A 57,671-nucleotide genomic window follows, 5' to 3' on the forward strand; every position below is an offset into this window, starting at 1 on the left:
GTTTAGTCAGCGTGCTTCGCTTTATGACAGTTAGATATTATATTTATACAAAATTGCTACAGACATAATCCTAGTATAATCTAAACAGACTGTCAATCCGTATTTTCAATCATTGAATTCTTCATCTCATGCATTCGCGCTTCTTTATTATCATCTATATACTTTTGAACAAACTCCATCTTCTTGGCCACGTCTTCTTTCTTAATGAAGATACCCGTTCTTACAGGATTCTTATTCCAGAGCTCTTCTGCTTCACTTTTCAAGATTAACTTCAAACGATTTTCTGTTGTCCAAAGGTTTAGCTGCGCTTCATGTATCATTTTTTCCTGTTCCTTAGCCCTTTTCTCTTCTTCAAGAGCTATCTCACTTGGATCTGGCAGAGCCAGTTGTTTCGCTTTCTCCCTCCGCTCCAGCTCTTCGATCATTTCTTGATGTAGTTCACGTTTTAATAAGGCTACTTGTTCCTCAATCTGCTGAAGCATAGTGCTCTGTAATTCAATAAGACTTAAATCACTAGGCGATCCATCTTCCTGGTCATCATAATACAAGTTTTCGAATTTTTCCCTCAGACTTGGAACAATGCTACTCATAGAGATCTTTTGACCGAATTTTTGGCGATAGTTATAAATAAACTCTGCTATATCTAACTCTAATGGGCTCAAAACACGTTCTCGTTTGTTATTTGCTGTCCTTGGTAGTGAATGAACTTTTAAATTTTCCAATTCATTAAACCAGTTTCGCAGTGTTGGCATTTGAACATGTACATTTCTTTCCTTTAGCTTCTCAGCTGCCTTGCCTATAGTCAGATAGTCTTCAAATTGAATCATAACGCTCCTCCTTGTGCCAATATCATTGTATACAATTCTACCATCTTATTTTGATAATATAAATGAAAGTATTTGTAGTTAAAATTGTTTTTCATCCTATATGTTTATAGACGAACAGTACCTAAATGAGCTCCAACACATCGTAAATATATTATATAAATCTCATTTACCGTAACAATATTCTATTTGTATGATGAATCTCGTTTTATAATGTTAATATATTCATCATATATGTATGATAACTATACTATAAACAAGTTATTGTATTATAAATTCATAATATATTCACCGTACAGAATGAATTATATATAGATCCCACGCTCGTATACTTATGATAAATACATTATATATTATATTTTTATTCTATATTTATGACCCAAGGTTTACAGCGTCGTTGTCATTCAAATAGGATACAAACTACATTTATCATACAAATACTTTCAAAAGTCCTTCCTTCATTTCTATTTGTATGATATAATTGCACTAAGTTAAGTTAAGTTAACTTAACTTAACTTAACTTAATTTAACTTAACTTAACTTATACTCAATATGGAGGTTATCAAATGCTATCTACTGAAACTGTACTCAACATGCTCACTGGAGCTGATGGAAGCAACTCAGCTGGAAAATTTTCCCTTTTAAATCGCTCAGGCAACATTGAAAGTTTTACTATTCCTACAATTATGGCACCTGCAGATGAAAAAGGAGATCCTCTGAAGAAAAATACGAATGTCGATTCAACAGACCGTCTTCATGTGCGGATCATTTCTAACTCTCTGCATAGTAAATACTTTTTCGTCGGAGATGTCGCTCGTGGGAAAGACGGTTTAGTAGAACCGCAAACGGATGAAAAAACTCAAATCATAGAAAACAAATCTACAAGCGACCTTCATTTTGTCAATATTCTCACTGGTTTAGCTATAGCAGCAATTAAGAGATTCACTGACGAAATAGGTGAAGCTAAAACACTTAACGTCAATGTCCCTTACTACGGAGGGCTTCCCATTAAAGAGTTCAAAGAAATGGGTGGAGAAGGTTTCTTAAATCGAATTTTAGGTCGTCACACGATTGAGTTCCTTGATGGTCTTCACCAAGGAATCACCGTAATTTTGATTATAGACACTGGTGAGATATACATCGAAGGTGCTACTACGCAAATGTCTCTCACAAATAACATTGTCGAAGGTAAGATAGTTGATATTGATGGTGTTGCTGATAAGTTAGATGACGGAGACTATGTGGTTGGAGATCTTGGTGCTGGTTCGTCAGATATTGCTTTGTTCGAGCATGACGGGTTAAATGGTACTAGCAGTACGAATTACTCATTTGGTACAAATCTATTTATCGATCGGATGATTACAGAAATTGCTGCGCTCCCTGACTTTGATGATATTCGAACAATCTTGGAAGAGTCCGGAGAAAACAATAAATCCCCATACACCAATAGGGATGAATTTATGAAGAGAGTTATCAAACCCGTAATCGAACAAATGATCACGACCGAATTAAAGGAGGCCAAGGAAAAAGGGGCCAAGGTTAAGGAGACCAAAGATAAAGACAATGGACCAAAGTTCACTGCATCTTGGGGTATGAGACGAAATGTTGATGTGACTGACATAGTTTTAAAACACATGAAAGACTATTACGATGGTGCTTTAAAACTTCTTCAAAATTTCTCCATTACGAAGGCCCAAAATGCTAATAATTTCTTCTTAGTAGGTGGCGGATTACTGTTCGCATATCCGTATTTTAAAGATATTGATTACTTCCAGCTGCCACCCAAAGAGATGATTCTAGAATCTCCTTTCTTCACAAGTAGAGCATACTTAATTGCTGCTAAACTTGAAGAAGAGTTGAAGACGGTAAGCAACTAATAATATTTGAATATTTAAATAATCAACGCAGTGTTAGGAAAGGAGGGAGAGCCGAAGAGCGCATAATATGACCAAACCAATATTTCAACGTGGAGTAGGGAAGACGTTTACGCCGGCACGTTCCAATGAAGATAAAGAAGATTACATCGAAATACTCAATCAAATCTACTACGAAAAGAATTTTTCAAGCAGCAATAAGTTTCTAGAGTATATTTGTAAAGAGGCTATTGAGTATATCCAATTAAAGGAACAACATGATGGTAGTCTCCCTATGAAACAAACCCAAAACGGTTCAACAAATGTCACTTTAAATACACAGCCTCATTCAACAATAGAAGAGATTACGATTCCTGAAAATAGTCATCAGTCAGCTCTCACCACCAAATCTGACACTGTGAGCAATCCACTTGACGAACCAGGTACGCCATTAAAATCAGCAGCTGAGAGAGCAAGAGAAAGGCTTGCAAAGACCAAGTTAAAACCATAAAAGGGTAGAATGGCTCTCTTATTGAGAGCCATTCTACCCTTTTTAATGAAGGATCTATATTGTTTTCGCATTTATCAGGCTAAGGACGGCAAAAACTCTTAGAATCGATGTGATTGATTTTCATACAGTTTAGGACCAGTTGTTCATTAGTTTCAAGGAGTCGACAGATCTTCATTCACAACTTAGCAAAGTATAATTTCTGGCAACCACAGAGTAAACTCTCCATTATCACAGCATTAACACAGTGTGGAATGAATATGAGCCAACAATTTATACGTTAAATCTATGTTCCTTTGTAGAGAGAGGGGGCTTATATCAACGTTGCCTCAATCACCAACAGAGTATGAAAAAAGGACCCAGGTTGAATCGAGAGATGTTGGCTTTACCTATAACCTTGACCCTTAATACACAAGGCGGTTTGAACGAGACACAACTCTGCTCTATATAGAATTGGTATCCGTTCAACTAACATGTTTATGCAGAATGCATTTTACTCCGAAATGATCCCTCAACGCTATTTAGCTAACCATACCCAAACGCAGCACAAGAACTTACCTCTTCCGGACGATATGTATTGGATCTAACAGAGGGGAATTTTTTTCTTTGACCATCCATCGACTTGTGGGAATACAAAATAAATGTTGGGAAGACCATTGACGTGCTCACAACCTCGAAGGTTTGGTGATTTATCCCTTCAGGTCTCAGCTCTGGTGAAGTATACAAACCGTTTCAACATACAACAAATTAGACTGAAGCTTTCCAGAGGTCTTGATATGGCATATGTTCTACTTCAGCTATAGGGTAGTGTGTTCCAGCACATGACCAATAGGGGAGGGCTAATCACGCACATCATTGGCCATTACACGTGATTCTTCATCCCTTTGGTGAAGGATTACCCTATGACTGTCTAGCTCATGCTGCGAATATTCTCATGAATGTATGTAGAGCTTCTACAGGTATCAGTTTCCAACAGTGCACTTAATATTAAACGACCTTGTGACTAAACGTGCTCACTTTAGCATCTACTCATACTGAGCTTGTATGCGATAGAAAATAGAAAGTAACTAATCAGTTCACGATTTAATCCCCCTACGCAAGCAGCCATGCATATTCATTTTGTCATCATGCGTTCTTCTTCAATCTAAATGACCCATTTGAAACAGTTCCCCCACTTCCCCCTAATTAGAATTCTATTTGGATTGACAGCAATTAAATAAGATTATTTTAGTCCTGGTTAGTTGTTACAAATATCTTCATATCCATATTAGATTCACTGACTCGTGCACACTTGTAAGAAACATTAGATTAGAGTAACCCCTATAAGATAAGTTTCTTTAAAGACCTTATAACACGGTTTCTTATTGGATAGAACCGATACTAAGATATCGTTAATCAAGATAACGAAAGAATACACAATTTAAAATAAAGAGAACGAGTCAGGAACAGGTGGATTTGATACGTTTTTTACTTTTCTCATCTCAGAAACCAAGGTGAAGGAAGGCGATACACGAGAGAGAGAATCACCTGGATTTTAATTTGATTCAACAATATTTACACTCTAATGCTAATATAGCCTCAAAAATCATATTTCTATAGCCAAGTGAATATCGATCACCTTGGAGTATGGACTCAGAAAAGGCATATTCAATGCAGCATGGACAGAAAAGAGGTAAAAAACACCGATAAACGCCCATAAAATGGGAATATTTTAACTTAAGTTAAATTAAGTTAAGTTAAATTAAGTTAAGTTAACTTAATTTAACAATCGATATATTCCGGTATGTTTTCTAATAAATAGTTTGGAGTTATAGAAGGTGGAATTGAGTATGTATTGCTGTGTATCCTGGGATGTGTAAACAACAGTGCCAATAGAAAGTGAAATAGAAAGAGTAGGTTCCACTATCAAATCTATAGATTAAAATCATATAAGATCGGGTCGAAAAATTTGCTCTCTGGCGCCGATTTTGCTAGTTTTTAAGGATTGAAGCAAAGGAGTATTTTTCAGGCGTGAATAAATACGTGCAAAGGTACGTCTTATTTCAGCATTAATCAGACTGTATAGAGAGGAACGAGTTTATGCCTACCATTGGACATGCGTATTTGAGTAATAAAGAAATTGATATCATCACAAACTTGTTTCGATTCAGAAGCGGTACAGCATTACAACTCACATATATATTAGAGCCAGCACTAGTGGAGACTGATTCAGGGTTGAGTAGCGCTCAAAACGGCTACACAGGTAGGGTGAAATACATTGCTAAAATTCTAAATGGGTTAACAAAGAAGGGGCTTGTCGCTATTTTCAAGGTCATACATACACCTAAGTACGTGTATTATCTGACACAAGAGGGTTTAAATACGGCATATACAATACTAGAGATCGAGGAGCATTCCGCGATGATCGCAGGTGGATGGGAAGGAGATTATGGTTACTTTGATTACTCTCTGTATAAACCCACTCAGGACAGATTTGCTCATCATGATCTCACAATACATTTTCAGATTCTTATGATGCACTATGCTGGTGTTTATCAATACAACTATGATTGGATCGACAACCGATACGCATCAACAGAATTCGCAGTGAAAAGTGGGAAGACAACCAAACGGTTTTTCCGACCAGATGGTGAGTTTAAAATAATTCGGCCTGGTCATCAAGATCATTACTGGTTAGAAGTAGACATGTCTACAGAAAGGGGAGAAAAGTTAGCTGATAAATTTGAAACATATAGGCAGTATCTTGATTACGTGACTGAAGGGATCAAATTCGATGAAGCCAACGACACTCCAAATTCAATCATGTTTCACTCTGCAGCTAGTTATATTCAAAAACGATGGACGTCTGTTCTAGTTGCATTTATCAGTAGAATGGGAGAGTATGCCTCGTTAGTTAATCTACGTCTGACTAACAACACAACACTTAATGAGGCTGTATCCGCGGAAATAAACAAATACCAGCTCCTAGATAAGCTAAAGAGTAATCTTAAGAAGTATCTCCTTCAAGAATCCGGGTTCAAGGGGGTTTTAAATCAAAACGTATTTATTAAGCTATTGCCTAAAGATGAATTGATTTTAGGAAACTGGTCACCCAACCTAATCATCGTCGAGAATTCAGATTTAACAAATCAAGTGCTCTTTTTTGAAAATTACGATGGTTATGAGAGTATTGGCCTTGCACGAACTATCGACTTCTACAAAAAATTCAAAACGCTCACTATCGGGAAAAGCGATAAAATTACTGATGTAATACCAGTCTTGTGTTATTACGACAACAAGGTTAATGAACTTCCCTTTAAAGGAACTTTACTAGAAAAAGAAACCAGAAATATATTCAGCAAATTAATCTTTCATGATGTTAAAAATAATCTATGGTTTGATGGTCAAACGAATCAGCCCATATTAAATAATCCGTTGATGTACAGATCACACTAATATCATTAAGAGGATTTTCTTGATTTTCGAACTTGGCCACGTTTAGTTCGCAATTCTGGAACGATTGCATCAACAATCCTGGAGGTACTATCCGAAAATGCTTCCTCAATAAAGGTCTGCATCACACGAGAGGACAGCATCTCTGGAGTAATCTCATATTCAACATCAATTTTTTCATTAATTGCATCACAGATCATTTGTAATTGGTAGTGACTATGTCTTTTGATCCGGAAGGATATCAGTCTATACTTCGTGTGCTCCCGTATCCAGGCACCTATAGCGCTTGCTATCATACTACTTCCCCCCTTTACGATGTAGGACACTCCAGACGCTGTGCGATGTGTCTTGGCTATGGATAACGTCCTCCTTCAGGTTTACTTTGTTTGTTTGCAAGACCTCACTATGTGAAGCCTCAACTATCACAGCAGGGGCAGAGGTATGAGTCGTCTGCCCCCCCAGTGGTTGAGCGTTTAACAGCATAGCTTGCTTATCCACTCCTGGTGCAATTCGATTCATAAGGCTATCCTTGTGCAAAGCATACTTGAGTAGAGCATGAGTGGCATGAGATAAATAAGAAGTCCCTAATGCGATTTGATATTCACTTAGTTTATCGTTAATCACTTTATTGACTCTTACTTTAAAGCGAACACGGAAATCAGTAACATCGAAATATTCTTCAATCCGTTTCGCGTCCATATGTCCCATGAAAGTTATATTACCAACAGTATAATCCCTCTTATAAAAATTACTGAAGAATCTCAGACATTCCTCATTTTGAATCGCAGTAGAAACCAGTAGAGCACCAACTTCTCCTTCAGAAATATTTAAAACATTACTAATCCGATGTATCCATACCTTATAGACCTCCGGTATATAGGGAGCAATGGGGATCTTCTTATCTGAGCGTTGCTTACGTTTTACCATCCTCTCAGTCATCTTTCAAACTCCTCTCATACTGTTATCGTCGGCACTCCGTGCCAGAGTTCCTAGTTTAATTTATGTAATAGGGAGGTATGGTAGAACGCGAATCTGCTCATACTGATAGAAAAAACAGATGGGTGGAATCCAAAATGCAAAAGAGAAGTAATGTGTTCCCTAATCTAACCGGAAAGAATGCTAAAGTTCTCGCACAGGACACTATAGCCCTGGCTAAAGAGCTCGGATACAAAATAAAAAAGAAAAATGGAAAAACGACCGACCGCCCTCATCGCTGAACGGTCATGACTTTCAACATTGAATTATCAGGTTAGTTGTCGAAGATAACCGTTAAGGACGATCGTATCTACACCTCTATACAGTAATCGTTATAGCATCAGAGATATGAAAGACGAGGATTTTATCAGTTTCGTGTACCTTATTGTGAGCAAAACCCGAAAATCCTTGTGTAGCAAGGGTTTCAGCCTACCTCTTTAGTATGAGGGGAAGATTCAAATGGTATCTTTATTAAAGAATGCTACTTTGCGATAGCTCCAAAATCGGAAAATCCGAAAATGTTTGCAATCTTCCCTTATATCATGCCGTTAAACACTACTCAAATTCATATTTAATGAGATTTATCTTAGTATCCGAGAGAAAAGTAAGCCCAAAGTTGTTTTTTGGGTAATTTGCGATTATACTTTATCACAAATAACCTGTTTTGTAGGAGTGAGCTTATGGACATCATTAACTTCCATCAACAACAAATTGAGCAACTGGAGATGAAACGTAATGAAATCCTCTCCATGGCAGATGAATTACCAGATGCAGCATTTTACATATTTCAGATCAATGCACAGATCCGAGATGCGATGATGAGAGGGGATAGGTTAAAAACGGAATTCTCTCCGCGAAAATGTAACCAGTGTAAGCAATCTATAAAAGAAGAAATCACTGACAAGATCCAATCCAAGTTGAACATCTGCAGCCGGTGTCTACAAACCATAAGGGGAGTAGTGACGAACGCAGAAATAGAAGAGAGATTAAAACTCAAAAATGGAACAGTTAAAAATGACATCAACTATAAACTGAAACCTCTAGTAGGTACGTCTCTCATCAGGAAATCAAATAAGATCTGGTTAATACATAAGTCGGTCACGGATATGTTCTATAATGCTAACTTCAACAAAAATGAGGTTCGTCTGAATTGGATAGGGGAGATGGAGGAAAGAGTAGAGTCTTTGCGAAAAAGAAAAGAAATCCTTACCGGTATGAAAGATTCTCTTAACGGTGCAATACTGCAACTCTTTAGTTTGGACTCACAGATTAAAGACTTCGAGGATCGACTCTCAATCGTTACAGGTGATCGATATCCTTTTAGATGCTCCCTTTGCAAGGGATGGGTAAAAGGGTCTGATAAACCTCTACTGCTGCAAGAGACGACCATCTGCCATCATTGTAGTCACACCATGGAGCAAGTAAAGACATTTGGAGAGATTGAAGAAATCCTAGGACTACGGAATGCGCGTATTCACAAAGATAAGGATAAAGGGGTTTTAGAACCGTATCTGAATAGCAAACTACTCTGGAAATCGGGTTCCATTTGGTTATTCCATCTAAATGCAGCGAGACTGCATTATAAGCCCGAGGATCTTAAGCCTGAAGAACCAGCATACAATGCGATTCCAACCTCACTTATGGAGCGCTCAAAAGCGATATATCAAAAAATACAGGAAGAGAAAAACAGTACAGCCAACGGATAAGATTGTTATAGAGAATCATTGCCCACTAGACATAACAAAAAGGACACTGTGATTTCAGTGTCCTTTCTTGGGACTGTTGTGGAGATAGGAAAGCATTCACCCTTTGGTCAGCGTAGTTATCTTCATCTTGGCCAGCTTCCGAACTAAATCACGCACAGCTGCTTCTACAGTAGGATCGTCTTTCAGACTTACTTGGTAGTTCTCTTCAGCTTCACTAATGATATGTGTAAAGACCAAGCAACTGCTCATTCTAGCCCTAACATCCCTACCATACAACCAATCTAAGGATACTTCATATAAATCAGCAAGTTTAACAAGAATATCTGAATCTGGCTCTCGGTAGGATCTCTCATAACCCGATATCGTCCCATTGGAAACACCTACCTTACATGCAACCATTCGTTGAGTGAGTTTCTTGTATACTCTTGCCTTTTGAGCCGAATACCCAGATTACTCATCTAATTCACCTTATGCTCTTCTTCTGGTCTACGAAGTATCTTATACTCGGATTCCGTATCAATGATAGTTACTTTTTCAGAATTTAGGATTGCCAGTAAAATCATCATATGACGACGTGTACAACCCACTGAACCTGTAACCCCAAAAGTGGTTCGATCCTGTTCCAAACCCTTCACCCCCTTATGATAATTAGTTCAAAGAACATGATGGTTAAGACATCATTTCGAAGACATATGTGTATAGGACCACGTAATATCCCCCCATAAGTCTGTGATTTTTAAGCCTGGTGCTAAACGTGAAAAATTCTGAATCGGAGTAGCTGCGTTAACAACAATTGTTACTCCCTTGTAGGTTGCATTCAGATTAATACCGTTCTGAAAAGCATTAAAGGCCTCAAATGGATCAATAGTCGTAACTTCCTGTACCTCAGGGACAAACGTCTCCCAATGACAGCTCATTGTTCCCATGTTAAGGCAAAGTTCTACATTACCAGGTTCGAAATCTGGATGATCGTAGTAAAAGAATCCACTTCCTTTTCTAATCACGGATATACGCTCATTGTCCATGTTCAGAGTTTCTATCATGTAAGCATACTCCCCAACATCTAAAGAACCTAGCATCTGTACTGTAGTCATACTCATCTAACGTGTCCCCCAAACTATTTTGATATCAGAGTATCATGTCTTAAATAAATCGAGTAATAGAGCAGGGAACAGCCCACTTGTCTTCCGTAACGACTCCATGGTAGACTAAGTTTCATATTATTCCATTTCATTCATCTCTTATTAACTCTGGCACGCGCCTTATGGGTTACTAGTTATTTTTAAAGAAGCGCTCTTCCGAGTGATCTCAATCTGCTTAAGTGTATCTGTTACTTATGCTGTATTGTCATTGGGAGGAACGCTTCTTTTTTGCGTGTCCGTTTACAACCCATCAGCAAAATCTCGAAACAAATGTTATAATTAAAGGAGGAAATGTTTAATGCGTAACCTGCAAGATACCCAGACCAATCCTAACACCGTAGTCGATGTCCTCATTGATGACTTGACGCTATGTTTGGTACATTCGGAAAATGGGGAAGAATATGATACTGTCTTTGAATCTTTAACGAAGAAGGATCTGAGCAAGCTCACCCCTTCTGAAGGCTGGACCAATTTTAACTGGAAAACTGAATTTAATGCCCCAGGCCGGCAAGTTATCAAACTGATGGTCAAAGGATCAGATCAGATTGAAGGATTGATCAGTTATGAAATTGCCCAGGGGTATGTGAGTATAAACTTAGTAGAAAGCGCACCCCGAAATGTAGGTAAAAACAAGCTTTTTATTGGGGTCGGTGCTCATTTATTCGCTATTGCATGCAAGCTAAGTTTCGATCTAGGTTTTGACGGTGTGGTTTCTTTCATTGCCAAGACAAACCTTATTGAACACTACCGAGAAAAATTAGGTGCCATCCTTTTAGGAAACCACGCGATGGCGATTGAAACACCGGAAGCTTTAGAGTTGGTGAAACATTACTTTAAGTGAGGAAGGTGATTGTAATGACATCGAATGATAACAAATTCGTGAAAGCTTTTGAAGAAGCGGAAGAAGTGGGTAATGGCGTATATGCTGTCCCCCCACAAAACAATGTTGAAAAGCAGGAACTGGATCGGCTGATGCAAGAATATCTGATCACTAAACGGAACATTAAACCCGCAAAGAAAGGGTAATCGTACCAGCAGGACAAACATCCCTTCATGGAGATGTAATATAGGATTCATTTACTTAAGGTCAAGCAGATTATTGCTTGGCCTTTTTGCATTCTTAAAATATTGGAGGAACTTATATGTTAAACGCGGCATTAAAACAAATGATTAAACAATACATGGAGCAAAATCAAATTGAGCTGACCCCCGCACAAGTAGAGCAAGCGTTACAAGGTGTCGTATATGCAACCCAACAAACGATAAATGATTCCATCCCTATTGCAGTTAGCCTTGCACTTGAATCACCATCGGTTTCGAATACTAGTAATGCTGAGGGAGATCAGTCCTCCCCAGATGACAATCAACCGAAAATAGGAGCAAATACAACAATCGAGGTCCATACACCGAAAGGTTTGATCTGTGCTAACTCCGTCCTTGAAGAGAATTATCCAGGGTTGAAGGTAACTGTTAACGGAGAGGATCTTGTCGCTGTTGAGTACGATTCTGACCGGAACCAGCACGTTATACGTGTATGGAAGCAGGGACAAGAAGAACCGGCTTATGTACAGAGTGTAGAAGACTTCTGGATTAAGACAGATCACTATCAATATGTCCGAGTAGATAGTCCCACGGTATTTACTGTTATTGATATCACTGAACTCCCCCCAGAGATTGCCGATCATATTGATGAGAAATACATTCTACGCATGATGACCGTTGATCTCGAAGAATACTCCGCAGAGCAAGTTACAGACATCCTAAAATCCTATGGATATGAATTACTGCCACTTAGTAAAGAAGTTGTCATAGAAAACACGTTTGAATCTGTAGAATCAACGACCATTGATAATAATCGGATCATAGCAGAATGTATTGCAGAGACATACATTGCTTCTGAATCTGAATTAACATTACGGTTTAAAGACCAGCCTGAGCTAAATCAATATCTTGCAGCTCACCAAATTGATTCATATGAATGATCATTTTGAGTTAATGACGTTTGTTGTAAATACATGCCATTCTTTTTGGGAGTATGAAACCATTGAGAGCTTCATGATAGACAATGGGGAGAGAGAAATATACAGGATTCTCGGGTGGTTTCCAAAGGAAAGTAATATAACTTATACAGAGCTTAATGCGATAACAACTGAGACAGAGTGGATCGTGGCAAACATTGATAAGGAAGGTGTACATGTCCTCCATAAGGTGCCTTCTACCTCGGAGTTGAGAGGCACCTTAACAGCGTATCAAAAAAATGCCCGTTGCCCGGAGCACGTGACCATTTATCCTGCTGAACGCCTCATCATTAATCCGCTGAATGATTTAAATTAAGTTAAGTTAATTTAACTTAGTTTATTTTCATTCAAATCTGAAAATTAGTTGAATAAGGGGTGGAGGAATTTCTTTGAACAACAACCAGCGCAAGGACAACACACTTGAGATCAGTCAATGGATCATCATTGGTGTTGTTGAGTTAGGTATACAATTCGAACAATCCTTTGATCTAATCAAGCGAGTATATAATGACGTTTGGGGGACAGAGATACCTGATTTAAAACGCGTTCGAATTCGAAGTCATGAGAGATATAAAGAATTACAATATAAATTGGAGAGAAATGAACTGTTTAGTGAGAGAGACCGTCATGAACTGATCTATCTTCAAATTGCATCTAGCGAGATAAGTGAGTAATAAGAGAATTACTATAAGGGCACTATCAACAACTGTTGATGGTGCTTCTTTGACTATTTAAAATTAAAGAAGATCCGAATATAGAATGCCATTATAGTTTGCCAATTGACATTATAGTTGGTAAATGGACATTATAGTTAGTAAATAAACCGTTTTAGGTACATTATAGTTGGTAAAAATGTGTGCCAACACATCAGTTGAATCAAGTGGTTTACCCACTTTAATGTAAAGCTTCTCATCTATTAACTGTCAATAACACCTTTAGAATCCCGCTTCATCACTTACCAACTATAATGTAACTTACGATTTCAGTTACAGTTATTAGCGCCGTCTCTTTTCAACTAGGTGTTATTGAAGTAGTAGTAAGCGTTACAATTTGGGGAGGTGGGGGGGTGCTTGCTCTGTCGCGGGTAATATGATAATATTCAAAAACACCAATGAATTACTCACGATAGACTCCAGCATGCGCTAAAGAGTCCCTACTTTAAAAAGCACTTTATCAAGTTAACGAACAGCCTTAGGTTGTAATTCTACCTTTTTGCTGTTCATTAAACTGATAAAGTGCTTTTTTTTGCGCACTTTCACAACCCAAACTAAACTACGTACAGAGAGGATCATCAACATGCAGACATGGATTTCAAATCACGAACTATTCCCTAACCTGAATCAGGAGCTCTTACAAGATTTACTTAATTTTAAGGATGGTGACAAAGAAAAGAGAGCACGATTTGCAATGAAGTATAATCTTTCATACCTGGGGGAAATCGCTGAGCGTTGGCATGAACGTAACATCGTACACAATATGGACGATCTACGTTCATTGATTCTGGGGCTCGTACTTGCCGGCAGAGACAACTATCTCTATGACCAGGAAGTACTCTTTGTATCTAGTGTTCGTCAGTATCTAAGCAACGACTGGGATTCACTAGCAGCTGCAGCTCTTCTAAATTTCTCTTGGAGTAAATTTAAAGATCCAATCGAAGCCAGTGATATCTTAGAAAGATTGCAAGAAGTAGATAATTCATCTCTCCCCCCCAATGACCGTATACTTATAATTAGTCTGTTATCTGATATTTTCTTATATAATTCAAAAAATGAGGAATTATTAGACTTCATCATTAAGCAGCTGGAGCAATTAGAGCTGGACTTGAGTGACAGTCATGAGAACTACCCGTTAGTCATCTTGTTAAGCGATGCATACGTACGGTTAGGCAAGCCATCGTCAAAGTTATTCAAGAATAAAGCAAAAGCCAAATGGTTACGAACACTATACTTGCTTACTACCAAAGAAACCCCCACAAATACAAAGGATCACACCACGTTAGACATCACCAAAGAAGAATTATTCTCCTACAACTACTTGCTATCCAATTTCAAACCCCTCGGGAAAACCTCATTTACTGGACCTGGTTTACTAAGAATGAAAAGACGGTATCTAGAATCTCATTTTTGGTCAGAAGTACCCTTATCTGATCAAGTCATCGCTCAAGTGGAACGGATGAAAAAGGACGATCTAGATCATTTACTCCATTCTGGATTTGCAGATGATTCAAATAATCCCCGTTTTTTAAACCAAGACAACCTCAAATTATTTCTTCAACTCGCGGAAAAGAAACTGATCACGTATTGCAATTCATCCTACATCCTGCTCATCGATCTCAAAGTTCTTTCCGAGGAGCTTGAAACCAGGATCATTCAAGAGTTGTTGCTACATGTTGGATTAGCCCAAGAAGAGTTTATATATCTTGAACAGTTACGTAGTAGACGTGAAATCGAATGCGTCCCAACTAATTACACCTACACGAAATCACTCCTAGTCAATGGATTTATCTCACCAAATGATATTAGCCTGTTGAAACGCCGGCAGATGGTTGGGTCCTGCATTCAGGTACTCGTAGGAGAGGACAGAATCTCTGACTTAATGGATCTTCTAAGTCACTGTGAAACACGGCATCTGAAACACCTCTTGGCTTACCTCAATATGGACAAAATCTTGACTCTAATTGAACATCCCCCCTATCAAAAACTCTTGTATTACTATCTGCAAGCACTCTATAATTTCAACCCAAAAAACTATGTACCGACCATTTACCAAATTTTAGAACAGGACAAGCTTAGATCGTTAAGCCTATTTTCTGATGAAGAACATCATCAATTGGAAAAGGATTTGATCGATTCTGCACTTCTAATCAAATCGCATCACATGACACTCGTGAGAAAGCACATGTCTGATCAAGAGCGGGTAGAAGCAGATTTAAATACCCTCTGTGAGAAGATCCAAACTACTAATGTATATACTATGAAGTATCTCTTAATTGATAATAAAGAATCCTTCAGATCGAGCGAAAAATTACGTACAGGATACCTAGAACGATTGATGACCTTAGAAGCAGAAACGCATCAGTTATCTTCCATCGTCTTTAATTATCAGATGCTTAGATTGATGAATATCTGCGAAGAACAAGAATATGCAGCATTTGAAAAATGGTTGACGAAAACAATGTTTGATGAATACGAAATCGCAAATTAAAAGGAGACATTTACATGATATATTCATTAATCCGAAACCACATCGAAACGCTGGCAGAGGCTTCTAAGAACGGTCTGCCACTTGAGGTATTACAACAGATTACTCTAGTGAACCGAGCACATCTTCACTACCTTACACGTTACCCTGAATTCGAATCATTTACTTGGAACAAAGTCCTTTCATCCAGAATCTTAATCCAGATCGTAAACGAGCAAACCGTTCCAGATCTGCTCGTACGATTTCTGTGTTCTTCAAACCGACCTCTAGAACAGATTGAACGAATGATACAAACTGAAGGTGTAGAGGACATCTATGAATTATTTGAAGATGGTAGGTTTAGTTTATATCATCAATGGGCACGGTCAGACCTATTTATTGATATCATGGAATGTTACTCTGATAAGGCCTACTTAGCACAGAATATGGAGGAATGTATCGGACCGTTCATTGAGAACATGCAACACTATGACTCAAGAGAAAAGTACAGCACTTTGTCCGAGTTAGAACGACCGGTAGCAATTCGGATGTCAAAATATACGAAACCCTTGCACTTCAGTCTAATATCACTCACAAGACATATTGAGTTCTATGAACAACTAGAACAATTTATGTCAAGAGTAGACATTGTTGAATGTATTCGGGGCTTAGAAGCAACGTTCAAGGCAGCTGATGATCCCGAAGAGATTACGCGGGGGATTCTAGAGATGTACGCAACTGCAGCACCAGACTTAGTGAACGCATGGATTACTCAACTTTGGAGCAACTGGCTTAACCCGCCATCTGAATTTCAATATCGAGCTTTATTCCAACATGCCTCAACACGAAAAGAACATGATGTATATGAGGTAATCTACGGCTCTAACTCTCTGGCTGTTCAAGCCTGGGATCTGTGTAAGGATGGTGGTAACCATGTGATGAGGTTCATCCATCGATGTGCAGAACAAGGTAAAAAGGCCTTTCTGAAAATGGTAGTGAATAATGAGACAGTTCATAGGCATATTAGAAGATTAGATAAGTTCCACCCTATTTTCTCTGACTATTTCCTCAACGTCATTAATGTGAATACACTTCAAGTCTCCGATTTCAAGTTGAGTATGCACCAGTTGAAGGATGACACACTTGTTAAGTATATTTCCGGAAGAGGACTGTGCGTCACATGGAAAGAGTTTCAGTTTCTTTATAAGCAACATGATTTAAACGTTGATTTGTACTTCCGTTTAGTTGTTCTTGGTATCTCCGTGGATAAGAGACTACAATTGTGCAGAGAATTACCCGCTCTTAACACGCTTACTCAACATTTTGATAGTGAGGAATCTCTTCTCACAGCAGTGGTGAGTTTGATCCAAAAAGGTAACTTCAAGGATCAGCTACAGAAACAAACCTGGTATGTCAAAGGAGCAGAGAAGAGTCAGTATCTGCTTATGCTTCTCCAACCAGAACGTTTTGAACGTTTTAGTAAGTATGTTACATCACCTGACGATATTAGGTTTATTGTAAGTGAGTATACTCTTTTGGAGAAGACCAATAACTTTACAGATGCTAAACGTCTTTATATGGTTACCAATTTGGATTGCCAAGATCTCATTGAAGCCTTAAAACTACCAGGGGAATTCAAAGAAACACATATGGATGATATCCTATCGTTTTGTTTTAAGGGGCTGGCCAAAGTCTTTTTGAAAATGATGAGTTCAGCAGAATTAAGTTCAAGACAAAAACAAAATTTAGTGCTCCTGACTAAAGCTGAGATCATGAACAATTTAAAAGAAGTGAAGTTTGTTGAAACTGACTTTGAACTAGAGATTGGTTTACCTATTCCGGAAGCAGCCATAGATGAGTGGAAGAGAGATCGGCAGATGAAGATGGCTGGTTCTCTTGTGATGGCCGAAGCAGCCGACTATGAGACTACCATTCGTGTCGGTCAATATCCCGTGTCCACCTGTCTTCACTGGAACAAGGGGATGTATCAGCGCTGTTTACTAAGCAGTTTTGATACCAACAAGAAAATGATTACAGTGCACAACTCAAAACAGCAGTATGTGGGTAGAGCAGTCATCCGACTTACAAAAGCGATATCTCATTTGCCCAAAAAGAAACTCCGGTTCAAGGACATTACAAAACAGGAGACGGAGGTACCGGCACAACCTGTAGAGGAACGTTTTATCCTCTTCTTGGAAAGATGCTATTCCACGACTGATGGTGATGTCGCGAGAAGTATTCGTGAAGGTATTATCAAAATGGCCAAAAAGAAAGCTGAAATGATGGGTGCAACTCTTGTCGTTTCGACTAGTTATGGTCGGGCTGATTTCCCCGAAGAATTATCTTTTGTGGAAACAAAGAAAAATCTCGTCTTCATTTCACATTCGAAAAATGAATACCAGTACTTAGATTCCATGTCTGGACAAGCTTCTGAGGCAAATGAAGGAAAGTACGTACGGACTGAACTGTGGTCTGAGGGTCCTTTATTCACCCAGGAACAGGAAACTACGTCTTCTGATGTTGAATAAGTCAGTTAACTTTGAAATGTGTGAACTCGCCAAAATCACACAACCTCATGTCATTTGACGGGTCGTTACGTAATTGCTATATTAATCACATGATTTAGTATTAGCGGTATCTGCTCTTGGCGGGGGAGCTATCGTTTTGAAAACAGGCATCGAAGGATTATCTCCGATGCCTGTTTTTTTCTATTCCTATATATACTATTGCTTGATAGAAACCGTCATTAAGATTGTGAGTCATGAGACATATTAGGCTGGGGGTAAACATGATGATCCGATGGCTTGAACGTAGAAAAGAACGGAAATTAGCAGTTGCAGCATATTATGATTTATCTCGAACCATTAGAGCTACATATAAACAATTGAACTACATGCTCATACAAAAGAAGTCCATTACCGTCATTGAAGCAGAGTCATCAGAAGATCTAACTGATCTGTATAATGAATTTTTATGCGGACAAGAGAGGGAGCACCATGGGAAAATTCTATCCATCGATGATAAACAATTTACAACTAATGGGGTGAAGTACTTCCTGCAGATTGAGTATACGGGGCTAGTCATAGACGAGAGTGCTTACTCCCTTGAACAATTTAAAGAAATACAAGCTACTTTTAAGGAACTGGAAATGGAACAGGAAATGTTAAAGCGAAAGCTGCTGCTTGATTATAACTATGATGTAGATTTCGAAACAAAAAAAAGAAAGACACTGCTGTACATGAATCAAAAGGGGATATAGGATTGCCCCAGGTAGTCCCCCGAAGAAGAGAATGAAAAATAGAGGCTACCATGATCATGATAGCCTCTATTTTGGCTTGCTGGATAGCCAATCCACCAAATGATTACTGCTCCTCTGTTGCTGCAACTTCATCAACCAGGGATGCTAACCTACTGAGGATCTCCTCGTTAAGATCATGTGGTTTGATTTCTAGCCAGCAAAACCCTCGGTTAGTAATCGGGGGGAGTAACTCCCCTCCACAGTCCATCACTCGTTGCGACAACGCCTGTATATGTTCAGCTCCACAAACGCCGCTGCAACCGATTCTGGGATTAGTACATTTAAGCATCTGATAGCTCCGTTTGCCATCCCCTTGATATTTGCTTAACCTTTCCCGTTGTTCTTGATCTTTAAAGGGATACTCTTCAGCAAGGTGAGCAAATGATTTGAAAGCAACATACAGCTGATTAACAAGATACTTGAATAAATCCTCACCCGTTTTGGGTTTGATAGAAAACTTGAAGCCGTATTGCTTGCAGATCGCTTTAGCATACTTCTTCTGTTCGTCGGATATTTGATCCATTGATATTTTTAGTTCTTTTGCAATCTCTTTTCCTTTAAATACGACTTTCCCGGTATTTAACCTCTCCGAAATGTTCAACGCTGAACGGGAGTAGGGGGGATATGCTGCCTGGGAGCCATGTTGTCGCTTCTCTTGGAAGAAGGCTTGTACCTCTTCAAAGGACCGCGTAAATCGATATCCCTTTTCCTCGAAGCTCTTCTGAATATCCCTACCGTATTCTTTTGTAAATACCCTCGGATCTAAAATAGTGATTACACCATAGTCCTTGATATCACGTATCAGCCGGCCAACCCCTTGATTTAGTTTCACCATCATGTGGGGAAGTGTCACTTGTTTCATGAAATCATCTTCAAATCCTTGGCCGATTAGCTTGATGAAAGGATCGTCTGGAACAGGGAAGGGGAGCCTGGAAAAGATAACCGAGACTAATCCCTCGCCTGGCACTGAAAAGCCTGAGAAATACGAACCACTGCCTAATAACACACTGTTTTTGTCTGCCTTGAACTCAGAAGTTAATTGCTCAACACCCGCTTGCTCTTGGTATAGGAATAACCACTGATTATCTTGGCAGATCTGCTCGATGGGTTCCCTGGCACTGGCCATGTACTGTTTAGAGGTAGATAGCAATAAAGATGATCCCTGCGTCAGCTCCAGCAGTTGACGGTAATGGCCCATTGCATGCTGCATCAAATCTTTTTCCTGATCATTAGGATGAGGTATGTTCTCTGGAACATAAATCAAGCTTTGTTTTGCATACTGGAATGATTCCGGAATGACCTTCAGCTCAACGTCTTCTCTACTTAATCGCCATTGGTTCAGGAATGAAGTGAAGTCGCCATCCATCGATAAGGTACCGGACATTACAATGAGCTTGTTCTGTCCAGCCAAGTGACTAATGACACGCTTAAACTCACTCGGGAAATTGGTAGGGATACTGGTAAAGGTATACTCTTCATAGGTCACCCAACTTACAGAATACTTACTATTGATGAGCTGTTTGATGCTGTAGACAATCTGGTCTAGTTTCTCAACATAATCACTTAGAGAGGAATCACGGTCTAAACGTTCACGTTTACTGAAGAATATCTTCTCCGAAAGTGTCTTTAAAGTATTTCTAACCTCTGCAAGGTAATGAGACAGATTGGACGATATAGGATACCGGCCCAGAAGAGATTGCTTATCCTGTGATTCCCTTCTCATAGCCTTATTTAATTCAAGAATCAGGTTGTTATATGCAATTCTCTGGTCCTCGGGGAAATGCCAGCTTCGTGCAACCTCTGCCAAGTCTGAAATTCTCGTTGAATCAGCAATCATACCTAAAAAGTTCTCCAGAAAATGATGAGCCTCATCAATGACAATAATGCCAGGATTCAGAGGAACAATGGCAGCCGTGGGCTCGTCTTCTAGGCGGTTAAGAACAGATCGAATCAATTGATCTTGATTCGTTACGACTAAATCCACATGCTCATCTCGAAACCGTTTACGATGATTCGCTGTTGGACAAAATCCGAGGGAACATCTCTCACAGTCAGAACGGGACCCTTTAAAGCTCACTCGGTTCCAGTCTGAGTTTCGAATCCCTCCGTAATTTTTCTCAAATTCGTCTCGATGGCCTGTGGAAGAGGTTTTGAAAAATTGATCCAGCTTTTGTGATAATTCGTTATCCAATTGTTTTACAAATTGCTTCTCATGATGACAGTAGTAATGAGATTTCCCTTTAGCGAGAATGGCAGTCTTCAGCAGATTCATATTCCTTAAAAGAGGCACTTCACTTTGCATCAATTGACTTTGAAGGTTTATCGTAGCCGTTGCGTACACGACACGACTCTGGTTGAACGCACGATCTATGGAGCATTCGATCAACGCCGGCACCAAGGCCCCTAATGATTTCCCTGTGCCTACAGGTGCTTCAACCACAAGTATGCGCTTACTTCGTTGTGCCGTGTGCAGAAACTCGGCTACATCTATAGCCATTTGTACCTGGCTGGTCCGTATATCCTTGCTGTTGTACTCTTCTGGAAGTTGTCTTTCGAATATATCAAGCAACAACTCTACACGGGAATTAGACATCCCCTCACCCCTTATAAACACATATGTTCCCATTATACCACATGAAACTTGTAAACTTGTTCGCTTTGGTTGAGATAAATGTAAGGATAATCCTACGCATTGTAATCAGTAACACACACGAATCAAGAGATCGATTGTAGAAAGGTTTCCACGATAGTTATGCCAGCTGCTGATGGGGAAGAGGGGCAACCCAGTTCCTGATCTATTCAGCTGTATTCAAGTACACATTGATCTTGCTAGTTGGAACCAGATAATGAAACTCAGCTTCAAATTTGTAAGTACACCTCGATAATTATATACTCACCTGCAGGAGAGTGATCATATGAAAATCGGAAAAATTTTTTCAACATTTGTTCCCTGTTTGTTCATCCTATTCAGCTCGTTTTTGTGGTATTTGAAATTGGATTCGGCTGATTATTCAGTCCTGATCCTAGTACTTAGTTTGATTAAATACCTCTTTGAGACAGCGTTACTTGGTCTTGCATCTTTCCCTATTGTGCAGATGTTCTTAACCATGAAGAATAGCTCTAGATCTAGTTCTTACTTAAAGAAGATTATCCAAGCTCCACCCATTATCCAAATCATCATCAGTGGCAGCATATACGTTTCATTTCCAATAGCACTTGAATTCTTTGCTTCTCGTATGGAATTTAATCTGTGGTTTCTATTCCCTGTTATTGTAGTATCTAAAATCAGTTTTGCTGTCTGTATTGCGTTCATGGTAATGGCCATGCAACAGCGAAATATCGAACCTAATCCTGATAAATTAGGCTCCTAACAATTTTTGAAACGTTCTGATTATGGAGGTCAATATTCATGAGCACTGAAGATTTAATTGCCGCATATCCAATAAAAGAACCGAGCCAACCCGTTCCTACCTTGCTATTCTTTGGTCTCATTTTACTGTTCTTCTCATTTAGTACTTTTGGCAAAACTCGTACTAGAAGTTTTATCTCATTAATCTCGATGGCAGTATCCCTAATCTTTCTAATCTGCAGTTTCACACAAAGCCTCGATGACACCTTTAAACATAGTAAAGCGAAATCAGATTGGAGAACCGAGTCATATCTCCCCTACATCAGTAACCTGGAGCTGATAGAAGAAGATGTCACCGATTATACCTTGAACGAGGATGGTTCAATTACGGCCATTGCTGTTGCCAAAGATAGCTCAATGGTTACATACGAGGGCTTGGATGAGAAAAAACAATCGACAACAGGCAAAGACTATGTGAGTTATGTCTATGTATCGGAGCTTCAATCAATCGGCATACCTGATGGAAAAGAAACACTGACCATCCATTTGAAACCTGCAAAATAGCTCAGCATTGTCTACGAGGCTACGTTCTAACCACAGTTGATCCAAGATTCTATGTAACGCTGAATTTGTTTTTAAATCAAATATCCATTTCACGGAGGTATCTTTTTCAATGAGTACTGAAGAATTAATCGCATCTTTTCCTGTTAAAGACGTCAATTACTTTGCGTTAGCATTATTTATTTTCGCTGTAATTCTAGTCCTTGTTGCATTGATTGCTAAAGAAATTAGTTCCCCACGTACTAAAAGACTTCTAGTCCCGATTGCAGGATCTATTGGTTTTGTATTCTTTTGCATAGGAGCAAGTATTGGTCTAATTAATCATAGCGATCATCAAGTAGCTGTTATGGATTGGAAAACAACAACGTATCAATTATATTTAAATTACCAGCAAACAATAGAGGAGGAAGTGACTGATTATAATGTGAACGAGGATGGCTCCATCACTGCCATTGCTGTAGCGGTAGATCAGTCCATCGTACCCTACCGAAAATTAAGAAAAATAGAGCAATCTACTCAGAGCAGAAACTATATTAGTTATGTGCTGGTATCTGGACTTGAATCTCTTGGCATCCCAGATGGGAAGGAACTCATCACCTTACACCTGAAGAATGCAAAGTAAGTACCGATGGAGAAGTACGATCTATAAGATGTTTGTCTTCACATTAAAAAGGAGGATCACCATTGATGAAATATATCCCACCTCATGAGGAACTCTGTCATATTTGTAATGAATTCGAATCAAAGTGGGATGAAAAGTGTGTCGCATGTTTTATTCGATACGGCCGCCCTTACCCACTAACCAATGGGTTAGTGGAACGAGTTAAACGTTTCGTATATACCTGGATGAATATCGATTCGATGTTAATCTCTTTAGCAGCTTCACATCGCGAGAAGCATTGGTTCAGTGAGAATTACCGTGGGATATCAGAAGAACAATTAATCAGTTTTCGACACTTCACCAATTACATGACGAAAGAAGAAAAACGAGATCCTCAGTGGCTTTCGGAGGAAAGGATATTGCAATTGTCAGAGATGAGTGGTGTTCATGAATATCATATCAGTACACTTGCCTCAATATTTCATTTGAGGTACCGGTCTCATACAATTTACCACATACCGGAACAAATTCTCCTACTCAAAAATTTACATAGAACAGAGGATCTTCGTAAAGAGGTACGATATGAATATTATATAGATCAGATCGTTCCCACATCCATCAGTAGAAATAGAAAGTAAGCAATATTCGGTTCTCCACGTATGAGGGGAGCCTTTTTTTGTTGGATAAAAGTGATATAGTTGATACTATATCTACACTATATAGGGGGTAACAAATGAAAAAGCCGAAACAGAAAAATACCACATTGGGGGTATACGACCACGAATTTAATAGTTTTGCGACCGTCGATCCGAGTGTCAATCATAAGCTAGGGGAAGATTCAACAATATTACACGAACTGGTACACATGAGGTTAACACAATCTACTTCGTATGGGTTTCTAATACATATTCTTTTTAAACTTGGCAAACATGAACCGAGGTTAGCAAAAACGGCAGATGTTCTACAGTTACATATGTTACATGTACAAGAAGGTTTAGCAGTTTTCTATGAGATGATTCTCCTGTATGAAAAAGATGGAAAAGAGGCGTGCCTGTCTTATTTAATTGATATGAAGGAAACTGATCTCAGATACTATAATTATCTCAAACCTCTCGAATTTCTCATCTTAGAGCACGACAATCTTTCAATCTTCATGAAACTAGAATTAGCCCAAGCACTCGCTGTCTCTGCGTTATCAGGGGAGCTTAAGAGAATTAGGCCATTTGTATACAAACACAGATTGCTAGAGAATGAAGCAAAAAAAGATACGTCCAAGTTCGCTCTAGAGCTAATTCCTGATGTGAGGTTTAAATACCTAATCAAGACGCTTGAAGACCTTCTCCATCAAAAAAGGACTGTCTCTGGACAAGTGATTTTAGAAGAATCCAGAATTACAATCTTCCAGTATACAGTGTCGGACGTAACTGATTTTATAGAAACAATAATTGGAGAACACGAACAAAAAAACAGGATGATGAAGGAACTAAGCAACCTAAAAGCCATTGATCCAGAAGAGTTATACCTATGGGTCCATCCAACATCACTCAAGAGCTATAAAAATACAGGTGTTGATCTTGATCAAGTATTACCTATTCTAAAAAAGGGAGATGGTGCAATCGTCCTTGGAACATTGGTTAGCGCCCCTCCTTTTGAGCAACTATACTTACCAATATTCATGGATTATAATACAAAAACAAATTACGGCTTTCTCGCGAACAAAACAACTTTTGTTGATCTACTTAGAAAAACTCCACTACCTTTGACTGTAACACCATCTGTATATAAGACATTGATTCTTCAGAAGGCTAACGATCCGATTCTATCCATTATCAAGCGACCTATTTATGTTTATGTTGATGTTCCCTATGTACAGAGTAGTGAACAGATCAATTTTTTCTTATCTAACGAGGCTGCCTGTATCATCATGCCTTTTGAGAAAAAGGACATGTCTCTACTCGTTATTAAGCCGAATATAAACGAGGATGTATTCATCCTGCAGCTATTCTTTAATTATCAAGAAAACTACATTATAGATCACATCGAGAGCGGAGGGCTAAAAGCTAAGTTACTTTTTGAAAACGAGGAGAATATAGATCATGATTTTCTCAGCTCTGAACATCATGATTATATAAAAGATTACGATCAAATAGTCAAAAGTATTATCCAGGAAGGAGGTACCAACGACCGGGATACGGATACGTACCGAAATATTATTCAAAATTATGGATCATTAGAAGCTCTTTGGAGGGCTCAAATAGAAAATGAACTAAAAAAATTCATATGAATATACATGTAAAAGAGTAGGAAGCATTGTTCCTACTCTTTTCGTTAATCACATCTACCAGCTGTCACCCCCAGAACTGCCTCCACTATCGCTAGACCCGCTATCATAACTGGGTGTGTTATTAGTGTAATAAGAACTGCTGCTAGCACTTGAGCTGTTGCTGGAGTGCGATGAGTAGCTGCTTGACTGACTCTGTCTCGAGACTTCTTGTCTAGCGGCCTCTGCTTGGGCACGCTCAAGTTGATCAAGACTACTCTCGGCGTTAGAGCAGCTATGCAGTACCTGCGCATACAAACCCATGTTCCATAATGTGTTCATATTATTAAGACTCTCTTTAGTGTTCCTAACATGCGTATTTATCACATGTGTTTGAGTGTGTCTTCGACCATACCCATCAGAAAGACCAAAAGTAAAGTTGAATCTCTCAGTCGTTCTCTTGATTGCTTCCTTAGCCTTCTTGCGCTGATATAACAATTCATCCATTTGATTTATAGCCTTCTCCACTTGTTCCTTCCATTGAACAAAGGATTCATGTGTCTGGTTCAGACTAACTGGATAGGTATCCAAGGAGAGGGAAAGACCAATGAACTGGTCATCAACACGCTTCAATATATCCAAGATGGAAGATGACCTTAATTGCTCTACACCTACGTCATTATTAAGTTTTGAGAACACAGTTGTATATCGATCATGATAACTAGCGAGACTTGCTTTGATTTGTTCATGTTTTGTCTGGCAATGCTTATGTTGATTTAAAATGGTATCCTTCAGATTATCTATTTTATCGATAATAACAAATACACTTTTTAGTTCAGTTTCCAGTTCCATGATTCGTCCGTCACTATACAATAATTCACAACATCTTAGCACATTGCAGACGTGCTTATGTTGTTGGAGGATGTAATCATGGCTGGTTTCCATTAGATTTAAGGTTTCTCCGTCATAGTCTCGTTTAACTTTTACATATTCACTCAGATATCTCGACTCATCAAAATGGAAGTTAGACACATGATCGTGTAATGTCTCTATGCTCAGTTTCACTTGTTCAAAAAGTTCAATCCGCTGCTGAAGCCTGTTGTCACTTTTAAGTATTAGATCAATATCTATGAGCATTTGCTTAGCAGATTTCCAGTCACCATTTTCGACTTTGCTATTCAGTACATCCATTGCGGACATTGCTTGATGTATGTACGTGAAAGGATCAAAATTGATATCGAGTTTCTTCCGATCTACCCGCTCTACCTGTTGAATCAATTCCTGATTTTTATTCTCTAATACTCTTGGTAGGTCTCGTACAGTCTCAATTAATTCAGGCAGCTCTTGAATTAAATTCGATATGGTCTGTAATCGCTGGGTGGCATTCTCCAGATCCGTTGATACATCCTCCAGGTTCTCACGAGCTTGAGCATGCAGATATTCACTTGTGCTTTGTTCATGCGTCACCGTATCGAGTAACTGTTGTAGGTTTATTTGTTGCTGATATGAGATTTGTTCAATATCCTTCGTTAAGGTATGGACCATCAAGTTTACTTTGGCCATAGATTCGTCAGCTAATATCCCAAGCTGTTCATACACTTCAAGCTTTTCTGTGATCCGTTTAAGGCTCAATTCATAATTCCCAATAAACTTAACATGTTCCTCGTAAGTAGCATCTATTGAGTTGGTTCGTGGAGAAAACACGAAGGGGGCAAAGACTTTCCCCTTTTTTATACCATTCAGTAAATGTTCAACTCGGTCCTTCAGATTGGTGAAGTCCTTATTTAATTCCGACAGCTTTTCCACCGCTCTTTGACCGTCATAAGATTTCAACAGTAAATCTATTCTAAGGCCAGCAGAGTGACTAATCTTTAAAACCTCATTAGCCTTTCCTCTTAATTTCTCATTTCGTTGTTGAATGTCATGTAAATTCATAAGTAATTTAATCATGACGAACAGACATCCCCCACCGAGTACTATTAAGCCTACCCACTTAAAAAAATTTCGAAGGCTTTGTTTTAAATCTTCAACGGTCATTCCTTGAGCTGGTGCTACATCATTCTTCCAACTTGTCTCAGGTACAATCGGAGGGGGAGAAGTCTCTGCAATATCCTGGCTAGATATCTTTTCTGTTTCTTGAACGAGTGCCTTGATACCATCGGCAAACTTTCCTTGTTTCGCTAGAGGAGTGAAGTTCTTTCCAACCAAACGGTCAATGGCTGATCTCGATTCATAATCCGTTCCTGCATAGTTAGCAGGTAACTGGTCTAGTTTGTACTGCAACTCCGGATTTCTAAAGTACATTTGAATTCGCCGGTCATTTTTAGATAGCACCGTCAGCACATCAGAAGGAACGAGCCCCCAAGAGTCATAGAGCTGTGAGGCATAATCATGTCCGGATAGATCTCCAAACGAAGAGACCGTAACCACATAGTAATCGAGATTTTTGGCTTCTTGAATGGCCGCTTCAATACTAGGTATGTCTCCGGCTGAAAACATTTCCCCTCGGTCATACACATGCCGGTCATCTTTAGCTGGAACTTGGCTAGCAGCTGCAGTTAGTGGAAAAAAGATCTGCATAACTAATAATGCTGTTAAGAAAGTCCCCACAAGAGTACCGATCCTTTTACTCCATCCATGGTGTTTAATTTTCAAAGCGATTCCCCCATTGATCATTGTTATTGTGGGAACATTGTATCTTTATCGATGCGAGACGACAAATATTGGAGGGGAACATTTGAAATTGTGCACTGACATATACTAATGATATTGTCTTGTTAACCGAACTCTTATTCCTGTAAAATAGATTTACACTGGATGTATTGAGCCAGTAAAGATGTGAATTGCTTGAAATACATAAGAGGAGGGGTCTTAGTGGCCTATACCAAGGAAGAGTTTGAACAAATGCTCATTCTAATGGAAGATGACTATGTATCAGTTCGTTCAAAATACGAATTATACTGTACTCTGACTGAGTTTAGTGAAAGTCATCCAGAATTGATGAATGACATTTCACCCGGATTTTTCACAATTATTTTTGATACTTTAATTAGTGATATTTTTATTAACATCTCAAAATTACTAGACTATAAAGAAGGTTCGGTTGGAACAGTATACACATTGATTCTGGATTCCTATAACTTAAGAAACTTTTTTGGCCGCAACAAACATAAAATTTCGGAACACAAAAAAAGTAACCATCAGAAAGAATTAAATAGACAATACAGAATTCATGTTCTAAAAAGAATTCGTAATAAACGATTTGCACATAATGACAAGAAATACCACCTTAACAGAGAAGGTATCATTGAGGACGAATTCTTATCATTCAATGATCTCCAAAGGGTGTTTAATGTTTTACATAGAATCATCAATTATTATTATTCTGCCTTCTTCGGTAAGGATATAAGACCTATCCCCAAGGATGCGACAGATGTAAGCAATCTTATGGAAGCATTAGCATATTACAAACAAGCCTCCACAATAGAAGCGAACATAAATCTCATAGGAGCAGGGTTAATGCCAAGTAAGACTGGCATAATATCGATGGATGACATCTAACACTCGGAGAAACGCTTGAACTTAACACAGGCTAGAGTATAATAACATTATATCTATTAATTCCCTCGTCCTTAGGCACGCGCCGAAAGGTTTTATACGAAGCACTATTACTTTTACTATTTAGCATTTAAGTTGGAAGCCCAACTTTTTCATGCTGACTGTAGAACGTGAATAGTGCTTTTTTCTGTCCAAATAATCCACTGGAGGTCATACGTATGCAACTATTACACATTGAAATTCAAGGTTTCAAAGGATTCAGGTACTGGTCTTCTGAAATAAATGACGATTCGTTCGCTACTCTTACCCCCAGCACATCAACCGATGTCACAGAAGCCATCATCTGGTGCTTAAAGGGCTGTGACAGACGAGGAGAGACACTAGGTATCCGAAGACGATTGCTACACCCCGAACATAATATGATACGTGTTAAAACCACTTGGAGACATTCATCTCAGCAAGATAACCATATTGAGATTGTACGAGAGATTTCCTTCAGACGAAAGACTTTGCTCTTGAATCAGAGGCCTATCAATCAGGACGACATCGACTCCTTAATGCAGCCCATCGACTTACAACTCGGAATTCTCTCCCCAATGTATTTTAGCTCCCTAACCATCCCAAAATTTCAAACAGCCATTTCTAATCTTCTTTTCGATGTATCCCCCAGCCCTAACAATAATGAAGCCCCCACTAAAGAGGATCATCTTACCCCGGAAGCTATCTCCACTCAATTGGAAATCCTACGAGATTATGTGAATGAATCTAAAGCATACGTGATAGACGCAAAGAATCAAATGGCAAAAGCAAAACTAACCTCATGCCTATCTGATACACAACAAGCCCTACAAGATGAGCAAGAAGAGCTCATGATGAAAATGCAGGAGATTTGTCTGGAAGATGGACCCGATTATCCGGATATTCTTATCGAATGGAAGGAAGAATTAGCATCGCTGGGGACGTTGTATCGCAGTCGTGTAGATGAGTGGAAAGAACTAAAAGCTTCAGGTGATGTAAAACAGCTGGAATCGATTAAGAAGCACTGTGAATCCTTAATACACGAGGGCAGAATATTGAAATCCCAGATAGAGAAAGAGGAAGAATTCTGGAAGTCCCAGGTTCTAGAGTTTGAAAAGGACAAATCACATCGACTTCCAATACTACAACAAGACCTGGAACGACTTAAAGCAACCCAGACACTCCGAAACAATGCAGAAAACAGAGAAGACCAGCTCCAATTGAATTATGAACAAGGTGTTCTCGCACTTGAAGAAGCAAAACGTGAAATGAGAGCTTTATCTAAACACCGGCTGTCCTATGTCCAACAACAAGTTAACGAGGCTAATACGCTATTCAATGACATTAAAATCACCTTGAATCATCACTGGATCAAAGGCGAAGCCAAAATAAAATTAGATATAAGATTCAAACAGATGACACTGTACGATTTATCGCCAGAGGACCAGGTTCAATGTTCATTAGAGTTTATTATGTATATGATGGAAACGAATCGGAATGTGATTGAGACTCACGAATTTATAAAGTCACCCCAAAGTAATAGTTTTGACATCGAGACGGGTATGAACTCAAAAATCAGCTAATAACAGAAACAGCAGTGACCGTGGGGTTACTGCTGTTTCTGTTGTTGTCGTTATCCATATGGACAGATTCCATTTAGATGAACCTTACCAGACATAGACACATTCGAATCTAGAAACTCAAAATTATACAACTCAGCTCGATTATTATATACTTCGAATGATTTTATTCATGCACTCTATTTCCGCGTTATCCAGGGTTAAAATGATAGGAGGGACCCATATGGGACTCGCTGAGGTAAAACGTTTATTTAATGAAATAAAGAACTACGATGATATTAGGATACGATTGAGTGGATACATGTGGATTGATGACCAGCTTATGATCGAACATCATTTATTAGGGGTACCTCTCAACCAAGAAGAACTTTTATTGATGGCAGAATCAACACGACATTTGGATGATCTCTTGGACCAAAAGGTCTTTCAACTCGAGTATCCTGAGTTTTCTGAATTTTTAGATTACGCTAGATCAAAAGCTTCACTTCCTAAGATGTATTCAGAGATGACTGAATATTCTTATTTAGTAAAGAAGGCCAACCCCAAAGGGTATGTGCCCTCAGGTAAGGCCCAGGCAATCATTATCGCAATTTTTGCACTCATTGTTTTAACGTACATAATTATAGTCCGTTTTTTAGAACCTATACAAAGTTATATTGCTTTAGGCTTCACCTATGCGGCCGTTGTTACATTCTATCTACTGTTCAACAAAGTTAGACGTGTAGATCAAGCAAAGGATGAATTAAAAGGAATGAAAAAATCTATATTGGCCTCTCGTGAACGGCGTTTAGAGGCTTATCTGTGAAACGAAATTAAAGAAAATCTGAGGGTTTTCCTTTCAGCCCCTGGAGGAATTTATAGTTTGGCAGTCTATCGTGTGTGCAGCTGCATTCCAAGCGAAGTTTCCTCTAACGAACTGTATGAAAAAAGGAGGATTATCGTATGACGATTATAAAAATGGTTGTTACTGTTGTCGTAACAAGTTTGATCTGCACAGGTTTAACTTGGGTTTTGTTTAAGGCTGTTGACGCTCTAAAACCAGCGAGGAAGGATGAACATGGCGATCATTAACTCGTCGTTGTAAGATTCTATCTACTATTCAACAAATTTAGACGTGTAGATCAAGCTTCTTACTTGGAACTGAACTAGCGAGGGCTATTCATGAACAATTGTCTCTATTTACTCGTTTAGGTTTTGACTTTAGAATAAGGTGGACTGTCTTTTGTACCTCTTTCATAATTGGTTGTAGCCTTAAGCAACAAAATCAATGATAAAATGGAATGAGTATTGCAGTACTACATCACATGTAGATAGGAGGCCTTTTATGTTATCCAGATGGCTTGATCGTATTAAGAAAAGTAGAGATGCACTTAAAGAGTACAGCGCTGTGTCGATAAAAGCGAATGCTTTAGAAGCCATGAAGCGGGTATAAGTTCGTATTGGCTGTATCAATCCAGCTATAAAGCAGAGAATGAGGATTTTGTTAATTCGCCTTTAGTTGAAACTGAAGTAGACGTTATCGCATAAAGGGTGATCTTATATCACAGTTAAAACAAACACTGGCGTTGAATCATCAAGAGTTAAGTTTTATTCAACATACTGGTGACCGACCTCATTCATAGAAAGCTAGGGGGCCATGAAATGGTGCAATTATTTGTAGTCGAAATGTGAGATACGTCCATCGAGATATCTATTCGGGCTGGTGTTTACGCTAACATTCTAGATGAGGCTGAAGAGGCTGCACTGGCTAATGGTAAACACTCTGTTAAAGTGACTGCAATAGAAGAGGTTGATGGGTACGTTATTCAACTGGTTAATGCTAATCTACCGAAGTAGTTTTTTGTACATATTTAAGGCTATAAACATCTATGAAAAAATTATATCTTATATTGGCCATATTCCTCCCAGAAAGATGACAGTGATATATATATAATTCACTGATCACTTAATTAATGCCGGCCACCAGTTGAAAGTATACTAAATCCAAATCGTGGAGGGAATTACTTTGAGAAAAGATACAGCGGCAATCATCGCGAGACTCAAGAACAGAGAAGGCGTAAACTACTTCCCAAGTGGTAAAAGATATAGCCCTAAAGGAGGTTTTGTGGTAACACTTGATGGATTTGTTTGTCCTCTGGATTCTACATCTACAACAACAGCCCTATGCCCAATCAGAATTAACGAAGACAACCAATTGGAATGTGATGAAACCGTTAGTGCCACAAACACCATTTTTGATGTTCGAGGTAAACATGATCTCAGTAGTGCTGTAGTAAGATATAACGATATCATTACTGAAAAATTACGGAATAATGAAACTGAAGATGATGAATACAATAAAATCGCTGATTACCATGCCTTTTAAATGATTTTTAATCAATAAAAAAAGATTTGCACTTGCAAGTCTTTTTTTATTTTCACTTTATAAAGTGAAGCTTATATAGAAGAAGAGTAATAGGAATAGTGAACGTCCCAGGTAAGAAAATAATAGCTATTGTGATTCTATTAAAAATTCTCTCATCTGCATTCTGCCGGCTGGAGCTTGATTAATATTTAAACCCACACAGAAATAAATCTATTTTAGTCTCATTCAAACTAGGGTCTTCACTGGGCTAAATTATCTTTAAAAATAAACTCATCCGGATGATTGTATTTTGATCAAAAGAATTAACCTAAAAATGATTAAGTAAGCTAGTAATGGACTGACTCAGATAGTATGATACTAAGATAATTGAACACTTTGGAGGCTAATTCTATGCAAATTCAAGTTTTTAGCATGACCACACAGGCACCTGATCCTAAACGTATTGAAATCCTCAAGGAGCTAGACACAGACCAGGCCGTAGAGAATGAAACGCTCTACACGCCACACCTTATTTCTCAAGATGACGTACTGTATATCAAAAGAGAACGAAAACATCATCAGTATGAGATCAAAACAATGGACAACGAAATATTGGCATTTCCATCAGCAGCCTACATGGTTCCACATCTCTCACTAATTCAAGTTGATCGCGGTATTTACGTTAATCTGAATAACGTGAAACAATTGAATGACAACAGTGAACTGGTATTAGTAAACGGAGACACCGTTCCCGTTTCGCTTAGAAAACTGGATGATGTGAAAAACCTGCTAACTACTAAATAGTAATATGAGGCATGTATGGAGGCATGATTTATGGCTGACGTGACTTTATTTGATTTGGACATCTTAGATTGCAAGGATGTCGATTACTCGGAAGAAAGTGTCATGTACAATGCTGTTACTTTCCATCTTGAGTCGCTAAAGATGTTCGACGGGAACAGCGTAGAAATTAGTGAGGACTGGCAGATCAAAATTTGGTCTGAAGATGGGCAGCAGATCCTTAAGCAGTTTTTTCTGATTGAGAACCAGGAGTTTAAGAGAAAGCTTTATCAAGCCTACCCATTGTAGCTGGTAGCTGTTGCAAAAGAGAGGGGGATCATTCTCCATGGATTTAATTTTTGAGCTACATAGTGGAGTCGTGTGCACTTCATGTGGAACCAAACTCTTTGGTTTGTTTGATTATCATGGGAAGCCCATCGCAAACTATGAAAAATACGTCCAAGATTTGCAGGCTGGGGTGAATGACGAATTTGTCTGTTCATTATGCGAGGATCACATTCAAAGCTGGCAAAATTACCACAAATTAAGCGTACCTTATGATGTAACCTGGACGTTAGCTGATATCATTGGAAGCGACATTCAGCAGTGCGAACACTGTATGAGCATTGAAATGCCATTCATAGTAGACACAGGAATTATAGGTAGGTCAGTTGGTGAGTATCTTCATGAGGCACATGTTCCAGATGAACTGGTTCCTGCTTTTGTGGACCTGGTGCTGTGCAAATGCGGCTATGGAAGAGAGCCGGCAAACGGCAACAATCCTGAGGCCGGTATTTTCAAACAGACGGATGAGGTATTCACTCATCGTGATTTTCTTTTGAGCTTTGATGGAAAAAGCTTTTCTCAGTTTGCAAAAAAATATAATGTAACGCTTTTTGAAGACGATTTACTGGACTTCAAAAATCACCTCAAGAAGTCTCCACTGTTCGGAAGTGATCATCCGGTTGGTATCACCATTTATAAAATCCTTGAGGAACACTTCAAGCATGAGAATTATACTGTGGTGAAGCAGGGAGAACAAACATTGTATAGGGGACGTGCCCACGATAGCCTTGCCAAGCAATTTGAGTACCATCAACTGGGGGCGGCCCCACTTGGTAAGTCTTCTCATGGGAGGTATAACGCTATTGGTGTGCCGGTGTTCTATGCAGCAGATCAAAAGGAAGCTATTCCCTACGAGCTGCGTCCCAAGTATAACCAATCCATAGATATCGGAACATTCCAAATTACGAAGAAAGAATTTAAGCTCTTCGATATCGGCCATTTTGATTCTCACTTTATTGGCTTTTTTAATGAAATTACTTTAGATGAAAGTAATTATAAAGAATCCTACTTACTACCGAATTTTATTGGCGCTTGTTGTAACAAGATCGGATACGATGGTGTAGTGTATAAAGGTGTTCACGAGGGTACTTCGAAAATTCCCTATACTAATTATGCCTTGTTTAACATGGAGATAGAACTTGATTTGACTCCATCTGCTAAAGTAGAGACCTATGACCTTACTTTTAATATCTCCATGCAAAAACGGGAAGTCAAAAAGAACCTTGAACACCACTTTTGACCCCTGTATCTTGTCTGTAACATGATCTCGTGATACGATAAGCCTATTAAATCCAAATGACAATTATAGGCTACGACACGCGTCATCTAGCCATTCTAAATTAAACACATTTACATGTCTAAATCACCCAAAGGTGAAATTCTACCTTTTTCCGGAGATTAGACTGTGAATGTGTTTTTTTGTCGTTCCCGGATTTTCACAACCCATTGCTAAATTCCAAGGAGGAACATTCACATGCAAACTATGCAGAAGGAGAAAGCTAATCAACTCATCAATGATCTGTTAAACGGGACAACGTTACAAATGACTGGATTGGAATATCTAGCACTGTGCTTTTATATTGAGAGAAGTGGCCCACCCTTGAGTGAAAGAATGCAAGATCTGCGAAGCTCGGTTAATCGACCATTGTCTATGGGCCGTATTGGGTACTATGATATTTACTTCCTTCCTGAGGGGGAACTTTTGTCGGAAGCGAACGCGTCTGAAGTCTTATTGAATGACCTTCATTACATGGGAATAAGACTGTTACGACAAACCAATCAACATTACCATTATTTTGGGTTCTCGCCTCAAGGAAAAGGTGAAGAGATCAGGGTATCCCTCATCAAGGATGAAGCGGGATTGTTCCGAATTGAACAACGTAATCCGCGAGATCATTGGAAATGCATTAGCTCATTTTAATCGAAGAAAGTAACAAGAGTTTGAGTGTTGGTAAATACGGATAATGCTATAATTCAATTAATTAATACTACAGCCAAATTATCACTGGGGAGTGAGTTATATGAAAGCAGATGAACTATTCGAGATAAGAAATGACAAGCCAATTGTGATGTTCAACAAATTGATCGAAAAAACTGAATCTCACTTTGATGAAAACATGAAAGCTAGATTGGTTAACATGAGTAGTGCTGAGAATGATTGTTATCGACTTACTTTCGATTTTTCTGAATTCGAAGATTACAACAAAAAACATGAAAAACCCAACTTTTATGATGATCAACAGAATCCATCACTCACTTGGAGTGAAAGTAAATTCTATCCCCAAAATAAAATTGAGATTTTCTATATAGATTACGAATCGAAGATAGATTTTCTTCAGATCATACCTGCACTTAATATGATCAATAAACCAGAAGCACCACAATTAAAAATCCCAGAAGAGGTAGAAGCCTTAGCCTGGGTTGTTGATCAGTTTGAAAAAGTACTACAGGGAGAGAAAGCTGCTAATGTGAAAGATTGTCTCTTACGCGCTCATTCAATTTTAGCTAAATACGAAAAATCAGGAGGAACTTCATGTTAGAGAACATTAAAGCAGGGGATAACATCGAGATAGTCTTCAAACAAGATATCACGATTGCGCTTGTGAAAAACGTTTCCGAATCAGGTGTCATCACACTGCAAGAGCCTTATAACAAGCGTAAAAGAATCTACACAACAGATCATTACACCACAAAGGGCTTCCAGGTTTCACATCTTGGCACAATGAATGGAACCTGCATCTCCATTAGACTTGCCAAGGAATAACCTGGCATCTTTCAAAAGTTAAAGACATCATCATGTATGGAGAGTCAACTTCGAAAAAGTGGTAGAAAAAACTAGAAGTGGAGCGTACAATGAAATGCTAAATACAAATTTGCAAGTAACCTGTTCTGAGTGCAAGAACGAGACGATAATACAAATTAATCAATCTGACCTTGAAAGTTATCAAAATGGTAGTCTTGCCCAGCATGCTTTTCCTTACTTGTCTGCTGCCGATAGAGAACTAATTATTTCAAATATTTGTGGACCTTGTTTTGGAACTTTGTTTGCTGATGAAGCGTGAAATCGCATTTATGAATATTAACCTTAACTTGTATGAAGGAGACTTCCATTACTAAGGTGATCTTTTGATTCTATTGTTGAACCATGTTACTATGTAAACATTAAATCAGATTATTTCTAGGCTCCTGCATGCGCGAGAGAGCCCTTTAAAGCACATTCCAATTATGAACATATAAGTGAAAGTCAACTTATACGTCCAATTTGGAGTGTGCTTTTTCAATTTCAAGGAGGAATCGAAGATGGATTTAGAAGAACATCAATTACGCATTGAACGATTACGAAGTAAAAGCCGTAAGACCACCGAACAAGAGAATATGAATGCACTGATTGACGGAATAATTAACGATGAACTCTCTATCAAAGACGTACTGTCATTCACAACTATTCCTGAAAAGGAAATCATAAGAATGATCGAAGAGCGCCAAGTCAAGTAAATCTTATAGTTTCTTACCCTCTGCACGGGGAAAATACATGTTCTCCCGTGCAGGAGGGGAACACTTGGAGAAATTAACAATGGATTATAATATAACTCGATTCAGTCAAGAACAACTGTACAAGCTGCAACTTGATGTAGAAATGTTTGCCACACACACAAATGGACTACCAAAGTCACATAGAGATGTTTTCACTAAAAAGGGATGGTTACTCGCATTTCTTTACGGTTACGATAGCTTACTATGGGGCCGCTGGGACTATTGGATGGATATAGTCGCAAAGGGAACGATTCAAGGTAGTGGTCCTATCCCTCAGATTAACTGGAGTAGTAAAGGCCAAACAGGTGTTACACAAACACTGAAGATGTTTGAGACATGCTTAAACCATCCGGAATCAACCATTCATACTTTTGCCGAGTGGCTACTCTGGTCATTAAATACGAACGATGTGAAGGAACTTAAAATTTCGGAAGAGTTAAATGAACATTACTATAGAAAGTTTGATTTATTCCAGGTGCTTGATCATCCTTTTGATTATCTATCAGAAGCCCTGATGCACGAAACAGGAAAAGGGTATCATTCTAGCCTGGGCTATTATCCGACACCGCTGTCAATAACTCAGTTGATGGCGTCATTAACGTATGGAGTAAAAAACGCAGAGGATCACAAAAAGCAAACCGCTTACGATCCTTGTGTTGGTTGTGGGGCGTTATTACTTCCTGCCTCCAATTATTATCTTAGAGCATATGCGCAGGACATTTCACTTATTGCTACCCAATTATGTAAGATCCAATTTCTATTTTATGCACCATGGTTTGCTTATCCAGCTAATGTAAAAGGTTTTGATGAGGAGTCAGAACCCATTCAGGTCTCAATAAGTCCTGAAGGAGAAGGGCAGTTTGTATTCAATTTCGAAGAACTCATTACCTCATGAAGGAGATAGATCAAGATGACAAGAGTTACATTTAAAACATATGGCGAGATTAAACATATGTTTATCGAAGAAACCGAAGTAGAAGCCGTTGAGACGTGGGGTAACTTATGGGGGAGAAATAGTTTACATACTGAGATTATCCATGTAGGTAATGCAACGAGCACATCTGATTTTGGAGGATTTGTTAAACAATAATAGTAAGAAAAGCTCCTGTCACTGACAGGAGCTTTTTCTATTCGGAGAGATCATTCCTCTCGGATACTCTCCTTTTATTATCGTAATCCTTCGGGTCGATAATTTCATCATGGCCAGATAAGAGCTCAGGATTAAACAGTTTTAAAGCGATGCCCATTCTCATAGGAAGGTTGAATTCTCCTAGCTTCGTTAAATATAGGAGCGACCCCGCACAATAGGTAGCATCATCAACCTGATCGACTTTATCCGTTTTGTTGTAATCAATGGTTTTATGACAATGAAACGGCCGATCTTCGTGCAGCGAGTGAACAATGTCCTGCATCCGATTTGGATGAAGAGAGGGAAGCATCGTTCCATCCTTCCGGAATGGGCAATCCGCGCAAGGTTTCTTCAAGCTAAAAATACGATTAACATCCATATGTATCAACTTCCTTTAAACGATTTACAATCACTTCATTCCTTCTCACCTCAATTTTACTACACTATTAAGGCCAGAGATAATTTGCACCCCATTTTTTTATAGTGATCTACTTCATTTCAAATAACGGAGGACATGTTTAAGATCAAAGTATAATTGAGAAGGGGAGTTTTAAGGATGAAATTCAAAAGGCTTTTCATTCTATGTGCAGCGGTTATTGTGGTTTGTGCTATGGCCATATTGCTAGCATTCATGAATAAAGAAGATTCACTCGATACCTTGCCGAATTATACCCTAGATAAAGAGAAAATCGTTGTGGACGGTTTTAACTATGAGAACCAACCTGTCTTAGGGTCACCTCAAGCAAAAGTTAAAGTAATTGAATTTGCTGATTTCAAATGTCCAGCGTGTCGAAATTGGTCATCGGATCACTTTCAAACATTGAAGAGAGACTACATCGATACAGGTAAAGTACAGTTCTACTTTGCTAATTACGCGTTCCTTGATCGTGATTCATACCTTGCTGGTATAGCTGGGGAAGCCATATACCAACAGAGTAATGAGAAGTTTTGGGAGTTCTATGAACTGCTATATCAAAACCAGGGTGACCCAACGACCATATGGGCCACACCTAAATTTTTAGTTGACCTGGTTAAGCAAAACATGGAAGGAATCGATATGGAGCTCTTTCAAAAGAATCTAAAGAACTTTGATTACTTACACCAGGTTAAGGAAGATTACAAAATAGGGGGTTACTACGGGGTAAATGGTACCCCTACCTTTTTCATCAATGATCAAATTGTCAGAATTTCCTCTTATGAAGACTTGTTTAGACAAATCGATACCGTAATAGAATAGCATGAAGAAGCCCACCTGCAGCTGGTGGGCTTTTTTCATATGTTCTTACAAAGTGGAGCTTACTTTCATTACTCGATTACAAGCAGTACAGGTACAATAGAGAACATTATATGTGTTTTCGTTCGAGGAGGACTTAAAATTACGTACGTATTGTTGGTACTTGCTGTCATAGGTTTTGTTGTTTCTTCTATGAAGATGTCTCGTCTAATTAAGAACTACCAGGCCACTGATCATCACTGGTATAACCTTAGTTACTGTCTGTTTTCCTGTGGTGTCCATGTCCTGTTATTTTGTGCGTTTGTACCGGTACCAGCAAATTGGATGAAATAAACACCCAGCCCGAAAAACCTGCTTATCTCATCTTATACAATTCCCCCAAGGTGAGCTGGAGACTTTAAGGATCGTGCACATTGCGTTTCAAATCAACCAGGCAAAATCGGTTTTTAATCAAATCGCATTTCTTCTAGATTGTGTGATCTATCCTTTAGGGTAGATCCTTCAATAAATACACACCAAGGAGTCGAAACAATGTTAAATTTTGAATATTCAGTTGCTATTGATGCATCTCAAATAGAGGGGATTCAATTAACATGTAAGATCAGTTACAGTGATCCTGTATTTGAGCAGAGAATCATTAACATTCTGAAAATCCAGAGTCTTTATTTTTATGTTGATGATGAAGAAGGAACTTGGTTGACAAAAAAATTAGGGGACGAAATAAATATGAAAATTTTCTTAAGTGATCGATTATTTAATTTCAGAAAAATTAACGATGAATTCAGACAAAAAGAAATATTCATCCCTGTGAAATATTTTGAAAATCTAGAACGAGTAAAGTATCTGTTCGAAAAGAAGATAAGAAAAGTATTCAAGAAGGAAATCAAATATTTTAATGAGCTAAGCGCAGTAAATATATAATCATAAGAGCTCATTAAAATATTTTTAATGAAAATTAAATCTAACAAAAAAAAGTCTAAATGAGGTGTACGCTCATTTAAACTTTTGACCGGCTTTTATAAGTTACTTTCCTTTTTTCTGTGCGATCCATATCCTATTTTGCGGTGCTTTTGTTCCGGTACCGGCGAATTGGATTAAATAAAAATCGAGCCTGAAAATCCGATTAGCTCATCTTATACTCTTCCTCACGTTGTCTTAAATATTCATGAATAGCAGCAGACGATCGATGTAATCCGCCTATATGAGCTGGCAGCTTTAGGGATTCTGAAAATTTAGTAAACTTCAACCAGGAAAAATCGATGTTTTTTCTTACTCGGTTGCTTCTAAATTGTATTATGTGTCCTTCACTTGATTTGAGTGAAGAAAATTTAGTAATCTCTCGATCTAGATCAGCTATTTTGGGATCATTTCTACACTTTCGGTGTAGCTCTTTTATATAATCTTCTTTTGTTTTTTGAGCACAAAATACATTGTTGTGAGCATTTAAGAAAAATAACTGATTCAGTTGATCAACTTCTTTTGCTTTTCTCAGCGAAAGAATATTCTTCTCTTGTTGGGGAATATGGTAAATGTCCTTGTCGTAGAGGAGAATGCACACATGTGGAGAAAGGGGGATAAAGAATTGCGCTCCCCTACTTATGTTTCCAAATCCCCCGTAATATTGTTTTTTTAAATAGAATGAATTATACCGTACCACGGGATAATCCGAGGTTATAAATTGTCTTGTCCCACCCGTTCTCTCTATAATTAATAAAGGTTCTAAATCAAGGACCAGTTCAAGATTTTCAATAGCTTGTTGGATAGCCACGTTAGCTGGCTCATTTATAGTTATTTGGTATTTGTCTAAATCAACTTCTTTAAATTGAGGGTTTAATTCCATTTTTGCTTTGAGCACACTTTCAAACGTATGATTGAGCGATTCAGCTGTCTTCAAGTGGCGCGCTTCACTGGTTAAGATAAACCATAATAGTTCTGCGTAATCCTCGAGTTCATCAGGAAGAGTGTTTGTTTTTAAAATATTTTGAATAATTAGAGCTGATGGGGTTTCAATTTTCTCACCCAGAAAATTCTCTGTTTGATTGTCAGCTCCATAAAAATTATTTCTTTGACACATGTTCTTAATGGAAGCTTCACCTACAAACAATCCTCTAGATAGATTAAAGCTTGCGATAGACTTTTTACTTTCAGAGAAGTTCCTCAGATAAAACTTAGGTACATAGTGTTGCCTGTTTTTCTCAGCCATCATATTCACCCAATCTCTTTGTTATTGATCTCACCTAAAAGATGTATACCTAGTTAATTCAGATTATGCATAATCTCTTGATAAATCATATCCTATCATGCCTATATTAAAACAAACAAAAAAAGTTTAAATGAGCTGTACGCTCATTTAAACTTTTAACCGGCTTATAATTTTCTTGCGATTAACCTTAAATTCTTCCTTTAAATCTTTATTATAAGTAACGACTATAGAGAAAGTTCCTGATCCATGTTCAACAATCTGCATATATTCGACTTCACGTTTTTCTTTCAGAATCGTTGAATGAATCATACTTAATGCATCCACCAAATTAATCTCAGACTTCATTTTGAGAGCTGTGAACAGGTATGTAATTCCACAAATAAAAAGAACCAATAAAGGTATCCATCTTATCCATGGAATAATCTCAAATAAATATTGAACATCATCGACCCACCAAATATAAAATACACTTACTAAAAATAAGACTGCATAAAATTGATACTTTATTAGTTTGTGTTCAATCAAGTCATTAGACATTTTATCATCCCCTAAGTTAACTATATTGTTTATGTTATTAACGGAACATATCTCCGTTCTATAATCACTTTTCTTTCAACCGTAAACAATTCACTATGTCCTTCAGAAAATTCAACTAATATTAAGAACTTTTCACCTGTTTGATCCATAAGCTGGATAAAGCTAATCTTACCACCCTCATCAAGAATAGTTTTTCTTACCACTCTTATTGAATCGAATAGCATTTTTTGTGGATTTGCTCTATGTTTAGAGGCTTTGTACAATATTCCACTAAGAATAAGAAGAATGAAAGGCAGCCACCTAATAACAAACAGTGAAGAAGAGAGTAGAATTCTTAGATCTATGCACCATGTATAGTATATGCTTACTAGGATTATGAATAAATAAAATTGATACTCCATTGATTTGTGATCGATAATTCTCCCAAACAATTCTGATCCCTCCAGGGCATTTTTCCTTTTGTTATCATACCTCAGATACCATTTCTTGTACATTTCACCCGAAGCTTACTTCAAGCTTCAATTTTCCTTGTTAATGTGATAGGATATCAACATATATTTTTATTTTTTTATTGGATTCTGACATGCGTTAAGGATCATGTTCAAATCATCTTTAAAGCGTTTCTTCGAGATTATGATCAACCAATTGGTTGAATTTCGCTTTGCGATCATACTCTGGGAGAAGCGCTTTTTTGCGTTCTCATCACAACCCAAATCATTTAAAGGAGAAAATTATGCAAACTGAATCAAACAACATCACCCCAACCTTCATCAGCTTATCTCACCAATTTCACAATGTACATTCAGAAACGCTAGTGCCAGTCTCCAATGGAAACACTCTGGGAACAGCAATGGATGCTCTCTTACGGAGTAGTCAGTTACAAGACATGGTGTACTTCTACACTCAAATCGATAATCTGTGGGTGATTTACTCCGGAGAGCTTAATCATGAGAACACATCGAATTCAATTGGGGTCGTTGCTGCAATTGAGATCGCAGAGGGAGAATATGATTATCGGGTTAATTTGATTCATGGTTTCACGTATACCCATGATATCAACCTGGCGACTATCTTTCCTATCAATCAGCATTCATTAAGAAAAGATAGTAGCGAGATTCTTGTGCCCGTTACTCAAGTAAGTGGTCAAATAAAAAGAATATTCTAAATCAATCAAAAATAGAAAGAGGAACATCAATCATGAATTATAACATCACTGCAGGTTCAATCGTCGTAACAGCTGACGCACGTTACTTAGTAATCTCAGCTTTGGAGCAAACCGAATATAAATACATAACAATAGGAGAAGGGGAATGGTCACTCTGTGAGTCAACATTCTCAACTCCACTGGATCTGCTTCTTCATCTTCAGAAGAATTCCGACATCATACGTGTCATTTCAGATGAAGATGTATTACCTTTGATACCATGGGGGGACGAAGAGGGCAAAGACCAAATTAATCCGGACCAAGGACCTTTCTTAATAAGGGTGAAAGATAAAGAGCACTTCATCTACTTATCCGAATGTAGTGGTGAAGAAGGCTATACTGATGATATTGATCAGGCTAAATTGTTTATCCATTACAGCGAGTTACCACCGTTACAGAGAGATGAAGAGGTATGTTTTGCTCCAGACCATCTGCCACAACGCATAGTTTCCATCCAAGGATATTCTTATATCTATAACATCGAGACCAATGCAACCTCCATAGTGTTCGACAAGATTTTATCTAAAATATCTCAAACAGATACTACCTATTCTGATGATGATATTTTACCTGAGCTGATTGCTCATGGTTTTACTGCTGCCAAAGTTGAGAAACATTGCCCAAATCCAGATCAAGTAATTCCTTTTAAGTGGTAGATCATAAAAGACAAAAAGACAACCTTCTATTATAGAAGGTTGTCTTTTTGTCTTTGTACTTTAATTGAGTGGTCACAAGGCTAATTTGGCTAATAACTCATACTTGCGTTTGGTTGCAGTAATGGAATAGTAACTACCTCTTGTGTATGCTGACTGTAAGTTAATATCGTAGCCTCAGATGGAATGTTTGCATCATTAAGTTCGATAAGCACAACATGCCCCCTATACGATAAGAGATTAACCTGATGGGCTGTATTCTCCGGAAGAGGAGGCAGCACTATTTTAGAAATCTCTGAGCGATATGCATTTGCTGAGCTGGCTATGAAGCGATCAAGCTTATCCTGCACGGTATCCCAGGCTTGTTTCAGACGCTTAAGATACCCATCAGACTCTTGCCACGAACCGGATGGTTTCAACCTTGCATAGTGAAGGAATCTATCTTCTAGGGAATCATAAAAGTATCCGGAACCCCATTGGGTGGGATAGCACCTTCCTGCAATAATACCCTGTTGATCAACCCATTCTTCCGGTACATTTGTTTCCAAAATATAAGTGTCATTACTTTCTACCAAATATTGTTCTCCGAACATGTTCTACTCCTTTTAAAGCAAAATATCAATAAGAGTTCATCGTACTCTTAACGTACATTTTTCGAGGGATAGAGTCAAATTCAGGCGGAACGTTTGAGAATTGAGTTGTTAAGTTGATTACCGAAGATTAGAATAGGAACTCAAATCAAGTTTCTTACCAAGCTTTTGCTCGGCAGCTTCTTGAATCTCTAAGACTAAATCTGGGCAATTCGTTCCCTTATATATTTGATATGTTGTATTCATAACCTTGAGTAAATCATGATATTCTGCCTCATCAAGGCTTTCTAAGGTTACCATCCGTTTGATGAGGCTAAATCTCGAATATGCCTCTGTATAAGTATCCGACTGTGAGTAGTATCTGAAAATTAACTTCACCAAATCCTGAGGTCTTTTTAATACATCTGTCAATTTTTTATAGGCTCTCAGACAGATTAAAGTGATTGTTCGACCTTGGAGATATTCCGTTGTATTAATGAGGTGTTGTTCCAAACTTGAACTCAGGAAAACTGATCTCACATAGAATGTCTGTTTTTTCTTTATGTTCTCTTCAATATCTTTTTGTATATCCTTATCAAGTAATCTGAACAGGCGTGGATTCACAATGAAAAAATCAATCATTTTACTAAGTTGATCATGATTAGGGATAACTTTACTATAGAACACTTGGTCACTCGAAACGCAACGGAATACTATTTCAGGATACAAGTTGGTTATCAAATGAAGTGTCCGTGCATTTACAACTCGGTTCTTATTGCACAAATCATCCTCTAATTTAAAAGTATATTTCCAAAGCTTCTTGAATAAACTCTCAATTGCCTTATCATTCAAGTCTTTCAAGTACCTATGTATAAACATATTGTCGTATTCGGTATCCTCGTCGGCTCTTGCGTATAACTCAGGCATTCTAATCTCAATAATATTGTCTACCAGCCTTGCAGTGTGAACCGACGACTTTGTCAGAACCCCCTCGAGCATACTTCGTATATGAGCCCTAACGTCTTCTTTAGAGGGTGTAAATAGTGTGTTTTCTTCTGTATCCAGTATGTTAGGATGTGAAGAAAGATTTCGCTGAATTTTCAAATGATCAATAGCTGCTTTATCTCCCATCTCAAGAAGTTTGGTTTCCTTAAAAACTTTATCCACTAAATCGCTCTCCCATTTCGAGGAGAATTTCTCTGGATTTTTATTTTTTTCTGCATCTACCTCACGAAGAATTTGCGCTGCGCCTTGATCATTCTCGCGCTCAACCTGATCTTTTAACTTGAAGACCAAATCTGAGATAACGATGGTATACAATGATGCCACGGCAGACCTATAATTACCGATCGCGTACGAACTCATAACCTCACGAAAATATTCTTTGGTTTTGGGATGTGAAATTCTTTCTGAAGCTAAATCAATTGAATAATCTTGCATGATGGAATCCCCCTAAGCGATGCCTTCATTAAAAGGCTATCTGATATGTATTGGTATTGCTTTACTTCATCAAACCATGAAGCTAACCAATCAACTTTTATTGTACACGTAATCCTTAAGCTATGTCCGTAAACTTGAACGGCAAGTTCTAGGTAATTCATTCTAAAATAGAAGCATAGATGCTGATGTACCACTAACAGTGTGATATAATCAAACATAACTCACAACATTTTTGATTGGTTACGGCATGCGCCTTAATAACCTATATTCATATCCAAAAGCACTTCTAACTAGTGATGAATCTACAACTGACAAAATCAGTTTGATTATCTCTGGAAAGAAGTGCTTTTTTTGTCGTGGGCACATTTTACTTATAGAGAGGAACTTACACCATGAATACTGATCTAACCAGAGGAAATAATCTATTCGATGTACCTCATAAGCTAGGCACACCCGAAGGTGTCTGCTATACCTTCTCGGTACCGGAATTTATCGAGAGCACTAAAACCATGACCTTAGATCGATTTGGTAAAGAACTACACTTCAATGTACATTCAGATTCACAAGGATATCTAGCTCTTGAGCTGAGCCAACCTGCTCAGGCCATCGAAGTGGGTGATCGTCCCTATGTTGTTCCTTCATTCCAATTTCTCCTGGATAGTGGCTACAGAGTTCATCAACCACATTTATTAGCGATAGATTTTGTTGCCCTCATTTTCAACATTTCAGTACAATATGTGGACTGGATATTGTTAGACAGAAAAACACAAGTTATTGAAGTGAAAATATTGAATCAACCAAAGGAACAATTTTTTGTCGTTATACATCCGTCTAATCCTGACTTCCTGCGGTGTGGCAGAGTCAAGCCAAACCAAAATGGGTTCATGGATAGTCTCCTCTTAGAATTCAGCGATCAATCCGTAGCCCAAATGTTTAAGCATCAGATTGTGGAAGTTGAATCTAGAGATTATGATTACTTATTGAGTGTCCTAGAATCCAAAGAACACGTTCGAAGCATCTTGAGCAAATACACAACATCATTGGAATATGAGTATTATCTTGAAACTTCTATAGATAGCCAAGCATACATGACCCTCTATGAAGTTTCTCCATTATTCACAGCAACGTACGATGGATCGATGATAGCTTTTAATCAGCATGAGCAAGTTCTGAGCAGTATCAATGCGAATGAAAACTCCAATTTGGTCAAAATCACATTTGAAGAATTTTCAAATTTATCAGATGAGATAGCCACCAACATGGACACTTTGGATGATGATTTTAAACTTTCATCTGATCAGAAAATAACCATAAATCATTTAAAAAATGTACTGTTTGAACTCAGTAAAAGTTGTGATTCCGATGAGCAATTTAACGACTGGTTATCCCGTAAGAAGTGGTTTACTCGGAGCATAGATGACTTGCTTGCAGACATGTAGGATTGATCCTCTTCACCACTTGTAAGCTATATAAACTGGAATAGCCCTGGTACTCTGTTCCAGAGTGCCGGGGTTACGAGTGCGATGGAGAGGATATGAATCAGGCAGAAGAGACCCTAGCAAAACTAAGTTAAGTTAACTTAACTTAGTTTAATTTAACTTCTCCTTTTAAGATGAAATTTGACTACACCCCTAGAAAAAAGCATAATGGATAAAACACAATGAACGAACCTAAAGGGAAGCACCCTGCGACATTTCGCGGGGTGCTTTTTCTGTTTTTATAGAAAATATCCATATTTACAAAGGAGGACCTACATATGCTTAGAGAGAAAATCATTGAATTGTACTTAAGCGAGATCGATTATTTGAATAACTCATTCGAAGAAGTGTGCTCCTATAGCGAAGACCTGAACTGGATCAATACAGAAATCTTAAAGGCAGAAAGCTCAAAGATTATTGAATCTGATTATATACAGTCATTGAACAAATATAAAAAGCAATTAGAAGATCGTGTAAAGAGAAATACTGCTTATCGAATTGACCGTGATAAAGGACATCTAATGGGGTGTATATCCGAGCTTGCAAATAATTTAATCACAGTCGGGCCAGAGGAAACGGAATCCGCGTATTGAATGGGTTTCTAAAGGAAGGAAATGAGTTTTACTGTTGCTGGATTGCTAAACCATCATGTGATATAGTAAATCAAAATCATAGTGAACACACATCAGAAGCACTGATGACAACTAATCCCAGTAGGGATTTTTCTGTCTTCGGTGCTTTTACTTTTTGTTTATTAAATATACAATAGGAAGGAGAAGCAACAATGATGGAGGAGACGGCGATGAATGCAATCCGTAATACGTTGCGGCAGGAATCTCAGAATTTAATTGAAGTTAGACTTGAACTTCGAAGATTAAATCTTATTCAATCGGCTATTGATGATCAATTAGCCCCCCAAATACAAATGGCCGCAAAAAAACTTGTTAAACATAAAACCATGCAGCTAAATCTACAGTTCACTTCACTCGGTCAAGAGTTTAATCAGCTAACTCGCCAAATCACTGAGGATGAGCGTAATGGTACTCCTATACATGAAGTAAAATATCAAGCGTTTTATACGATGGAACTAGAGTATAAAATACTGGAAAGAGCATTAGAGATTAAAAAAATTGAGAACCGTAAGATTCCGGATACACCGATCGAAACCAACTTAATTGAGCACGGGTTATTTGGTGCAGGATCACACTCAAAAGAAGTGATGAAACGAAAGTTCACGGGTGGAGTGGTCCAACAAACCAGAAACGGTTTTCGCCGGCTATATTACGAAAACAACAACGGTGTCTTTCTAGGTACGTTTGATGCTAAAGTTTTAGCAGGACTAACCAAATTATATTTTGAAAATGGAAAGCAGCAGCAATTTTCTTTTAACTTCAATGAGTTGGTAAGAGCTATGGATACGGACCCTTCAGGTAAAGAATACATGGAGTTATATGATAGCCTGGTTAATATCTCAAGAACCCAAATCATCATGGAAGAATACTATATGCCTGGTAACAAGGTAAGACAACGTACTGTATTGTACCATCCGTTGGACACCGTTGAGTTTATACTGCGAGAGGGTGAGGAACCTGGTAAAGAAAGAGCAGCGAGTGTATCATTTCACAACCTAATACACAAATCATTGCTAGCCAATAATTTCTTGCATATGAACGTAGTTTTGTTTAACGATTTTCATAAACCCATCACTAAATTACTTTACATCAACATGATCAACTCTTGTGCTCAAAACATAACAAGTTATCATGTTGATACTTTAACTCAACACCTTAATCTTCAAACTAAGAACAAATCACTGGTAGTCGGCGGGCTAGTAGAGGCATTTCAGGAGCTTAAAGTAATGGGCGTTATTAATTCGTACCATATTACTTATGGAGTCAGAAAGAGTGTACAATATATCAATTTCGAACCTGGAGATCTGCTACAGCTACAAAATAAATTTCCAATTGAAATTGATTCCAATATGGATTCCATCCATGAATCCCTTCAGCTTGATCAGCAACAACATGAATCCTTTCAAGAATCCTTTCAATTACTATTTGAGCAAAAAAAATGAACTGCTATCTAATTAGCAGTTCATTTTTTTTGCTGATAACTTATTTTTATAGGGGTGATAATAATGATAGATGAATTTATTCAAAAACATCTATATACTGACCCCCTAAGCAAACTATATACTGAACCCCGTCCTATATACTGAACCCCTAAGCAAACTATATACTGAACCCCGTCCTATATACTGAACCCCTAAACAAACTATATACTGAGCCCCGTCTTATATACTGAACACCGAACTATATACTGAACCCCTAGACGAACTATATACTGAACCCCGATTGACCAAATGTTTTTAGTAATGATATTGTCATGGTATAGACCTGTGGATGATTCGACTTGTTTCGCAAGTTATACACAGGTGGATAAATAAAAAGAGCCCTTTTAAAAAAGGACTCTGTGTGGATATCGTTGTGCTACCAACACAGGATATCCAAGTATTTCATTTAGGAGATCACCGGCAGCCACCAGATCTCTCAATCAAAGCTTGCTTTCCTCGAAAAAAATCGAGAAGAGTAGGCCTGCTTTCTTGTTGTCTTATAATTATATTTTAGCAAAATAGACGTTTGAAGTCCATACATAATCAACTGGTAAAAGGAGGTGTATAAAAGCATGTACGATCTTATTATGGGTAACAAACAGGGCGTAGGACATAGCGTTCCTACTTCTCCAATCAAAATAACATCATTATTTATCAACGCACTCTTTGATATCAATCTGAATTTTTCTTCAAGAGAGACATTTTCATTCCGTGATGGAGGAACAGAGAGATTAAAGGATCATGTTACCCATGCTGATCTGCAGTTAGCTTTTATACTCTTCCGCTGCTGTAATACCTATGGTTATCTTGAGCTCACAAACCGTAAAGCCATCTATCGTAGGTTAGAGTTAGAATTTGAGGTTCCCATCAGTGAGGGCCAGTTCTATGTTGCTATAGAGAAATTCATTGCTCATCAGCTGATTCAAACAGAAAAGAGTGCAGACGGAGATACCAGGTATAGACTCAACTATTTCATGAATACCAAAAAAAATACCATCGGCCATTATGTTCTGTTCCATCCTTTTGTTTTCTCAAAAGCGTTCCATGAACTTACCCTTGCCGAGAAAAAGCTCATTATTTCGGCGTATACTCAAACTAGTGGAAGTAGTCATAAAGTAATCACCCGAAATTTGAAGCAAAAATTCGGGTCATTTAAGCATGTCCAATTCTCAGGATTGCTTCTCTTCCTGCATAAAACGCAAAGGAGTCATGTCTCCAGCTTATTGGATAATTTAAAATCCATTGTGGTGCCTGTGAGTCATATGACCAGAACACATTTATTCGAATGCTCAGAACTTCAGAAAGCCACCATTGGGTATAAGGCAGTGTTAAAATTCAATCCAGAATTCTTAATCTCCGTGAAGAAAGAAGATCCTACCAGTTACTTCAAACCTATCGATGCTTGTGCTATTTTCACCAAGTTTTATGCGTTCTTGAAGAGAGAAGCAGATGCATATGGTGTTGGAGATGTCCTGGCAGATCGTGAAATTGCAAACAGACTTGTGAAAAGCTTACGCTTCTCTAGCAAACGTCTCATTCGGTATGGACTTCATGAGTTAAAATCCTATGTGAAAACAAAGGGAAGTATTCCAAGGAATCCTGAATTCTTCATCAAAGATCAAATCACAGAGAGGTTTAACGACCTACTGTCTGACGTATTGACCAAAACTGCCGCGCACGAGTTCGTCCGTTTCCCAGAAACGAAAGAAGAAGATGTTAAGGAACGTTATTTCTCTTTCTCGTATGCAGCAGCTAAATCTAAATTAGGAGTTAAAAAGTTAAGAGCTCGCTTAACTGAGGTGGTAGATGATCTGTCTAATCGCTATCCCATTAAAGCATGGGAAAAAGCGGATTATGGTGCACCGCCCGAATCATATCCTTACCAGGAACTAGCAAGTTATATCAACCTGGATTATGTAAAAGAACAAGCCGTGTCCCAGAAGGTCGATCCGTTCTATTACGCAGATCTTGAGTATAATGCGTCCATCGCCATTCGAAACAAAGATCCAAAACATGTGGAAGAATGGATCATAGGCGAGATCAGCAGACTACCTAAGAGCCCTGGTCAAAGGGCATTACCATACAATTTCAGACTTGAGAAATATATATTCTCCGATATTATCTCCTAGCTGCTCTCAAAAAAATCAATTTTTGAGGGCTATTCGACGTTATTCTCCAGGCTACTTCCTATCTTCAATCTCATCGATGCAAACAAAATCTTACTCCTTTATTGATAATTAGCATCTCTACTTGTAAGGCTTACTAAAACAGAAAAAGTTATTCACAACCCAACTTCCACATTTTCATATTAATCCAAGTTAAAATTAGTATATATATTGTGTATAAGTTCACATAAATCTAGAAATCTAGTAACCTGAGATGAAAATGTTGCAAAATCATATTTTACCAAGTTAATTATTGTTATTAAAACGATTAGATCAATAAATCAATATCACTTTGTTTTATATGTAAAAGATAGAAGGTAAACTCGCTTTTATATTCCACAACGTTACTTACGACTTTGTTTAATATAGTGGTCGGTCTCCTAAACCCTTGATCCTACAAGCTTTTTTGCAGAATATCACGTCTAGTATCTATTTCTTTATAGTGTCTATTACCTTATCTTTAATATCTTATTAATACCTTAATCATCATAAGCGGATGCCATCTCAATCTTTTCAAATTCAATACTCTTCCAAAAAGTAATTTTCAAGTTGAAAAGGTTATATAAATATACTTTGCTTTACAAATAAATAGCACCTATGAAATAATAAAAACATTATTAAAAAAATATCATGGCACAAAGGGAAGCACCCTTAAACAACATTGATCTCATGGGGAGATTAGTTTGTGTTGTTTAAGGGTGCTTTTTCTATTTTGAAAGGGGAAGGTAATATGAACACAACAAATCAACGAGTTTTTCTTCACAACATGTACTTTTACAAACGCAGCTTCAACTTCGAGGTGTATACGTTGCTTCAGGCTATGATCAATTGTAACGTCAATGTACTTGTTAATGGTGTAAAAGGAGCTGCAGTAAACGACTTACTCAAATCGTTGTTTGACGCAAAGAATCAATCAGGCTCCACACTAACGATTGGTACTGATCTGAAACACTTATATCCTAAGCGCAACATTAAACACATGGAAAGAGACGATCAAATTAACGAGGTGGATGTATCCGAAGTAAACACAATGCTCGTGAACGGTGTGAATCAGACTAATTTGAGATTATTTCTGAAGATGTGTAAAGATTCCCACGGTATTGGTTCACTGGAAGGCAAAACCCTTAATTATGCGCTGGATGAACTTGTTGATTTAATGGACGACAAATCTAGTCTCGAGGACATTGCTGCTATTGATTTTGTTCTTACAATTGAGTCATCCAAACTGGTATCGATGTCGGAAGTAATCCTAGAGGAAGGGGAATTGAGGTTAAGACCTTTCGCAGAGTACATTGGCGGTAACGAATATCGCTTCACGAATAACGTATCAGCGCAAAAATTGATTCAAATGAAAGAAACAAATTATGAAGAAGCCGAGCGATTTACTCAATCTCTCAGCACCTACCAGAATGAGCTACCAGAGCATATTTCTTCGAGGAATCCATATTTTCAGGCACAATAAACCAAATACTCCGAAGTCATAAAAAAAGAGAGGTTTTATCCTCTCGTGCTGCATTACTTTCTTTTATCGTAATCCGTAACATGTACTAGTTCATACTCATAGGCTCTTTTAAACAAATCTTCAGCTGATATGCCTGTTGAGGAGATTTGTGCGACAATTCTCTTTGCCTCCAGATCGGTATGAGCATTTAGCTGCTCAGGGAGTTTAAACAATAACACGATGAAATTTCTTATTTTTGATTTGTACAGAGTCGTAACGTCAATACATTCCTCTATCGTATTATCGAATCCAGTCCAAATATCAGCGATGATAAAGGATGAATTATAGTCAAAGCTAATCGCTAGAAACTTTTGATCAGCGGAAAACGCTGAAGAGTCAGATGTTCTACAGAGGAAAGCTCTTTGGGCCAAAAGCATAATATCGTCTTTTGATAACGATGATAGTAATTGTGTTTTTTCAGAAGGCGGACCTGGTTTACTGAGCACTTGATAGATTTCATTCATATTTTGTAACGACATGTTAGTGTGATTCCTCCATAAATTCAATGTGAACACATTATAGCTGAGGTTTTAAAATTCGAGTAATGATCAACTGAGATCTACTCCTGGTTAAATTGCTTTTGTAACAACTGAAAGTATTTATTCGGCTCAATCATTTCATTTTTCTTCAGGTAAACTAAGAGTTTACGGTCAGACAGTAACTTAATTTCGGCCTTCTCTTCATCAGATAAAACTCTATTCTCAGAAATAGTAGTGATTAGGACCTCACGAAAATTTGCTTCTGTCCTACCTTTAATCTTTTTAGATTCACGATAAGATGATGTGAATTTGATAATGAGTAAGACAATAACGATTGAGATGATGATCAAATTTAACAAATCGGGAACACTCCTTATTTTTTTACTCGATCTCTGTACTTCCGAGTATCTTATAAAATTACGAGGCAAACGTCTAATTGCATACATCATATAACCGGAAGCACCGGAATGGACCCGTCATGGGTTCGTTCCGGTGCTTTTTTTAGCACATTTTACAAGGCTATGTCCAGACTAACCCAACACATTGAAGAGAGGAGAGATTCATTTGGCAAATGCTGCAGAAGATGAGATCCCAGCAACCAAGGAAATGCCCATCATGGAAGCATACTCACGCAAGCTATGGGTGAATGTCCGTGAAAAGATATTTGAATACTATCGGTCTTATTTCCACACGTTTCTAGTGAGCATCCTGATGGTTGTCAACGTGGTTACAGCTTACTCTGCATTCATTATCTATTTATCACAGTGGAAACATGATAGTGGAAATTTTATGAGTGTGCTGGATATTTTCTTTCAGGAGCCACCCATGTTTCTGGCTCAAGTACTGATTTTCCCATTTATTCAATTGGATGAAAATATGAGACTCTGGTGCATCTTCTTCCTTAACCTGCCGGTATTTACATGGTTGTATTCTTCCGTTGTTCAACCAATCAAACGGGGGCATAAAAAATATCTGGATTGGAGGGGGAAGCGAGGCAGAATTGTTTCCGCAGCACTGAATGGTAGCGCACTAGCAATTCACTATTGTGCTATATTCGCCTGGTACGTGGAACATTATCTGTTTGACTTCTTTAGCCAGATCAAGTCTGACCAGGACTACTTAATCGTTCATTCCATGACTAGCTTTGGTTATATTTTAATGGCTATTCCAGTTCTGATCTGCCTAAACGGGTTGTATCTAATTATGAAAGAATTCCACATGAACGAAGATTTACGGACGATGTTCTTTAGCTGGGAGTTTGGACTTCTCGCTCGACATGCATTCAGTCTTAAATCTGATAGCTCCGATGTAATCGTCGGATGGGAAGAAAAGACCAATAAACCTATCGTTCTCTCCGAAAAGTCACGCTTTTTACATGAATTAATTATAGGAGCTACAGGAACGGGAAAAACCTCAACAACCATTCTCACGAGAATTGTTCAAGATCTTGTAAGGATTGCCAGAGGGAAGAGATTGGGGATCTGTGTCCTTGAACCTAAAGGTGACTTGATTGATGATGTGTTGGTTTTGTGCAAAAAATTGGGTATACCGAAAAGTAAGATTCGAATCATCGATCCAACTAAAGCGGATCGCAGCATAAAGTTTAATCCGTTTGTTGGACCGATGGATACAGCGGCAGCAACCTTCCGTGGTGTTCTTGATGCGCTCGCAGGAGATCAAGATGACTTCTTTAAAGGGCAGCAATCGGAGACATCAGCCTTGTATACTATGTTGGGAAAAATCAGACATGGAAACTCCTTTTCCATCTTGCATATGCAAAAAATGTATGGTGACGCAAGGTACCTTGCTGATATGACGGAAGAGGTACGTACCTGGTTGAAGAAGACTTACGAGAACCCTGTCCTAACCGAGGAAGATCGGTTGCAATTAGACCGGTATGAGCGGATTTGTTCTTACTTTGAGAATGACATCTTGGACTATAAAACGTATCGAGACAAAGAACAGAAAACACAGCCGGTCCTTTTTCCAGATGGACACCAGTATGAAGGGAAACAAGTCGTAGAAAATAAAAAGGATAAATTCGTTGCTGGAGCTAAGAAATACATCAATGATATCTGTACGAATGCGCTACTCTCTTCCCTAATGGTAGCTGAAGAAGGGGATGAAGTGCTCGATATCGATCAATTCTTAGCTGAGGGGGGCGTACTCCTGGTCAATACTGCCCTGGGGGAACTAGAAGAATTAAGTCTAAGTTTCGGACAGTTCTTCATTCGTCAGTTCCAATCCAGTGTTTTTAGAAGACCGAAGGAAAATCGATTCCCGATATTCTTTGATATCGATGAGTTCCCACTGTTCATCAATGAGGCGTTCCAGCGTTTCTTGACCGTTGGACGATCCTATATGGTAGGTACATTAATCGCGATCCAATCATTAGGGCAACTGGAATCGGTTGTTCGTGGTTACGATAAAATTATTATGTCCAATGCTTCAAACAAGACTGTTTTTGGGCGTGGTGAAGTCAGCGATAATGAATGGTTAAGTAAACAATTTGGTGAAGAACCTGTCGTTGAAGAAAGCATGAATGAGTCACTCTCTCCAGCTAGCCAACCGAATCCTTCTACGGGATATCGGTACAACACGTCCAGAAAGGAGATGCCGAGGTTCACGCCAACTCAAATAATGGAACAGAAATTTAAAGGTTTTATTGTACAAATAGTTGGCCAAAATGAGGCTTTTGAAAGACCTGTACAAGCCTACGGAAAATTCATTAATGAAACCAAATTCATCAAGCGTTTTGTGAAAATAGGGCAAGCCGAGTTGCAAACGGTGACTCATAAACCGATTCAAAACCCGCTTCAGTGGGTGAAAAATCTAGTCATCAGTATGGAAGAGAAGAAGGATGCACTTGAGGCAATTACTAGAGAAAAAACCGAGGAAAACGCCGTACAAACAGCACCTGAAGAAGGAAATCCGATTGAAGAAAATGCTGCAACAGCTGGGGAGGAAGTGCCAAACAACAGTGAGGCATTCCTAAGTCAACGTCCTGGCTTGCCGGTGCGTAATGATTATGGAGAAGAAAACCAGGAACCGACAATCTCAGTAGACTCACCTGAAATTATGATAACTTGGCCAGAGATGC

At 38.3% G+C, this 57,671-nt stretch carries 55 protein-coding genes and 1 pseudogene (1 of these 56 only partly in view); 40 read left to right on the forward strand and 16 right to left on the reverse strand.

Annotated elements, in window-relative coordinates; translation table 11 throughout:
* Positions 1-92: 92 nt before the first annotated feature.
* Positions 93-827: a hypothetical protein gene (locus OM416_RS20220; RefSeq protein WP_264932550.1), complete on the reverse strand. Its 735-nt coding sequence runs from the start codon at positions 825-827 to the stop codon at positions 93-95.
* 563 nt (positions 828-1,390) lie between these two features.
* Here OM416_RS20220 and OM416_RS20225 point away from each other — a divergent pair.
* The 3 genes from OM416_RS20225 to OM416_RS20235 all read left to right on the forward strand — a co-directional run bounded on the left by OM416_RS20225 (position 1,391) and on the right by OM416_RS20235 (position 6,620).
* The gene (locus OM416_RS20225; protein ID WP_264932551.1) at positions 1,391-2,701 is read left to right on the forward strand and encodes a hypothetical protein; all 1,311 of its coding nucleotides are present in this window, start codon (positions 1,391-1,393) and stop codon (positions 2,699-2,701) included.
* A gap of 67 nt (positions 2,702-2,768) precedes the next feature.
* Entirely contained in the window at positions 2,769-3,188 is a 420-nt protein-coding gene (locus OM416_RS20230; RefSeq protein WP_264932552.1) for a hypothetical protein, read from the forward strand.
* A gap of 2,076 nt (positions 3,189-5,264) precedes the next feature.
* On the forward strand, positions 5,265-6,620 hold the full coding sequence (locus tag OM416_RS20235; RefSeq protein ID WP_264932553.1) for a replication-relaxation family protein: 1,356 nt from the start codon (positions 5,265-5,267) through the stop codon (positions 6,618-6,620).
* 5 nt (positions 6,621-6,625) lie between these two features.
* On the opposite strand, the gene OM416_RS20240 is transcribed toward OM416_RS20235, so the two are convergent.
* Together OM416_RS20240 and OM416_RS20245 are read right to left on the reverse strand one after the other, a co-directional pair.
* On the reverse strand, positions 6,626-6,913 hold the full coding sequence (locus OM416_RS20240) for a hypothetical protein (protein ID WP_264932554.1): 288 nt from the start codon (positions 6,911-6,913) through the stop codon (positions 6,626-6,628).
* Position 6,914: 1 nt separating this feature from the next.
* Positions 6,915-7,556 carry a hypothetical protein gene (locus tag OM416_RS20245; RefSeq protein WP_264932555.1) on the reverse strand — a complete coding sequence of 214 codons (642 nt, stop codon included), beginning with the start codon at positions 7,554-7,556 and terminating at the stop codon, positions 6,915-6,917.
* A gap of 716 nt (positions 7,557-8,272) precedes the next feature.
* Between OM416_RS20245 and OM416_RS20250 the strand changes: the two genes are divergently transcribed.
* The gene (locus OM416_RS20250) at positions 8,273-9,298 is read left to right on the forward strand and encodes a hypothetical protein (RefSeq protein ID WP_264932556.1); all 1,026 of its coding nucleotides are present in this window, start codon (positions 8,273-8,275) and stop codon (positions 9,296-9,298) included.
* 96 nt (positions 9,299-9,394) lie between these two features.
* Here OM416_RS20250 and OM416_RS20255 read toward each other — a convergent pair whose 3' ends face one another.
* The 4 genes and pseudogenes from OM416_RS20255 to OM416_RS20265 form a co-directional block, all read right to left on the reverse strand.
* Complete coding sequence (locus OM416_RS20255; RefSeq protein WP_264932557.1) at positions 9,395-9,547, reverse strand: hypothetical protein; 153 nt, start codon at positions 9,545-9,547, stop codon at positions 9,395-9,397.
* Between the two features lie 36 nt (positions 9,548-9,583).
* Positions 9,584-9,718, reverse strand: a pseudogene (locus tag OM416_RS31955) (helix-turn-helix domain-containing protein); the annotation flags it as partial.
* A 38-nt stretch (positions 9,719-9,756) separates the two neighbouring features.
* A complete protein-coding gene (locus OM416_RS20260; protein ID WP_264932558.1) occupies positions 9,757-9,924 on the reverse strand; it encodes a hypothetical protein in 168 nt (55 codons plus the stop codon).
* Positions 9,925-9,975: 51 nt separating this feature from the next.
* Positions 9,976-10,398, reverse strand: a complete 423-nt coding sequence (locus OM416_RS20265) for a hypothetical protein (RefSeq protein ID WP_264932559.1) — start codon at positions 10,396-10,398, stop codon at positions 9,976-9,978.
* A gap of 340 nt (positions 10,399-10,738) precedes the next feature.
* Here OM416_RS20265 and OM416_RS20270 point away from each other — a divergent pair, with 340 nt between their 5' ends.
* From OM416_RS20270 to OM416_RS20300, 7 genes are all read left to right on the forward strand, one after another.
* Positions 10,739-11,281 carry a hypothetical protein gene (locus tag OM416_RS20270; protein ID WP_264932560.1) on the forward strand — a complete coding sequence of 181 codons (543 nt, stop codon included), beginning with the start codon at positions 10,739-10,741 and terminating at the stop codon, positions 11,279-11,281.
* A gap of 14 nt (positions 11,282-11,295) precedes the next feature.
* A complete protein-coding gene (locus OM416_RS20275) occupies positions 11,296-11,466 on the forward strand; it encodes a hypothetical protein (protein WP_264932561.1) in 171 nt (56 codons plus the stop codon).
* A gap of 116 nt (positions 11,467-11,582) precedes the next feature.
* The gene (locus tag OM416_RS20280) at positions 11,583-12,422 is read left to right on the forward strand and encodes a hypothetical protein (RefSeq protein WP_264932562.1); all 840 of its coding nucleotides are present in this window, start codon (positions 11,583-11,585) and stop codon (positions 12,420-12,422) included.
* A 425-nt stretch (positions 12,423-12,847) separates the two neighbouring features.
* The gene (locus tag OM416_RS20285; RefSeq protein WP_264932563.1) at positions 12,848-13,132 is read left to right on the forward strand and encodes a hypothetical protein; all 285 of its coding nucleotides are present in this window, start codon (positions 12,848-12,850) and stop codon (positions 13,130-13,132) included.
* Between the two features lie 622 nt (positions 13,133-13,754).
* Positions 13,755-15,662 carry a hypothetical protein gene (locus tag OM416_RS20290; protein WP_264932564.1) on the forward strand — a complete coding sequence of 636 codons (1,908 nt, stop codon included), beginning with the start codon at positions 13,755-13,757 and terminating at the stop codon, positions 15,660-15,662.
* Positions 15,663-15,676: 14 nt separating this feature from the next.
* Positions 15,677-18,166 carry a hypothetical protein gene (locus tag OM416_RS20295; protein WP_264932566.1) on the forward strand — a complete coding sequence of 830 codons (2,490 nt, stop codon included), beginning with the start codon at positions 15,677-15,679 and terminating at the stop codon, positions 18,164-18,166.
* A 260-nt stretch (positions 18,167-18,426) separates the two neighbouring features.
* Positions 18,427-18,897: a hypothetical protein gene (locus tag OM416_RS20300; protein WP_264932567.1), complete on the forward strand. Its 471-nt coding sequence runs from the start codon at positions 18,427-18,429 to the stop codon at positions 18,895-18,897.
* A gap of 103 nt (positions 18,898-19,000) precedes the next feature.
* Here the strand turns inward: OM416_RS20300 and OM416_RS20305 are convergent, their stop codons facing one another.
* The gene (locus OM416_RS20305; protein WP_264932568.1) at positions 19,001-21,562 is read right to left on the reverse strand and encodes an ATP-dependent DNA helicase; all 2,562 of its coding nucleotides are present in this window, start codon (positions 21,560-21,562) and stop codon (positions 19,001-19,003) included.
* A gap of 289 nt (positions 21,563-21,851) precedes the next feature.
* On the opposite strand from OM416_RS20305, the gene OM416_RS20310 reads away from it, so the two are divergent.
* The 4 genes from OM416_RS20310 (at position 21,852) to OM416_RS20325 (ending at position 25,731) form a co-directional block, all read left to right on the forward strand.
* Complete coding sequence (locus OM416_RS20310; protein WP_264932569.1) at positions 21,852-22,307, forward strand: hypothetical protein; 456 nt, start codon at positions 21,852-21,854, stop codon at positions 22,305-22,307.
* A gap of 38 nt (positions 22,308-22,345) precedes the next feature.
* The gene (locus OM416_RS20315; RefSeq protein WP_264932570.1) at positions 22,346-22,849 is read left to right on the forward strand and encodes a hypothetical protein; all 504 of its coding nucleotides are present in this window, start codon (positions 22,346-22,348) and stop codon (positions 22,847-22,849) included.
* Between the two features lie 109 nt (positions 22,850-22,958).
* Positions 22,959-23,468 carry a hypothetical protein gene (locus tag OM416_RS20320; RefSeq protein ID WP_264932571.1) on the forward strand — a complete coding sequence of 170 codons (510 nt, stop codon included), beginning with the start codon at positions 22,959-22,961 and terminating at the stop codon, positions 23,466-23,468.
* Positions 23,469-24,180: 712 nt separating this feature from the next.
* Positions 24,181-25,731: a hypothetical protein gene (locus OM416_RS20325; RefSeq protein WP_264932572.1), complete on the forward strand. Its 1,551-nt coding sequence runs from the start codon at positions 24,181-24,183 to the stop codon at positions 25,729-25,731.
* Positions 25,732-25,785: 54 nt separating this feature from the next.
* Here the strand turns inward: OM416_RS20325 and OM416_RS20330 are convergent, their stop codons facing one another.
* A complete protein-coding gene (locus OM416_RS20330) occupies positions 25,786-28,362 on the reverse strand; it encodes a TPM domain-containing protein (protein ID WP_264932573.1) in 2,577 nt (858 codons plus the stop codon).
* Positions 28,363-28,581: 219 nt separating this feature from the next.
* Between OM416_RS20330 and OM416_RS20335 the strand changes: the two genes are divergently transcribed.
* The 15 genes from OM416_RS20335 to OM416_RS20405 all read left to right on the forward strand — a co-directional run bounded on the left by OM416_RS20335 (position 28,582) and on the right by OM416_RS20405 (position 38,956).
* Positions 28,582-29,268, forward strand: coding sequence for a hypothetical protein (locus OM416_RS20335; RefSeq protein ID WP_264932574.1), 687 nt, complete (start codon positions 28,582-28,584; stop codon positions 29,266-29,268).
* Positions 29,269-29,483: 215 nt separating this feature from the next.
* Complete coding sequence (locus tag OM416_RS20340; protein WP_264932575.1) at positions 29,484-30,866, forward strand: hypothetical protein; 1,383 nt, start codon at positions 29,484-29,486, stop codon at positions 30,864-30,866.
* A gap of 220 nt (positions 30,867-31,086) precedes the next feature.
* Positions 31,087-31,668: a hypothetical protein gene (locus tag OM416_RS20345; protein ID WP_264932576.1), complete on the forward strand. Its 582-nt coding sequence runs from the start codon at positions 31,087-31,089 to the stop codon at positions 31,666-31,668.
* A 137-nt stretch (positions 31,669-31,805) separates the two neighbouring features.
* Positions 31,806-31,934, forward strand: a complete 129-nt coding sequence (locus OM416_RS20350) for a hypothetical protein (protein WP_264932577.1) — start codon at positions 31,806-31,808, stop codon at positions 31,932-31,934.
* Positions 31,935-32,868: 934 nt separating this feature from the next.
* Positions 32,869-33,228: a hypothetical protein gene (locus OM416_RS20355; protein ID WP_264932578.1), complete on the forward strand. Its 360-nt coding sequence runs from the start codon at positions 32,869-32,871 to the stop codon at positions 33,226-33,228.
* A gap of 390 nt (positions 33,229-33,618) precedes the next feature.
* Complete coding sequence (locus OM416_RS20360; protein ID WP_264932579.1) at positions 33,619-34,011, forward strand: LytTR family DNA-binding domain-containing protein; 393 nt, start codon at positions 33,619-33,621, stop codon at positions 34,009-34,011.
* 30 nt (positions 34,012-34,041) lie between these two features.
* Positions 34,042-34,296 carry a hypothetical protein gene (locus tag OM416_RS20365; protein WP_264932580.1) on the forward strand — a complete coding sequence of 85 codons (255 nt, stop codon included), beginning with the start codon at positions 34,042-34,044 and terminating at the stop codon, positions 34,294-34,296.
* Between the two features lie 37 nt (positions 34,297-34,333).
* Positions 34,334-35,572 carry an RES family NAD+ phosphorylase gene (locus OM416_RS20370; protein WP_264932581.1) on the forward strand — a complete coding sequence of 413 codons (1,239 nt, stop codon included), beginning with the start codon at positions 34,334-34,336 and terminating at the stop codon, positions 35,570-35,572.
* Between the two features lie 234 nt (positions 35,573-35,806).
* Complete coding sequence (locus tag OM416_RS20375) at positions 35,807-36,253, forward strand: hypothetical protein (protein WP_264932582.1); 447 nt, start codon at positions 35,807-35,809, stop codon at positions 36,251-36,253.
* Between the two features lie 100 nt (positions 36,254-36,353).
* Positions 36,354-36,872, forward strand: a complete 519-nt coding sequence (locus tag OM416_RS20380) for a hypothetical protein (RefSeq protein ID WP_264932583.1) — start codon at positions 36,354-36,356, stop codon at positions 36,870-36,872.
* Entirely contained in the window at positions 36,866-37,096 is a 231-nt protein-coding gene (locus OM416_RS20385; RefSeq protein ID WP_264932584.1) for a hypothetical protein, read from the forward strand. Before OM416_RS20380 ends, OM416_RS20385 begins: the two co-directional genes overlap by 7 nt.
* Positions 37,097-37,190: 94 nt before the next feature.
* The gene (locus OM416_RS20390) at positions 37,191-37,394 is read left to right on the forward strand and encodes a hypothetical protein (RefSeq protein ID WP_264932585.1); all 204 of its coding nucleotides are present in this window, start codon (positions 37,191-37,193) and stop codon (positions 37,392-37,394) included.
* A gap of 238 nt (positions 37,395-37,632) precedes the next feature.
* Positions 37,633-37,827, forward strand: a complete 195-nt coding sequence (locus OM416_RS20395; protein ID WP_264932586.1) for a hypothetical protein — start codon at positions 37,633-37,635, stop codon at positions 37,825-37,827.
* A gap of 64 nt (positions 37,828-37,891) precedes the next feature.
* Positions 37,892-38,761, forward strand: coding sequence for an SAM-dependent methyltransferase (locus tag OM416_RS20400; protein ID WP_264932587.1), 870 nt, complete (start codon positions 37,892-37,894; stop codon positions 38,759-38,761).
* 15 nt (positions 38,762-38,776) lie between these two features.
* Positions 38,777-38,956, forward strand: a complete 180-nt coding sequence (locus OM416_RS20405) for a hypothetical protein (protein WP_264932588.1) — start codon at positions 38,777-38,779, stop codon at positions 38,954-38,956.
* Positions 38,957-38,993: 37 nt separating this feature from the next.
* On the opposite strand, the gene OM416_RS20410 is transcribed toward OM416_RS20405, so the two are convergent.
* A complete protein-coding gene (locus tag OM416_RS20410) occupies positions 38,994-39,374 on the reverse strand; it encodes a hypothetical protein (protein ID WP_264932589.1) in 381 nt (126 codons plus the stop codon).
* Positions 39,375-39,551: 177 nt separating this feature from the next.
* Here OM416_RS20410 and OM416_RS20415 point away from each other — a divergent pair, with 177 nt between their 5' ends.
* Positions 39,552-40,232: a DsbA family protein gene (locus OM416_RS20415; protein WP_264932590.1), complete on the forward strand. Its 681-nt coding sequence runs from the start codon at positions 39,552-39,554 to the stop codon at positions 40,230-40,232.
* A 528-nt stretch (positions 40,233-40,760) separates the two neighbouring features.
* Positions 40,761-41,150: a hypothetical protein gene (locus tag OM416_RS20420; RefSeq protein ID WP_264932591.1), complete on the forward strand. Its 390-nt coding sequence runs from the start codon at positions 40,761-40,763 to the stop codon at positions 41,148-41,150.
* Positions 41,151-41,352: 202 nt separating this feature from the next.
* On the opposite strand, the gene OM416_RS20425 is transcribed toward OM416_RS20420, so the two are convergent.
* Together OM416_RS20425 and OM416_RS20430 are read right to left on the reverse strand one after the other, a co-directional pair.
* Entirely contained in the window at positions 41,353-42,435 is a 1,083-nt protein-coding gene (locus OM416_RS20425) for a DUF4238 domain-containing protein (protein WP_264932592.1), read from the reverse strand.
* Positions 42,436-42,579: 144 nt separating this feature from the next.
* Entirely contained in the window at positions 42,580-42,969 is a 390-nt protein-coding gene (locus OM416_RS20430; RefSeq protein WP_264932593.1) for a hypothetical protein, read from the reverse strand.
* 733 nt (positions 42,970-43,702) lie between these two features.
* Here OM416_RS20430 and OM416_RS20435 point away from each other — a divergent pair.
* Positions 43,703-44,134 carry a hypothetical protein gene (locus tag OM416_RS20435; protein ID WP_264932594.1) on the forward strand — a complete coding sequence of 144 codons (432 nt, stop codon included), beginning with the start codon at positions 43,703-43,705 and terminating at the stop codon, positions 44,132-44,134.
* Between the two features lie 32 nt (positions 44,135-44,166).
* Entirely contained in the window at positions 44,167-44,829 is a 663-nt protein-coding gene (locus OM416_RS20440; RefSeq protein ID WP_264932595.1) for a hypothetical protein, read from the forward strand.
* A gap of 89 nt (positions 44,830-44,918) precedes the next feature.
* Here OM416_RS20440 and OM416_RS20445 read toward each other — a convergent pair whose 3' ends face one another.
* Together OM416_RS20445 and OM416_RS20450 are read right to left on the reverse strand one after the other, a co-directional pair.
* Positions 44,919-45,419 (reverse strand): hypothetical protein, encoded by a 501-nt coding sequence (locus OM416_RS20445; RefSeq protein ID WP_264932596.1) that lies wholly within the window; start codon positions 45,417-45,419, stop codon positions 44,919-44,921.
* Positions 45,420-45,536: 117 nt separating this feature from the next.
* On the reverse strand, positions 45,537-46,835 hold the full coding sequence (locus tag OM416_RS20450; RefSeq protein ID WP_264932597.1) for a hypothetical protein: 1,299 nt from the start codon (positions 46,833-46,835) through the stop codon (positions 45,537-45,539).
* A 392-nt stretch (positions 46,836-47,227) separates the two neighbouring features.
* Here OM416_RS20450 and OM416_RS20455 point away from each other — a divergent pair, with 392 nt between their 5' ends.
* The 5 genes from OM416_RS20455 (at position 47,228) to OM416_RS20475 (ending at position 54,053) form a co-directional block, all read left to right on the forward strand.
* Positions 47,228-48,274, forward strand: a complete 1,047-nt coding sequence (locus tag OM416_RS20455) for a hypothetical protein (protein WP_264932598.1) — start codon at positions 47,228-47,230, stop codon at positions 48,272-48,274.
* Positions 48,275-48,591: 317 nt separating this feature from the next.
* Positions 48,592-48,906: a hypothetical protein gene (locus OM416_RS20460; protein ID WP_264932599.1), complete on the forward strand. Its 315-nt coding sequence runs from the start codon at positions 48,592-48,594 to the stop codon at positions 48,904-48,906.
* A 191-nt stretch (positions 48,907-49,097) separates the two neighbouring features.
* Complete coding sequence (locus tag OM416_RS20465) at positions 49,098-50,387, forward strand: hypothetical protein (RefSeq protein WP_264932600.1); 1,290 nt, start codon at positions 49,098-49,100, stop codon at positions 50,385-50,387.
* Positions 50,388-50,998: 611 nt separating this feature from the next.
* Complete coding sequence (locus OM416_RS20470; RefSeq protein WP_264932601.1) at positions 50,999-52,555, forward strand: hypothetical protein; 1,557 nt, start codon at positions 50,999-51,001, stop codon at positions 52,553-52,555.
* A 766-nt stretch (positions 52,556-53,321) separates the two neighbouring features.
* On the forward strand, positions 53,322-54,053 hold the full coding sequence (locus tag OM416_RS20475; protein ID WP_264932602.1) for a hypothetical protein: 732 nt from the start codon (positions 53,322-53,324) through the stop codon (positions 54,051-54,053).
* A gap of 53 nt (positions 54,054-54,106) precedes the next feature.
* Here OM416_RS20475 and OM416_RS20480 read toward each other — a convergent pair whose 3' ends face one another.
* Together OM416_RS20480 and OM416_RS20485 are read right to left on the reverse strand one after the other, a co-directional pair.
* Positions 54,107-54,571, reverse strand: coding sequence for a hypothetical protein (locus tag OM416_RS20480; RefSeq protein ID WP_264932604.1), 465 nt, complete (start codon positions 54,569-54,571; stop codon positions 54,107-54,109).
* Positions 54,572-54,651: 80 nt separating this feature from the next.
* Positions 54,652-54,930, reverse strand: coding sequence for a hypothetical protein (locus OM416_RS20485; RefSeq protein WP_264932605.1), 279 nt, complete (start codon positions 54,928-54,930; stop codon positions 54,652-54,654).
* 205 nt (positions 54,931-55,135) lie between these two features.
* Between OM416_RS20485 and OM416_RS20490 the strand changes: the two genes are divergently transcribed.
* Positions 55,136-57,671, forward strand: partial view of a type IV secretory system conjugative DNA transfer family protein gene (locus OM416_RS20490; RefSeq protein ID WP_264932606.1) — the 5' portion only. 416 nt of this gene lie beyond the right edge of the window; 2,536 of the gene's 2,952 nt are visible here — the first part of the coding sequence; it begins with the start codon at positions 55,136-55,138; the stop codon falls past the right edge of the window.

It is taken from the genome of Paenibacillus sp. LS1, from assembly GCF_026013365.1.
GTDB lineage: Bacteria > Bacillota > Bacilli > Paenibacillales > Paenibacillaceae > Paenibacillus.

Excerpts from the sequence above, each read along its gene's own strand:
- OM416_RS20220 (WP_264932550.1), bottom strand. The coding sequence starts at position 827 with ATGATTCAATTTGAAGACTATCTGACTATAGGCAAGGCAGCTGAGAAG.
- OM416_RS20225 (WP_264932551.1), top strand. The coding sequence starts at position 1,391 with ATGCTATCTACTGAAACTGTACTCAACATGCTCACTGGAGCTGATGGA.
- OM416_RS20230 (WP_264932552.1), top strand. The coding sequence starts at position 2,769 with ATGACCAAACCAATATTTCAACGTGGAGTAGGGAAGACGTTTACGCCG.
- OM416_RS20235 (WP_264932553.1), top strand. The coding sequence starts at position 5,265 with ATGCCTACCATTGGACATGCGTATTTGAGTAATAAAGAAATTGATATC.
- OM416_RS20240 (WP_264932554.1), bottom strand. The coding sequence starts at position 6,913 with ATGATAGCAAGCGCTATAGGTGCCTGGATACGGGAGCACACGAAGTAT.
- OM416_RS20245 (WP_264932555.1), bottom strand. The coding sequence starts at position 7,556 with ATGACTGAGAGGATGGTAAAACGTAAGCAACGCTCAGATAAGAAGATC.
- OM416_RS20250 (WP_264932556.1), top strand. The coding sequence starts at position 8,273 with ATGGACATCATTAACTTCCATCAACAACAAATTGAGCAACTGGAGATG.
- OM416_RS20255 (WP_264932557.1), bottom strand. The coding sequence starts at position 9,547 with ATGAGCAGTTGCTTGGTCTTTACACATATCATTAGTGAAGCTGAAGAG.
- OM416_RS20265 (WP_264932559.1), bottom strand. The coding sequence starts at position 10,398 with ATGAGTATGACTACAGTACAGATGCTAGGTTCTTTAGATGTTGGGGAG.
- OM416_RS20270 (WP_264932560.1), top strand. The coding sequence starts at position 10,739 with ATGCGTAACCTGCAAGATACCCAGACCAATCCTAACACCGTAGTCGAT.
- OM416_RS20275 (WP_264932561.1), top strand. The coding sequence starts at position 11,296 with ATGACATCGAATGATAACAAATTCGTGAAAGCTTTTGAAGAAGCGGAA.
- OM416_RS20280 (WP_264932562.1), top strand. The coding sequence starts at position 11,583 with ATGTTAAACGCGGCATTAAAACAAATGATTAAACAATACATGGAGCAA.
- OM416_RS20290 (WP_264932564.1), top strand. The coding sequence starts at position 13,755 with ATGCAGACATGGATTTCAAATCACGAACTATTCCCTAACCTGAATCAG.
- OM416_RS20295 (WP_264932566.1), top strand. The coding sequence starts at position 15,677 with ATGATATATTCATTAATCCGAAACCACATCGAAACGCTGGCAGAGGCT.
- OM416_RS20300 (WP_264932567.1), top strand. The coding sequence starts at position 18,427 with ATGATGATCCGATGGCTTGAACGTAGAAAAGAACGGAAATTAGCAGTT.
- OM416_RS20305 (WP_264932568.1), bottom strand. The coding sequence starts at position 21,562 with ATGGGAACATATGTGTTTATAAGGGGTGAGGGGATGTCTAATTCCCGT.
- OM416_RS20310 (WP_264932569.1), top strand. The coding sequence starts at position 21,852 with ATGAAAATCGGAAAAATTTTTTCAACATTTGTTCCCTGTTTGTTCATC.
- OM416_RS20315 (WP_264932570.1), top strand. The coding sequence starts at position 22,346 with ATGAGCACTGAAGATTTAATTGCCGCATATCCAATAAAAGAACCGAGC.
- OM416_RS20320 (WP_264932571.1), top strand. The coding sequence starts at position 22,959 with ATGAGTACTGAAGAATTAATCGCATCTTTTCCTGTTAAAGACGTCAAT.
- OM416_RS20325 (WP_264932572.1), top strand. The coding sequence starts at position 24,181 with ATGAAAAAGCCGAAACAGAAAAATACCACATTGGGGGTATACGACCAC.
- OM416_RS20340 (WP_264932575.1), top strand. The coding sequence starts at position 29,484 with ATGCAACTATTACACATTGAAATTCAAGGTTTCAAAGGATTCAGGTAC.
- OM416_RS20345 (WP_264932576.1), top strand. The coding sequence starts at position 31,087 with ATGGGACTCGCTGAGGTAAAACGTTTATTTAATGAAATAAAGAACTAC.
- OM416_RS20350 (WP_264932577.1), top strand. The coding sequence starts at position 31,806 with ATGACGATTATAAAAATGGTTGTTACTGTTGTCGTAACAAGTTTGATC.
- OM416_RS20360 (WP_264932579.1), top strand. The coding sequence starts at position 33,619 with ATGCAAATTCAAGTTTTTAGCATGACCACACAGGCACCTGATCCTAAA.
- OM416_RS20365 (WP_264932580.1), top strand. The coding sequence starts at position 34,042 with ATGGCTGACGTGACTTTATTTGATTTGGACATCTTAGATTGCAAGGAT.
- OM416_RS20370 (WP_264932581.1), top strand. The coding sequence starts at position 34,334 with ATGGATTTAATTTTTGAGCTACATAGTGGAGTCGTGTGCACTTCATGT.
- OM416_RS20375 (WP_264932582.1), top strand. The coding sequence starts at position 35,807 with ATGCAAACTATGCAGAAGGAGAAAGCTAATCAACTCATCAATGATCTG.
- OM416_RS20380 (WP_264932583.1), top strand. The coding sequence starts at position 36,354 with ATGAAAGCAGATGAACTATTCGAGATAAGAAATGACAAGCCAATTGTG.
- OM416_RS20385 (WP_264932584.1), top strand. The coding sequence starts at position 36,866 with ATGTTAGAGAACATTAAAGCAGGGGATAACATCGAGATAGTCTTCAAA.
- OM416_RS20390 (WP_264932585.1), top strand. The coding sequence starts at position 37,191 with ATGCTAAATACAAATTTGCAAGTAACCTGTTCTGAGTGCAAGAACGAG.
- OM416_RS20395 (WP_264932586.1), top strand. The coding sequence starts at position 37,633 with ATGGATTTAGAAGAACATCAATTACGCATTGAACGATTACGAAGTAAA.
- OM416_RS20405 (WP_264932588.1), top strand. The coding sequence starts at position 38,777 with ATGACAAGAGTTACATTTAAAACATATGGCGAGATTAAACATATGTTT.
- OM416_RS20410 (WP_264932589.1), bottom strand. The coding sequence starts at position 39,374 with ATGGATGTTAATCGTATTTTTAGCTTGAAGAAACCTTGCGCGGATTGC.
- OM416_RS20415 (WP_264932590.1), top strand. The coding sequence starts at position 39,552 with ATGAAATTCAAAAGGCTTTTCATTCTATGTGCAGCGGTTATTGTGGTT.
- OM416_RS20420 (WP_264932591.1), top strand. The coding sequence starts at position 40,761 with ATGTTAAATTTTGAATATTCAGTTGCTATTGATGCATCTCAAATAGAG.
- OM416_RS20425 (WP_264932592.1), bottom strand. The coding sequence starts at position 42,435 with ATGATGGCTGAGAAAAACAGGCAACACTATGTACCTAAGTTTTATCTG.
- OM416_RS20430 (WP_264932593.1), bottom strand. The coding sequence starts at position 42,969 with ATGTCTAATGACTTGATTGAACACAAACTAATAAAGTATCAATTTTAT.
- OM416_RS20435 (WP_264932594.1), top strand. The coding sequence starts at position 43,703 with ATGCAAACTGAATCAAACAACATCACCCCAACCTTCATCAGCTTATCT.
- OM416_RS20440 (WP_264932595.1), top strand. The coding sequence starts at position 44,167 with ATGAATTATAACATCACTGCAGGTTCAATCGTCGTAACAGCTGACGCA.
- OM416_RS20445 (WP_264932596.1), bottom strand. The coding sequence starts at position 45,419 with ATGTTCGGAGAACAATATTTGGTAGAAAGTAATGACACTTATATTTTG.
- OM416_RS20450 (WP_264932597.1), bottom strand. The coding sequence starts at position 46,835 with ATGCAAGATTATTCAATTGATTTAGCTTCAGAAAGAATTTCACATCCC.
- OM416_RS20455 (WP_264932598.1), top strand. The coding sequence starts at position 47,228 with ATGAATACTGATCTAACCAGAGGAAATAATCTATTCGATGTACCTCAT.
- OM416_RS20460 (WP_264932599.1), top strand. The coding sequence starts at position 48,592 with ATGCTTAGAGAGAAAATCATTGAATTGTACTTAAGCGAGATCGATTAT.
- OM416_RS20465 (WP_264932600.1), top strand. The coding sequence starts at position 49,098 with ATGATGGAGGAGACGGCGATGAATGCAATCCGTAATACGTTGCGGCAG.
- OM416_RS20470 (WP_264932601.1), top strand. The coding sequence starts at position 50,999 with ATGTACGATCTTATTATGGGTAACAAACAGGGCGTAGGACATAGCGTT.
- OM416_RS20475 (WP_264932602.1), top strand. The coding sequence starts at position 53,322 with ATGAACACAACAAATCAACGAGTTTTTCTTCACAACATGTACTTTTAC.
- OM416_RS20480 (WP_264932604.1), bottom strand. The coding sequence starts at position 54,571 with ATGTCGTTACAAAATATGAATGAAATCTATCAAGTGCTCAGTAAACCA.